Source organism: Pseudomonas fluvialis (genome assembly GCF_014207935.1).
Taxonomy (GTDB): domain Bacteria; phylum Pseudomonadota; class Gammaproteobacteria; order Pseudomonadales; family Pseudomonadaceae; genus Aquipseudomonas; species Aquipseudomonas fluvialis_A.
The window spans coordinates 224,339-282,009 of sequence record NZ_JACHLL010000004.1 but is presented as its reverse complement, the minus strand read 5'-3'; the positions used below and the strand labels follow the sequence as shown (position 1 = coordinate 282,009).

Genomic DNA, 57,671 nt, shown 5'->3' with positions numbered 1-57,671 from the left:
GCCTGCACGGCATGATCGCCGGTCGTCCGGACTGGTGCATCTCGCGCCAGCGTACCTGGGGCGTGCCGATTCCGTTCTTCCTGCACAAGCAGAGCGGCGAGCTGCACCCGCGTACCGTCGAGCTGATGGAGCAGGTCGCCCAGCGGGTGGAAGAGCAGGGCATCGAGGCCTGGTTCAAGCTGGATACGGCTGAGCTGCTCGGCGCCGAGGCCGCCGACTACGACAAGATCAGCGACACCCTGGATGTCTGGTTCGATTCCGGTACCACGCACTGGCATGTGATGCGTGGCTCGCACCCGATGGGCCACGGACAGGGGCCGCGCGCGGATCTCTATCTGGAAGGCTCCGACCAGCACCGTGGCTGGTTCCACTCCTCGCTGCTGACCGGTGCGGCGATCGATGGTCATGCCCCGTACAAGGCACTGCTGACCCACGGTTTTGTCGTTGACGAGAGTGGTCGCAAGATGTCCAAGTCGCTGGGCAACGTCATTGCCCCGCAGGAAGTGAACGACAGCCTGGGCGCTGACATTCTGCGTCTGTGGGTCTCGGCCACCGACTATTCGGGCGAGATGGCCGTTTCCAAGCAGATTCTGGAGCGCAGCGCTGACGCCTACCGGCGTATCCGCAATACCGCACGTTTCCTGCTGGCCAACCTCAATGGCTTCAATCCGGAGACCGACCTGCTGGCTGATGAGCAGATGCTGGCTCTGGACCGCTGGGCGGTGGATCGCGCCCTGCTGCTGCAGCGCGAGATCGAGGAGGCCTACAGCAGCTACCGCTTCTGGAATGTGTACTCCAAGGTGCACAACTTCTGCGTGCAGGAGCTGGGCGGCTTCTACCTCGACATCATCAAGGATCGCCAGTACACCACGGCGGCCAACAGCGTGGCGCGTCGTTCCTGTCAGACAGCGCTGTACCACATTGCCGAGGCGCTGGTGCGCTGGGTTGCACCGATCCTGGCCTTCACTGCCGAGGAAATCTGGCAGTTCCTGCCGGGCGAGCGCAACGAATCGGTGATGCTCAATACCTGGTACGCCGGGCTCAGCGAGCTGCCGGCCGACTGTGAGCTGGATCGCGCCTTCTGGGCGGACGTGATGGTGGTCAAGGTGGCGGTCAACAAGGAACTGGAGAATCTGCGCGCGGCCAAGGCCATCGGCGGCAACCTGCAGGCCGAAGTGACCCTGTTCGTGGATGATGAGCTGTCGACCAAACTGGCCAAACTGGGGGATGAGTTGCGCTTCGTGCTGATTACTTCCGCCGCCCAGCTCGCTCCGCTGAGCGCGGCTGACGCCGACGCCGTGGCGACCGACAATGCGGGCCTCAAGCTAAAGATCGTCAAGTCGGCGCATGCCAAGTGCGGTCGCTGCTGGCATCACCGTGCCGATGTAGGCACCCATGCCGCTCACCCGGAACTCTGTGGTCGCTGCATCGAGAATATTGATGGTGTCGGCGAGGTGCGTCAGCATGCCTGATGCTGCTCGCTTCGGTCGACTGCCCTGGTTGTGGGTCAGCGTACTGGTGTTTGTGCTGGATCAGGCGAGCAAGCTGTTCTTCGAGAACAGCCTGAGCCTGTACCAGCAGATTGTGGTCATTCCGGACTACTTCAGCTGGACCCTGGCTTACAACAAGGGCGCTGCTTTCAGCTTCCTGGCCAGCGAAAGTGGCTGGCAGCGCTGGTTCTTTGCCGCCATCGCGGTGGTGGTTAGTGTCGTGCTGGTGGTGTGGCTGAAACGCCTGAAAGCCCACGAAACCTGGCTTGCGCTGGCGCTGGCTCTCGTCCTCGGTGGCGCCATAGGCAACCTGTTTGACCGTGTGGTCTATGGCCATGTGATCGATTTCATTCTGGTGCATTGGCAGAGTCGCTGGTATTTCCCGGCGTTCAACCTGGCTGACAGCGCGATTACCCTGGGCGCGATTCTGCTGGCGCTGGATATGTTCAAACCGCAGAAATCCGGAGAACCGGCGCATGACTGAGCAACGCATTGGTGCGGCCACGCAAGTGACCCTGCATTTCGCCATCAAGCTGGACAACGGTGATGTGGTCGATAGCACCTTCGACAAGCAGCCGGCGACCTTCACGGTAGGCGATGGCAGCCTACTGCCTGGGTTCGAGCAGGCGCTCTACGGCCTTAAGGCCGGTGACAAGCGCAGCCTGCCGATCGGTCCTGAGCAGGGTTTCGGCCAGGGCAATCCGCAGAATATCCAGGTCATGCCGCGCGCCCAGTTTACCGACATGGAGCTGTCCGAAGGTCTGCTGATCATCTTCAATGATGCGGCCAATGCCGAGCTGCCGGGCGTGGTCAAGGCGTTTGACGCCAACCAGGTGACCATCGACTTCAATCATCCGCTGGCGGGCAAGGACCTGACCTTCGACGTCGAGATCATCGACGTCAACGCCGCCTGACCCTGTTGCCCCCGGCGTCTGTCGGGGGCACTCTAGTTCCCTCCTGTTTGCGCCTGTCCGAGACTTCCATGCACATCAAACTCGCCAACCCCCGTGGTTTCTGCGCCGGCGTCGACCGCGCGATCGAGATCGTCAACCGTGCGCTGGAAGTATTCGGGCCGCCGATCTACGTCCGTCACGAGGTGGTGCACAACAAATTCGTGGTCGAGGATTTGCGCGCCCGCGGTGCCGTATTCGTCGAAGAGCTGGATCAGGTGCCGGACAACGTCATCGTCATCTTCAGCGCCCATGGTGTTTCTCAGGCGGTACGTCAGGAAGCTGACCGGCGCGGGCTAAAGGTATTCGATGCGACCTGTCCGCTTGTGACCAAGGTGCATATGGAGGTGGCCCGTTATAGTCGTGACGGCTGTGAATGCATCCTGATTGGCCATGAGGGACATCCCGAAGTTGAAGGCACCATGGGGCAGTACGACCGGCGCAATGGTGGCGATATCTACCTAGTCGAAGACGAAGAGGACGTTGCTAATTTGGTGGTGCGCAATCCTCAGGAATTGGCCTTCGTCACCCAGACAACCCTCTCCATGGACGATACCAGCAAGGTCATTGATGCTCTGCGCTCCAAGTTCCCGAGTATCGGCGGCCCGCGTAAGGATGACATCTGCTATGCCACACAGAACCGCCAGGATGCGGTCAAGCAACTGGCTGCCGAGTGCGATGTGGTGCTGGTAGTTGGCAGTCCGAACAGCTCCAACTCCAACCGGCTGCGCGAACTGGCCGAGCGCCTGAATACCCCGGCTTATCTCATCGATGGTGCCGAGGATCTGCGCCAGGAGTGGTTCGAGGGCAAAGCGCGGATCGGCATCACCGCCGGAGCCTCCGCCCCGGAAGTGCTGGTTCAGGGCGTCATCAACCAGCTGCGTGAGTGGGGCGGGGATGTGGCGATTGAGTTGGAAGGCCGGCCGGAGAACGTGACGTTCTCGATGCCGAAGGAGCTGAGAGTCAAGACTCTTTAACATTCTTAAGGCACTGAAATGAAAAGGCCGCACTAAGTGCGGCCTTTTCATTTCTACGCGCCCTGTTTAAAGACCCGAGCACCTGTTTTGCCATACGTCCACGACCGATGGGGCATCGTTGGGCGGGTTGGCCAGGTCCCCAGCTGCGCCCTTGATGCCTACAGAATTCAAGGTCAGCGTGCCACGACCTGCCAGTCGCCCTGTTGCCGTCGGCGTTGCGGTGAGGGTGTAGCTGGTCGGAGTGGATGCAGTGATCGCAATGTTCATCTGCTTTCTTTCTCCATCCACAGGGCTGAAGGCATAACCCCCAAGGACGGCATCGCTTTCTGCAACCTCCGGGTAAGTATTGTTCTGGGCTCTGAATCGCTCCAATACATTGGCTGCACCGACCAGGGTGGCTTTGGCATCCTCGCAAGCAGCTTTGGTCAGGTAGCCCTGATAACTGGGTATGGCTATTGCCGCCAGTGTCCCAATCAAGGCTACCACTATCATCATCTCAATTAGAGTAAACCCCTTGTTTGTGGACATTATCATTTCTCATCAATCCAGTAAGTCGGCCCCACGGAAATGTCGACATCCATATCTTCGCATTCGGTTGCGTTACACAGGGATGCCTTCTTCTTGCCTTCGGGGAAAAGTGCGACAACGTCTGGTGGGATACCCGCAGTTTTGAGTGCTTTTACTCGGTCAAGTCGGTCAGGAGAACCATTGACACGTTGCTGAACTGGAGTGGCATCGAACAGATTGACTGCATAGGAACGGCCTGCCCCCTGAACGGCCTTGCAGGTCGTAGTGGGCTCGCTGTTGCCGGGTTCGTAGGTGCTGAAAAATACTTGGCCGGCAAAGGTCAGTGCGCGTGACAGCACTTTCTCGCCGTCGCGATCATCCAGTCGGATATACCATCCACCGGTGTTACTGCCAAATGCTGTTGCAGCGGCCGCCTTCTCGCTGGCGGTTCCCTCTTGAATCAGGTTCGCCGTGGCATCGTACATGTCTGATTCGCTGAGAATGCTATGAACGGCATTGGTGTCGATGATTGGTGTCCTGAATGAGTAGAAACGATCCTCGACGTTGGTATCCAGTGGGTGACCACGGAAGCCTGATCCAATATTGATGATAAGTGACTTGCCCGCGTTAACCGTCAGTAGGGCTACGTCGGGCTCGTTGTAGAAGCGGCGCAGCTTGCTCTTGAGCTGGGCGTCACTCTCCGAGCCAGAGTCGGCAGGGATGATGCTGGCAAAGACACCGTCATTCGTTGTGCCTGAGCCGCTGTCGAGTGGACTGACGATCGAACCAACAGCATTGCCGTTGTTGATGAAGAAGCGCCAGACCTGGCCGCCCATGTCGCCGATGAAGAATTGGTCGGCATAACCGTCACGGTTGATGTCGATCACCCGTAGACTGCCTGGCATGCTGTACTTCATCTTGGTCAGTTGCTGGTGCGACTGGGCGCTGGCGTTGGTGGCCTCGCTGCTGCCGGACCAGATCAACTGACCGGTTAGTGCGTTGACTATGTAAAGCGCATTGCCGTACTGATCTTGCGTTCTGGTGCTGCCAAAGGCCTTGCTGTCGCCATTCCAGTCGCGGATGCTGACATCATCTTGGGTCTCGTCATAACCGCCGGCGAACATGATGATCGGGGTTTCGGTGCTGCCGATCTTGATCTTGGTCACCACCGGGGTGGACCAAGTTTGCCCAAGCCTGGCAAAGCCTGGAGTGCTGGGGGTAAGGAACCAGCGCAGTTTTGGAGCGTTGGTGTCGGTTACGTCCAGTGAGTACAGGTTGCGCCCGCCACGGCCCATAGTCGCGTAGGCATAGACGAACTCGCCGGTGTTGAGTCCGCTCAGCAGTGCTGGTGTTGCACTCTCGGGGTTCTTGCCGCCATAGATCACGCCGTTCTTATTGATGTCGTTGACCCAGGTCACCACGGTGTTATCCATGCCGTATGGACGTGGGAACAAGCTAGTCGAGCGAACATTATCGCGTAGTTTGACCGAATTGCTCAGTAAGGTTTCAGGCATAAAGGCCATCTGTTCGACACCGCTGTTGGTGTCGAACGCCTGGACGTAGCCTTCGTTGGTGCCGACGAATACGCTCTGATCCTCGCTCGCGCAGGTCTTGTAGGTGGCGTCGGTGTAGCTGTTGCACCTATAGGTGACCAAGCGAGGTACTGAGTGGAGAGGGTCTCCTAGGGTCTTCCTCTCCGAGCTGGCGACATCGTCGTATCCACGCAGCCAGTTGATCAGGCTGTTGCGCTCAGCCGAACGGCCAGCCGTTAGGCCCAGCTTGTCGTAGGTGATGCCGGCATTGGCCGTGTTAAGCAGGTGCTGACTTGCCGTCAGCGTGACTGGACTGACCGGTGAGGCACCCAGGTAGGTATATACCTTGCGGGAGGCCGCTGCGGGCAGTTGGTTGGCTACGCCGCCTGCTGCCGTATTGTTGCCGTCTGCGGTGGCTGTCCAGAAACTGCGGGCATCGCTCTTGAAGAAGCCTGTATCGCCGTCGATGGCGCCCACACCGTCGGCATCGAGGATGATGTCGCCCTCGCCACTGTTGAGCGCGTAGCGTTTCACGTTGCCCAGCCAGCGGTTGGTTTCGCCGGGTTTGAACAGGGCGAAATATACCTCGTTCTTGTTGCTCTGGCGGTTGAACTGGTTAACCGTGGCGCCGGGGCTTACAAAGGTGGTGTCGGTGCTCAGCACGTCCTGAAGGATGGCGCTGAAGGCGGCCGACAGCTGGCTGGCGTTTTCGGCGGTATAGGCCTGCCCACCGCCGCTCTCGGCTAGGTCGTTCAGGAAGTCCTGCGCTACCGTGCTGGGAGCCAGTGCTCCCAGTGCGAAGCCAATAGTGTGGGTGGTGATGAAGTTGTCACCATCGAAGCTGGACTGATCAGTAAGGGCTGCCCATTCGGAAAGGCTGCGACCGCATTGCTCGTCTGAGTCGCTGGCATCACCTGTACAGGTTTCTCCAATTAGGCTGCCGATGGAGCTCTGCGCACCGTTGCCGTTGGCCTGGCCATCTGTGAGGATGACCATGTGAGTGGTCTGACAGGCGCTGGTGATAGGGCTGTCATAGCCTGTGCGGTTGCCGCGCAGGTAGCGAACGCCTTCGTTCATGGTGGGTACTATCGGTGTGCCATCGCCGGCCACCATGGACTGCACGAGTGCATTGAGATGGTTGCGTACTGTGTAGTCGGTGGAGGCCAGTCCGCCATTTGCGAGCTTGATCCGCAGCTTGATGGCTTGGGCGGGATTGCTTTCGTAGGCTTGGACTTCAAGGTTCGAGTCGGCGCCCTGTACTGACATGAAGGTTATGGCGTTGCCAGGGGCCCAGCCGCTGCGGTTGACGATGCCCTGCAGGCCAGCGGTCAGGGTGCTGTTGCTACAGCTGAAGGGTATTCCGGTGATCCAGCTGTCGATGACGCAGGTGCTGTCGGTCGTGTCGTTTCTGTCGGTAATGTCATCGTCATTCGAGGTGAATGGGGCCGAGTTGTCTGCACTTTCGAAGCGAATTGTGGTGCTGACATTGGCGCCTGCCACGGTATTGGCCGGGGTGAGGATGGCCTTGACGTCGAGAATGGTCGCGTTACGGACGATGGGCATGCCTTCGAAGCGAGCCGCGAAGCGGCTGCGGTCAACGGGCAGGGTGCTGCCACCGAGCACCATGTCGTCGTCGTTCTCTTCATAGGCATCGTTCTTGGCGCTGTTGACCGTGGCCTCGATGATCGGGTTGAGGCAGCCACCGCTGCCGCCTGTATAGGTGACTGTCAGCGTGGGCTGCAGCCCAGGTGCACCATCAATGCTGTGTGCGGTGCGGGAGCCGGTGCCGCCTGTTGGCTCTAGATAGAAGGCCATCGAGTTGTTGCCGCACCAGCTTGAGCGGTTGACCACCTCCTGAACCAGAGCGGTAACGGTGGGTCCTTCGATGTGCACTGGGGGGCTGGCGTTGGTCCAGGCGTCCGGTGCCCAGCTGACCATTGCGGCGGTTTTGCTCCGGCCGCCGCTAAGGTCGCTGCTATTGGTGAATACGCTGGCATCGTTGCTGCTTTCGGCCTTAATCGTGAAGGTCACTGGGTCCGAACTGGTGGTGGCAGGAACGAAATCAAGTCGTGCACCGGTAACTGTGGCGCCTTGGGGAATGCCGACATTCTGGAAGCGCAGTGCTCCCATGCGCGTTTCGTTATAAGTCGAGCTGCTGGTGTAATTGATACGCAGCTTTGGAGCATTGGCATTGCCGCTGCCGCAGTTGCGGGCACAGAAGGTGTAATCGGCATTGTTGGTGGCACGCACCTTGATTAGTACGTCGTCCAGCGGCAAGCCGTCGATGGCAAGCAGGTCCTTGATCACTTGCGTGATATCAATAGTTGCTGTCTGGGCGGAGTTCCAGCTATTGGGCTGCAGGGTTACTGTCGGCAGGAAGGTGCGGGCCCCCACCTGACTGCTGTCGTTCAGCGCCCCTGGAGCCTTGTTTCTCTCAATGCTGACCTGAACTGAGGGGCGAGTGCCCTGGGTATTGGTCGGACGAAGGTCGAGGTAAGCGGTGAAGTCTGCTGCCAGTCGGGCATTGGCAGGGATCGTGGTTGCATCCGAGTTGCGGACATCTCTGAAGTAGAGCAGTGAAGTAGCCCTGACGGGCGAGACGTAGACATCACTACCGGCGCGGAGATTGATGGTGTCTACGTCGTTGTTGGTGCAAACGGCGCCGCCTGGCCGGCTGTTGGGCTTGTCCATGCGACATGCATAGTCTTGTCCAGCGTTGGGCTTGATGAAGAATGCGTCGTTGTCCTCAAGTAGCTTGTTCGGGGCGTAGGGGACGGAGGTGACGTTGCTGATGTTGCCCATGAACAGCACGTCTTCGTTGATAACCGCATTGTTGCTGGTGTCAGTGCGCTCGGTGGCGTCATCGCCACTGACGATGATCTCCGGAGTGCTAGCTACCACTTCAGCCGAGTTGGGCATGGGGGTGTCGATGTTAGTTACCGGGTACACCATGCGACCGTCGTAGTTGGCGCGACTGTTGAGCACCATGATGCCCGCGTTGATGGCGCCCGCGCTGTTGATGATGCTCGAGAATGAGTTCTTGAGAATCTGCATGCGTGACAGTTCGGAGCCTGACGGGTTGGAGTTGCTGGAGGTGCGCCACTGCATGGAGCCGGAGTTGTCGAGGACGAACAACACATTAGGGCGAACCGACTCGTCGATGGCTGGGCCACCGAAGAAAATTTCAGTGTCGTCGGCGTAACTGATGGCACTCTGTAGGAGTAGCGCGCTCACCAGTGTGCTTAGCATAACCCGAGGGAAAACATGGATAGGCTTGTTCATGGTCGCTGTCCTCTCGAGTCGTCAGCGAATGATGCGGTCGCGGTAGCCCTGTAAATGACGGGCTGCTGCATTGTTGTTGGTGATCTGGCCTGCCGACGTAGCATTGGCGTCAAGGGTGCTGGTGCTGGTGAGGTCGTACATGATTGTTTCAGGCGTGCCACTGTTCACGCTTGCACTGCTTCCCTCGGCTAGTTGCGAGGTTGACTGCATGCGAGCTCGGATGCGTCGGGTTTCACTGCCATTTCCGTCTTCATACACCAGTTCTAGCAGTGCGTCGGCAGCAGGTGATCCGCCACTGGCAACGACATCAGTCATATTTTTAAGGCCGCTTTCCGCTGCCTGGAAGGCGATATTTGCCTCTTGTGCATTACCTGCCATTCGTTCCTGGAGGGAGGCTGTGCTTGAGGCCGTGATGGCCAGTATGGTGAGCAGCAGTAGCAGGATCAGGCTGATCACTAACACTGCGCCACGTTGTTGGCTGAAAGGGCTGCTCATGGACGATTTCTCACATCAATAACGCTGTTGAATACTCGCCGCAGCCTGCGATCTGCGGTGGCTGCAAGTGAGGTGTCTGCGCCAATGTTGGCAATAGGCAATGCTTGCGTATTGGTCTGATCTGTCACGTCAGTTTCGCTGGCCATTACAATGCTGATCTGGAGACGACTGATCGTACTACGAGTGTTGTCATCTAGATTGTCAGCATTAATCCAGCGGGTAACACCTCCAGACTCCACACCGTAGAGCACTTGGAAGTTGTCGACGCCAGCAATCAATGGATCGCCATTTTTATACAGTGTTGAGATGCCATTGCCTTGTGCATCTAAGTTGCTGGGGTCTGGTTGGACCACAAAGTTGTTTTCTCCAATGGTCAGGAATTGTGATCCCAAACCGGTGGGGAAACCATTCAGGTTGGGTGGTGCTCCTGCGTTCAGCCCCTGAAGTGATGTTATAGAGTACTTATCTGGCATGGCGGCATTGGTTGTCGCATCTGTGTTATTGCTGCGCGCAGAGGCTATACCAGTGAAAATCGCGACTTCGTGGCAGTTGGTGAGAATGAATTCGTAGCGATCGCCTGCAGTGAAGTTGATGTTGTTGCTAGTAATAAATGTTACTGAGCTTGCACTAATATTTGTTGCTCGCATGGTGACTGGCCGTGCATAGCGTACGACCAGTTTGTCGCTATCGGTGCCGTTCCCTTCGTGAGATTCGTCGTCTGTTGGTGAGTCATCCTGAGAGGGGGCGCCCATCGCGTCCAATGGAAAGGAGCTGCTGGAGTTGGCTCTGCTTTCGGCGCTGGGCATGGCGCAGCCTTGATAACTAGTTCGGCGCAGATCCTGTTTGAGAAGATCTAGAGCAATACGCCCGTTTTCTTGTAGGCGCGCTAGTGCTGAGTTGGCTTTGTCAGTGCTGTTAGAGTTTATGAAGAGTTGTAAAATGCCGAGTATCAGGAATGAGCTCAGCAGCAGGGAAATCATCAGCTCAATCAGCGACATGCCTGCTTGGTGAGCGCGCTTCATAGGTCAGCTCTCACAGTGAAAGAGTTGGTGATAGCTGCTTCAGCGTCAGTGGAAGCTGCTAGATTGGCGTCAGCCCAACTGATAGTGACGCTGTATTGATTATTGCCTGCGCGCTCAACACTGCCTTGTAGTCCGGCGTTGCCGAGTTCCACTTTCCACTCTCGGAGATCAAGTAATGCAGCGTTTGCTGCGCTGCATCCGTTTGCTTTGCAGCCTGGGTCATTCGGTGCGCCATCATCTGCGTCTGTTACGTAACTGTTGGAAGTGGTGGCCTGATCAACATTCAGGCGCATGCGCTCGATAATGTCATAAGCTAGCCAGCTTGCTTGGCTGCGAGTAGCTGCGCTCTGGTTGGATTTCATGCTTGTCAGCATCAGGCTGGCCATGCCAAACAGGCCGATTGCAAGGATCAGAAGAGCAACAAGAAGCTCGATCATGCTAAAGCCGTATTGTTTAGTATGCGCTTTCATGGGCAAACTCCGTCATCTGCCACCGTGTCGGCGTCGTTGTCGTCATAATTGCCTTGGTGTGTTCTACTCTGTCCGCTGGTGTTGATAAAAACTTGTCTGGAGTTGTTTACGCCGCGGTTGTCGCAAATGCGAAGTATCTGGACTCCGGTCATTGTGCCGTCGGTCAGATAGCGCAAGCTCCCATTTGCACCTCGAATCGTGATGGCGTCAGTAGTTGCAGGAATCACGCGAATCAGTTCGTCTGCGGTGGCTACGCCATTGCCATCTCGATTACGAAAAGCAATTACTCCTTGCTCCCAATTATTGGTGTCGCAGTTGGCCTGATCGGTGCTGCCGCAGACCAGAGTTTGTACCCTATTGGTGACAGCTTCGCTGCGGGCTATCTGCAGTAAGCCTTGCAATTCATTAGTCTTGGACGAGAGTCGACCGTTCGCCACTAAGTCGTTGTATTGCGGTATGCCAACACTAACGATCAAGGCAATGATTGCTATGACTATCATCAGCTCAATAAGGGTAAAGCCGCGGTTGTACTGCATGACGTGGATATCCTGTTGGTCCATCCTAAACCTACCGCACTGAAAGCATAAATCCAGTCAGCATGGACGGACGAGCCATTTCCTGCGACGAGTTGCCTGTGCTAGCAGCGAACCTGAAGGGGCATCCTCTGCAAGCGGGGTCGCCCTGTTGCGCTGAGCACGATTTGCTGAGATGGCCTGTCGCCTAGGCAAAGCGTCAGGGTGCCGTTGGTCGCGTGAGTTGTGCCATCGGGCATAAAGCTCAGATGTGCGGTTCTGCGAAAGCTGTTCCATTGCCACCAGCTGTTATCAGGAAGTCTGTGGCTATGTAGCAGCTGTTCACCTGTATCCAATTGGCCATTTAGGTTTGTGTCCGAAAATACGATGATAGAGCCGTGCCAGCTTCGTTGGGAGTTGCACGTGGACTGGCCGCTGCAGATCGACGTTGGTGTTCGTTGGTTAGCGGCATAATGGCGGGCAAGCTGCAGAGCACTGAGCAGTTGATGGGTGCATGCCATTTTCCTCCCATTCATCTGCCAAGTGGCGAAGGCGGGTATTCCCATTGTGATTGCAATAGCGCTCAAAGCAAGCGCTATGAGCAGCTCTGAAAGTGTGGTTCCCTTGCTCGGTTGCATGTTGTGGCGTCCTTGCCTTGTGTTGTTTTAAGAGGTGATATGAAGCTCTTCAGTGATGTCGTGGTCGTGGGAGGGGGGGTCATGGGCCAGCTCTCGGCACTGGCGCTGGCTCAAGCAGGACTAAGTGTAGTTCTGTTTGAGAGGCAGGACGCTGGTCGCGAATCATCCTGGGCTGGCGGCGGGATAGTGTCGCCACTTTATCCTTGGCGCTATGCGCCGGCTGTTGGCGCTCTGGCGCATTGGTCTCAAGGATTCTATCCAGGCTTTGCTAAGCAGCTGACTGAAGATGCCGGTATTGATCCGCAGGTGCGCGCGACGGGGCTCTACTGGCTCCATCTTGAGGATGCGGAGCGTGCGCTAGAGTGGGCGGCGCAGCATCATGTGGCGCTTGAGCAGATAGATGAGCGTGCATTGCGGCAGGCATTGCCGATGCTGGGTGAGGGCTTTACTCAGGCGCTTTTCCAATCGCAGGTAGCTAATGTTCGTAACCCTCTCTTGCTAGCTGCTTTGGGTAAAGTCCTTGAGGGACAGAGTGGGGTGCGAGTCTTTACTCATGCTGAGGTTAGTGGTTTGAAGGCTCGTTCAGATGGATGGGGTATCAATGCAGGCGAGTTTGAGTGCGAGGCATCATCTGTTCTGCTTGCAGCAGGCGCCTGGAGCGGCGAGCTGCTCGCAACTCTCGGTCTGCATTTGCCCGTCGAGCCGGTCAAGGGACAGATGATTTTGTACAAGTGCGAGTCGGACTACCTGCCCTCCATGGTGCTTTCCGAAGGGCGTTATGCCATTCCACGGCGTGATGGTCATGTGCTGGTGGGCAGCACCCTGGAGCATGTCGGGTTTGATAAAACGCCCACCGGGGAGGCACTGGCAAGCCTGAAGGCGTCTGCCGAGAAGATGCTGCCGGGGTTGGCGCAGCGGGAGGTCGTCGGGCATTGGGCGGGATTGCGTCCGGGTTCGCCGGACGGTATTCCGTTTATTGGCGAGGTGCCGGAATTGCCTGGGCTCTGGCTCAACTGCGGGCATTACCGCAATGGTTTGGTGTTGGCGCCTGCCTCTTGTGAGCTGTTGAAGAATCTCATGCTGGGCGAAACACCGATTGTCGATCCGGCGCCTTATTCCCCGGCTGGTCGGCTCAGGGCTCTGTGATGGGCAAAGATCAATCTATGCCCAGTTTCTTCAGGCGGTAGCGCATCGAACGGAAGGTCAGGCCAAGGCGCTGGGCGGCGGCGGTGCGGTTCCAGCGCGTTTCTTCCAGTGCCTGCATGATCAGCTTTCGCTCGATTTCTTCCAGGTAGTCTTCCAGATTGTCGATCTGTGCCAGAGAGGCCTCTCCGGCGGCTGCGCTGCAGCTGGCTTCGCTCAGGCGCAGGTCCTGTGGCTGGATCAGGTCGTTCTCGCACAGGGTGTAGGCGCGCTCGAGCATGTTTTCCAGCTCGCGCACGTTGCCGGGAAATCGGTAGCTCTTAAGCTTTTCCAGGGCGTCGGGTGCCAGGCGAGCGGGGCTCAGGCCGCAGGCGTCGGCCAGGCGCTTGAGAGTAACCTCGGTCAGTAGCGGGATGTCTTCGCGGCGTTCGCGCAGCGGTGGCACGCTGAGCTCGATGACGTTTAGGCGGTAGTACAGATCCTGGCGGAAGCGCCCGGCGGCGACTTCTGAGGCCAGGTCCTTGTGGGTGGCGCAGAGAATGCGCACATCAACTACCACTTCCTGTTGGCCGCCGACGGCACGCACGGCCTTTTCTTGAATGGCGCGTAGCAGTTTGACCTGCATGGGCAGCGGCAGGTCGGCAACCTCGTCGAGGAACAGGGTGCCGCCATTGGCGGCCTGGAACAGCCCCTGCTTGTCCTCGACTGCGCCGGTGAAGCTGCCTTTCTTGTGACCGAAGAATTCGCTCTCCATCAGTTCGGAAGGAATGGCGCCACAGTTGACCGGTACGAAGGGGTGTTCGCTGCGCGGGCCCTGTTCGTGGATGAGTCGGGCGACCAGTTCCTTACCGCTGCCCGATTCACCGGAGATGTACACCGGAGCCTGACTGCGTGCCAGCTTGGCGATCTGGTTGCGCAGGGTCCGCATGGGCGGGGCATCGCCGAGCAGACGGTGGTCTACTGGTGCGTCTTCGCTGCTCGGGTTGCCCAGGCGCAGAGCTGTGCCGACCAGCTCGCGCAGGCGGGTGAGGTCGACCGGCTTGGTCAGGAAGTCGAAGGCTCCGGCCTTGAGGGCGTTGACGGCGGTGTCGAGGCTGCCATAGGCGGTGATCATGGCGACCGGCAGCTGAGGGTGGCGCTGCTGGATGAACTGCACCAGTTCCAGGCCAGTGCCATCAGGCAGGCGCATGTCGGTCAGGCACAGGTCGAACGGCTCGCGAGCCAGCCACTCGGCCGCTTCCTTCAGATTGCGGGCGCTGCGGGTATCGAGCTTCATGCGCCCAAGGGTGATTTCCAGCAGTTCGCGAATGTCGGGTTCGTCGTCGACGATCAGGGCTCTCTGGCGACTCATGTTCAGCTCAGTCTGCGCGGGTGGGCGAAGGTGATGCGGAAGCAGCTGCCGCCGCTTTCGCGAGGTTTGTAGTCGAGGCGTGCCTGGTTGCTTTCGCACAGTTCACGGGAAATATACAGGCCCAGGCCGGTGCCTTTGTTCTCGGTGGTATAGAACGGCTCGAAGATATGCTGTTCCTGCTCGGCGGGTACGCCCGGGCCGTCGTCGAGCACCTCGAGTACCGGCAGGTCGCTTTCCGTATCGCGGAACAGCTTCATCCATACCTGACCGTTACGATTCTTCTGCGCACTGTAACGCAGGCCGTTCTGCACCAGGTTGCCCAACACCTGGGTCAGCTGGTGCGGATCCATACGGGTTTGCAGGCTGCCGCCATCGGCATGAATATGCAGCTGCTGGTTGTCGCGGGCGGACTGGCGGAACTCACTGGCGAAACGGTGCAGCCAGTACTTGAGGTCAAGCAGTTGCGGCTCGGCCTGGCGCCGCCGCGACAGCTGCAGGACGTTTTCGATGATCAGGTTCATCCGTCGCGACTGGTCCTGGATTATCTGTGCCAGGCGCTTGTCGGCCTCCGGTAGCTCATCGGATTCCTGCAGCAGTTGCGCGGCGTGGCTGATGGCGCCGAGTGGGTTGCGTATCTCGTGGGCAATGCCGGCGGTCAGGCGACCAAGTGAGGCCAGCTTTAACTGCTGGGCCTGCTGCACGATGGGTGAGATGTCCTCCAGAAAAATCAGGGTGTTTTGCTGGCCTCCGTCATGCAGGTTGACGAAGCTCGGTTGCAGCACTGGGCCATCCGTCGCGGCCTGCAGGCTGTCGGGGCGCAGAGTCGGGTTGCCTTGCCAGTGTTGCAGGCGCTGCACCAGTTCGGGGGTTAGCAGATCAAGGCGACGACCGATCAGCTGCGACTTGCCGAGCAGACCGAGTGCACTCTGGTTGGCCTGCAGGACCTGATGATTGGCATCCATGACCAGGATGCCGGTGCGCATGCGTTCGAGGATCTGGGCGTTGATTGCCTCCAGGCTGGCGACCTCGGCGGCGCGCTCAGCGGCCAGGCGTTCGCTTTGGCGCAGCTTCTTGCTCAGCGCCTGGACGAACAGGGCGGCGGCAAAACACAGTGCGCCGAGGGCGCCGACCTGGACGAACTGGCCCGCGGCGGCGGGGCGGCTGAGGCTCAGATAGAACGTCAGATAGATCAGAGCCGAGGCGGCAAAGGCTGCGAGCACCAGGCCTATGCGACCACGAAGCATGAAGTTGGCAATTGCCACTGCGACAATCAGCAGGTTGCCGATGCCGCTGGGAGCGCCGCCGGCGGCATAGAACAGCGTCGCCAGCAAGGCGATGTCGCTCAGAGCCAGGGCAAAGGTTTGCGCCAGGCGGTCAGGCTGTCGCACCAGCAGGGCGGCGCCGGCATTGAAGATCAGGTAGACCCAGCAGCCGATTTCGAACAGTGAGCCGTTGGCCAGATCGAGCAGCTGATCGTGCAGGCTGAGCGAAACCAGCACAGCGAGGACCAGGCCGACGATGATGCGGTAGGCATGGTAGAGCCGGAGAATGCGCAGGCTCTGGCTACCCTCGATACCGCTGAGCTCAGTCATGCTTGGCCAGGCGCTGGTGCTCCGGGCTGCAATACCACTGCTCGCCTGCCGTCAGGGCGCTGTCCTTGGGTAGATGCACGCCGCAATGGGCGCAGCGCACCATGGGCGTCGTTTCAGGTTCGGCCGCTGTTTCCGTTCGGGTGGCGGGTTGCTTGAAACGACGCCACAGCCAGTAGGCCATCGCAATCAGGGCTATCCAGAAAAGCAGTCGCAGCATGGCGGTTCGTCATATTTGGAGTCGAAGCCGCAGTGTAGCGAAGCGCTTGGAGAGAGCCCAGTGGCCGGTCACGAGGACAACAAAAAAGGAGGCCGAAGCCTCCTTTTTCTGTGTTACTTCGTAATCAGTCGAACAGACCGAAGGTCATGTAGCTGAACCAGGAGCGATCGTCGTTGTTGCCTTCGGCTTCGGCGCCGAGGTCTTCCTGTGCTTCGCCGCTGTCGTCCTGGTTTTCCGGTTGAAGTTCCTCAGGAATGGCTTCGACAGCATCTTCATACTGCTTGATCACATCCTGGCTGGCGCGGGTCTGGCCCGGCGGCAGCGGCGCTTCGGTATCGATCAGGCCGAGCGTGGCGGTAGCCAGCCACGAACGGTTGTCGGCTTCTTCCTCGCGTGGCACGAATGCGCCATCGACCAGACTCGGGTGATCCGGGTAGTTCTGCTTCAGGGTTTCCAGGCTGGTCGCCGCCAGATCCTCCAGGTGCAGACGCTGGTAAGCCTCGGTCATGATGGCCAGGCCATCGCCAACGGCCGGGGTTTCCTGGAAGTTTTCCACCACGTAGCGGCCGCGGTTGGCGGCGGCGACATAGGCCTGGCGCTTGAGGTAGTAGTTGCCTGCGTGCACTTCATAGGCGGCCAGCAGGTTGCGCAGATAGACCATGCGGGCCTTGGCGTCCGGGGCGTAGCGGCTGTTGGGGAAGCGGCTGGTCAGCTGGGCGAACTCGTTGAACGAGTCACGGGCGGCGCCCGGGTCGCGCTTGGTCATGTCCAGCGGCAGGAAGCGCGCCAGCAGGCCGCGATCCTGGTCGAAGGAGGCCAGGCCTTTCAGGTAATAGGCGTAGTCGACGTTGGCATGCTGCGGGTGCAGGCGGATGAAGCGCTCGGCGGCCGACTTGGCGGCTTCCGGCTCGATGTTCTTGTAGTAGGCGTAGATCAGTTCCAGCTGTGCCTGTTCGGCATAACGACCAAACGGGTAACGCGATTCCAAGGCCTTGAGCTTGGCAATGGCGCTGGAATAGGTCTTGTTGTCCAGATCTTCCTGGGCCTGCTGATAGAGCTGCGACTCACTGAGGTTCTCGTCGACCACCTCGTTCGAGGAACAGGCAGCGGTAAGTGCCAAGAAGGCGATCAGCAGCAGGTGTTTCACTGACATAGCGGCTTGCATCCCTGTGACGGCCGGCTGTCTAGGGGGCCGTCGTCCTGTTATGATGAGCGCCCCAGGTTTCCCGGGGACAAAGACGCCGTATTTAACCACAGCGCACGGCGGTTTCCAAAAGCCGTGCCTCGCCCAGATGTGCCCATGTCCGAGATTATCCAACTGCGTGCCGAAGTGCCTTTCGAGATGGGCGGTCAGCGCCTTGACCAGATTGCCGCACAACTCTTTGCTGAACACTCGCGTTCGCGCCTGGCCGGCTGGATCAAGGAAGGGCGCCTGACCGTCGATGGCGCCGTGCTGCGCCCGCGCGATGTGGTGCACTTCGGCTCGGTACTGGAGCTGGAAACCGAGCAGGAGGCCCAGGGCGAATGGGTGGCGCAGGACATCCCGCTGAATATCGTCTACGAGGACGATGACCTGCTGGTGATCGACAAACCGGCGGGACTGGTGGTCCATCCGGCTGCCGGGCATGCCGATGGCACGCTGCTCAACGCCCTGCTGCACCATGTCCCGGACATCATCAATGTGCCGCGTGCCGGCATCGTTCATCGTCTGGACAAGGACACCACTGGGTTGATGGTCGTGGCCAAGACGCTGGAGGCGCACACCCAGCTGGTCGCCCAGTTGCAGGCCCGCACCGTCAGCCGGATCTACGAATGCATCGTGATCGGCGTGGTCACTTCCGGCGGCACCGTCGATGCCCCCATCGGCCGCAGCTCGGCCAATCGCCAGCGCATGGCGGTGATCGAGGGCGGTAAGCCCGCCGTCAGTCATTACCGTGTGCTTGAGCGTTTCCGCTCGCACACCCATGTGCGGGTCAAGCTGGAAACCGGGCGTACTCACCAGATTCGTGTGCACATGACCTACGCCGGCTTTCCGCTGGTCGGCGACCCTGTGTATGCCGGGCGCTTCCGCATTCCGCCGGCGGCCAGCCCGACCTTGGTGCAAACGCTCAAGGAGTTCCCGCGTCAGGCCTTGCACGCGCGTTTTCTCGAGTTGAAGCATCCGACCACCGGCAAGCGCATGAAGTGGGAATCGCCGCTGCCTGAGGATCTGGTCTGGCTGCTCTCCCTGCTGCGTCAGGACCATGAATCCTTCGTTTGAGTCGCTGAGTCTGGCCGACTGCCTGCTGCCCGAGTGGCCGGCCCCGGCCCGTGTGCGCAGTTGCGTCACCACGCGCGCCGGCGGCGTCAGTCTGCCGCCGTTCGACCGTCTCAATCTCGGTACCCATGTTGGCGATGATGCCGAGGCGGTCGCGCAGAACCGCTCCCGGCTGCAGACGTTGCTGGGGTGTCGGCCGACCTGGTTGAATCAGGTGCACAGCCCTGACGTGGTCGAAGCCACACCTGCCCAGGTGCTCACCGCAGATGCCAGCTGGACGGCCACGCCCGGGGTCGCGGCGCTGGTGATGACGGCCGACTGTCTGCCCGTGCTGTTCTGTGATCGTGCCGGTACCCGTGTCGCCGCCGCCCATGCCGGCTGGCGCGGACTGGTCGGTGGCGTGCTGGAGAACACGCTCAAGGCCCTGGCGTTCGATCCGGCCGAGACGCTGGTCTGGCTGGGCCCGGCCATTGGTCCGGCGGCTTTCGAAGTCGGCGCCGAAGTGCGTGAGGCCTTTGTGGCCCAGCATGCCGAGACTACCTCTGCTTTCGTGCCGGGCGCCCAGCCCGGCAAGTTCATGGCCGACATCTACCAGCTGGCGCGCATCCGCCTGGCGGCTCAGGGCGTCACCGCTATTTATGGCGGCGGCTTGTGCACCGTCAGCGACCAGCGTTTCTTCTCCTACCGCCGTGCCTCCCGCACTGGGCGTTTCGCCAGCCTGATCTGGCTGGCCAACTGAGCCTCTGGCTGATCCCGGTCAAGGTTGTTGGCCTTGAATCGCTGAAAACTGTCCTCATCTAGACTGCAACCCGGCGGGTTTCTGTTCAGGAGTGTGCTGTTGCTCCGGCCCGCCCTACCTAGAGGAAGGATGAACCCATGCGAATCGATCGTTTGACCAGCAAGCTGCAACTGGCCCTTTCCGATGCCCAGTCTCTGGCCGTTGGCCACGACCACCCGGCCATCGAGCCGGTGCACCTGCTGCATGCCCTGCTGGAGCAGCAGGGCGGCTCCATCAAGCCGCTGCTGATGCAGGTCGGTTTCGACGTCAATGCTCTGCGTCAGGGGCTGACCAAGGAGCTTGATCAGCTGCCGAAGATCCAGAACCCGACTGGCGACGTGAACCTGTCCCAGGATCTGGCGCGCCTGCTTAACCAGGCTGATCGCCTGGCTCAGCAGAAGGGTGATCAGTTCATTTCCAGCGAGCTGGTGCTTCTTGCCGCGTTGGATGAGAGCACCAAGCTGGGCAAGCTGTTGCTGGCTCAGGGCGTGAGCAAGAAGGCGCTGGAAAACGCCATTGCCAACCTGCGCGGCGGTGAGGCGGTGAATGACCCGAACGCCGAGGAGTCGCGCCAGGCACTGGATAAGTACACCGTCGACCTGACCAAGCGTGCCGAGGAAGGCAAGCTCGACCCGGTGATCGGCCGTGATGATGAAATCCGCCGCACCATCCAGGTTCTGCAACGCCGCACCAAGAACAACCCGGTGCTGATCGGCGAGCCCGGCGTCGGCAAGACCGCCATCGTCGAAGGGCTGGCCCAGCGCATCGTCAATGGTGAGGTGCCCGATGGTCTCAAGGACAAGCGTCTGCTGTCGCTGGACATGGGCTCGCTGATCGCCGGCGCCAAGTTCCGCGGCGAGTTCGAGGAGCGCCTCAAGGCGGTACTCAACGAGCTTGGCAAGCAGGAAGGGCGGGTCATCCTGTTTATCGACGAGCTGCACACCATGGTCGGGGCCGGCAAGGCCGAGGGCGCCATGGACGCCGGTAACATGCTCAAGCCGGCGCTGGCCCGTGGCGAGCTGCACTGTGTAGGCGCCACCACGCTGGACGAGTACCGCCAGTACATCGAGAAGGATGCCGCGCTGGAACGGCGTTTCCAGAAGGTGCTGGTCGATGAGCCAAGCGAGGAAGACACCATTGCCATCCTGCGCGGCCTCAAGGAGCGTTATGAGGTACACCACAAGGTGACCATCACCGACGGCGCCATCATCGCTGCCGCCAAGCTCAGTCACCGCTATATCACCGATCGCCAGCTGCCGGACAAGGCCATCGACCTGATCGACGAGGCCGCCAGTCGTATCCGCATGGAGATCGACTCCAAGCCTGAAGAGCTGGATCGTTTGGAGCGTCGCCTGATTCAGTTCAAGGTCGAGCGCGAGGCACTGAAGAAGGAAGACGACGAGGCCGCTCTGAAGCGCCTGGAAAAGCTCAAGGAGGATATTGCCCGCCTGGAGCAGGAGTACGCCGACCTCGAGGAAATCTGGAAGTCGGAAAAGGCCGAGGTGCAGGGCTCGGCGCAGATTCAGCAGCGCATCGAGCAGGCCAAGGCCGAGCTAGAGACCGCCCGGCGCAAGGGCGATCTCAACCGCATGGCCGAACTGCAGTACGGCGTGATCCCCGATCTGGAGCGCAGCCTGCAGATGGTCGACCAGCACGGCAAGAGCGAGAACCAGCTGCTGCGCAACAAGGTTACCGACGAAGAGATTGCCGAAGTGGTGTCCAAGTGGACCGGCATCCCGGTGAGCAAGATGCTTGAAGGCGAGCGCGAGAAACTGCTGCGCATGGAAGATGACCTGCATAAGCGCGTCATCGGTCAGCACGAGGCGGTGGTGGCGGTGGCCAATGCGGTGCGTCGTTCGCGTGCGGGCCTGTCCGATCCCAACCGGCCCAGCGGCTCCTTTCTCTTCCTCGGGCCGACCGGGGTGGGCAAGACCGAGCTGTGCAAGACGTTGGCCGAATTCCTCTTCGATACCGAAGAGGCGCTGGTGCGTATCGATATGTCCGAGTTCATGGAGAAACACTCGGTCGCGCGCCTGATCGGTGCGCCGCCCGGTTACGTCGGCTACGAGGAGGGCGGTTACCTGACCGAGGCGGTGCGCCGCAAACCCTACTCGGTGATCCTGATGGACGAGGTCGAGAAGGCTCACCCGGATGTGTTCAACGTGCTGCTGCAGGTGCTGGAAGATGGCCGCCTGACTGATAGCCAGGGCCGTACCGTGGACTTCAAGAACTGCGTGGTGGTGATGACCTCCAACCTGGGGTCGGCGCAGATCCAGGAACTGGTCGGTGACCCGGAAGCTCAGCGTGCGGCGGTGATGGATGCGGTCAGCCAGCACTTCCGTCCAGAGTTCATCAACCGTATCGACGAGGTGGTGGTGTTCGAGCCGCTGGGCCGCGAGCAGATCGCCGGCATCGCGACTATCCAGATGGCGCGCCTGCGCGCTCGCCTGGCCGAGCGCGAGCTGTCGCTGGAGCTGACCGACGAGGCGTTGGACAAGCTGGTGGCGGTTGGTTTCGACCCGGTCTACGGCGCGCGTCCGCTCAAGCGAGCCATCCAGCGCTGGATCGAGAACCCGCTGGCGCAGCAGATCCTGGCCGGCAAGTTCGTTCCCGGCACGGTGATCAAGGCCAAGGTCGACGGCGAGGAGATTGTGTTCGCCTGACGCCGCCCGTTAAGCAAAAAGCCCCGCACTGCGGGGCTTTTTTGTGTCTGCCGCTTCAGCTGCGACGGGCGACGATGAACTCCGCCAGTTGCCGCAGGGGTTCGGCGCGCTCATCGAAATCGTGCAGCGCGGCGAGAGCCTGGTCGCGCAGTTCGAGGGCATAGGCCTTGGCCGCGTCGAGGCCAAGCAGGGCCGGGTAGGTGGGCTTGTCGTTGGCTTCGTCCTTGCCCTGGGTTTTGCCCAGTGTGGCGGTATCGCTTTCCACATCGAGGATGTCGTCCTGCACCTGGAAGGCCAGGCCGATGGCCTGGGCATAGTGCTGCAGGGTGTTCAGTTGAATGGCACTGGCCTTGCCGCTGGCCATGGCGCCAAGCAATACGCTGGCTTCGATCAGGGCGCCGGTCTTGTGCCGGTGCATGCGCTCGAGAGCCTGCTGGTCGATCTTGATACCGACGGCGGCGAGGTCGATGGCCTGGCCACCAACCATTCCGGCCGGCCCGGCCGCGCGGCTCAGGGTGGCGAGCATGCGCAGGCGCAGGGCAGCATCGGCCGGATTGCCGGCATCACTGCCGAGCACTTCGAAGGCCAGGCTCTGCAATGCATCGCCGGCCAGGATGGCGCAGGCCTCATCGAAGGCGATATGGGTGGTTGGCTGACCGCGGCGAAGGGCGTCGTCGTCCATGGCGGGCAGGTCGTCATGCACCAGCGAGTAGGCGTGGATCAGCTCCACCGCGCAGGCGGCGCCATCGGCTTGCGCCAGGTCGCCGCCGAGGGCGTCACAGGCGGCGTAGACCAGCAGCGGGCGCACGCGCTTGCCGCCGTTGATCACGCTATAGCGCATGGCCGCATAGAGGCGCTCAAGGTCGCTGGCCGGGGCTTGGAACAGGCGTTCGAGGGCAGCGTCGACGCGCTGCTGGCTGCGCTGCTGGTAGGCGGCGAACATCAGGCGTCTCCGGCCTCGAAGGGGGCTTCTTCCAGCTCGCCATCACGCTCCAGCAGGATCTGCACCTTCTGCTCGGCCTGGGTCAGGGCGCTCTGGCAGTCACGGGTCAGGCGGATGCCCTGCTCGAAAGCACTCAGCGACTCTTCCAGCGGCAGCTCGCCACTTTCCAGGCGCTCAACCAGTGCTTGCAGTTCGCTCAGGGATTGCTCGAAATCGAGCGCGGCTTTCTTGCGGGCCATGGGGGGACTACTTCTCGTGGGCTGTCGGAACCGGCGCGACACTAGCAGAGGGCGGCGCGCCGGGCAAATCAGGCCTGGCTGGCCGCGTTGACCATCAGCGCCGGTTGTGGGCGACCATAGTAATAGCCCTGCAGGCGCTGGCAGCCGTTGAGCAGAAGGAAGGCCGCCTGCCGCTCGTTTTCCACGCCTTCGGCGATCACTTCCACGCCCAGTTGCGCTGCCATGGTCAGAATCCCTCGAACGAGGGCGACCGACTGCGTACTGTCCGGCAGGTCGGCGACGAACTGCCGATCGATCTTGATGCCGTCGAAGTGGAACTGCTGCAGGTAGGTCAGCGAGGCGTAGCCGGTGCCGAAGTCATCCAGCAGCAGCGGCAGACCGGCCTGCTTCAGGCGTGCCAGGCTGTCTCGCACCGCCGGTCCATCGCTGAGCAGGGCGCTTTCGGTGACTTCCAGCTCCAGCCAGTCGGGGCTGACCTGTTCTTCGGTGAGAATCGCCAGCAGACGTCCGGCCAGATCATCCTGGCTGAAATCCAGTGGCGACAGATTGATGGCTACGCGCAGGTCGAGACCGGCCAGGCGCCATTGGCGTACCTGGCGACAGGCCATGCGCACGATCTTCGGCGTGGTTTCGAGGATCAGCCCGCTGTCTTCCAGCACCGGAATGAAGTCGTTGGGCGCGACCAGGCCGCGATTGGGCGAGTGCCAGCGCAGCAAGGCTTCCATGGCCAGTGGCTTGCCGGTGGGGTCGACCTGAGGCTGGTAGAACAGCTCGAACTCGTCGCGCTGGATGGCCAGACGCAATTCGGCTTCGAGCATCTGCCGTAACTCGGTGGCTTCGCTCAGTCGAGGGCTGTACAGCGCCATGTTGTTGCGCCCGCCATCCTTCGCCGCATAAAGGGCCAGGTCGGCTTGCTTGAGCAGTTCGCTGGCGCTGCTGGGGTGGCCGCCGTGCAGGGTCAGGCCGATGCTCGGAGTGATGTTGAAATGGTATTGGCGCACCTGGAAGGGCGCCTTGAAGGCGGCCAGAAGCGCTTCGCCGAGAGTCTCGGCGCTGCCGCGCTCAGCGCCTTCGAGCAGGCAGACGAATTCGTCGCCGCCACTGCGGCCGAACAGGCAGTGAGGGGGCATCAGGGGCTTGAGACGCTCGGCAATTTCTATCAGCAGGCGGTCGCCTAGCTCGTGGCCGTGGATGTCGTTGATGCGCTTGAAGTGGTCGATATCAAGGAACAGCAGGGCCAGGCGGCTGCCGGCGGCGAGCAGTTGTTCCAGGCGCTGCTGCAGTTGATGACGGTTGGCCAGCTGGGTCAGCGGGTCGAAGTGGGCGAGGAAGCGCAGGCGCTGTTCGGCCAGCTTGCGGTCGCTGATGTCGCGCAACAGCACCAGATAATGCCGTTCGCCCTCGCGCTGGAACGGGGTCATGGAGATTTCCACGGCAATCTCATGGCCGTTGCGCAACGTGGTGAACTCCAGGTTGCTGCTGGCTGGGGCCTGGATCAGGCGCTCCCAGCAGCCGCCTTCGAGTAGACGGTCCTGCGGCAGGTTGCCTTGCAGGTCCTGTGGCGTGCAGGAGAATAGCTTGGCCGCGGCCGGATTGGCCTGTTCCACGCGCAGCTCGTGGTCGACCACCATCATGCCAATGGGCGCTGTGTCGATCAGTGTGCTCAGCAGCTTCTGGCTCTCGCGCAGGTTGTGCTGCTGGCGCTGCAGTTGCTCGAACATCAGGTTGAAGCTGCTGGCCAGCTGGCTAATCTCGTCGCTGCCGGAAATCTCGGCATGGGCGTCCTGGGCTCCGTGGGTAAAGCGCTGGGTGGCCTGCTCGATGGCGGCCAGCCGGCGGGTCACCAACAGGTGGTAGAGGGCGTTGAGGACCAGGCCGAGAGTGAGCAGCAGAAGCAGGACTTCGCCGATGAACAGCCAGGTGTTGTGTCGGGTCAGCAGCAACTGCTCGGAAAAGTCGAAGCTGACCAGCAGCATATGACTGCCCTGGCGGTCGAGCGGATAGAGCGCGAGAAAACGTTCGCCGCCCTCGGCGAGCCAATGGGCCTTGGTGCTGGCGCTGTGACGGGCCAAGTCGGTGTGGCTGAGGCCAGTCAGGCTGGTCAGCTCAAGACCGAGGCGGGTGGCGGCGATGATTCGTTGCTCGGCGTCGATCACCACCGCCCAGCGTACATTGGCCAGGCTGCCCAAATCGGCCAACTCGGTCTGCAGTTCTTCGCTGCGCCCCTGGCGCAGGTGGTCGGCCAGACTGCTCTGCAGCAGCGCCAGGGTCTGTTCGCTGTGCTGGCGCCAGTTGTGCAACTCGGCGCTGCTGCGCAGGGGTAGTTCGATGCTCAGCAGCAACAGGCTGAAGAGCAGGGCGAACAGGCCGAGCAGCAGGGGCAGAGAGCGGCGCAGCGACAGTTTGGTCAGCATGCATCCCCCTGACAGCTGCCGGGCAGCATCTGGCGGATATTCGCCGGTTTACCCTGCAGCTGGCGGCTGAACAGGTACTGATTGAGGCGCTGCATGCTCTGTTGCAGTACGCCATCCTTGATTAATTGCTCATTGAAGGTGGCGTCGCCCATCTGCAGGCCGGCCAGGGTCACCTCCAGTTCGTTCGGGCTCAGTCCCAGCCGGCGTTCCACGCGCTGATCATGGCCGGCGCGTTGCTGCTGCCATTCCTTGAGGCTGGTGAACCACAGCGCGCGCAGGCGTGCCGCCTGTTCGACATCGACACTCTGCGGGTTGATCACCAGTACATCGATGATTTCATTGGGCAGTGCACGGCTGTCCAGCAGGGGCAAAGCCTGCAGTGCGGCGAAGTCCAGGCTGGCCGAGGCAAAGTTGATCGCTGCATCAATCTGGCCGCTTTGCAGGGCGGCCAGATGTTCGTTGATCGGCATGTCGAGCACCTTTACATCGGTGCGGTTGAGCTTGGCCAGATCGAGGATGCGTGAGAGGAAGTAGGCGCCCAGCGCGCTCTTTTCCACACCAATGCGCTGGCCGCGCAGTTGTTCCAATTGCTTGATTGAGCTTTTGGCGAAGAGCACATCGGCCCCGGCCGAGACATCGGCTACCAGCAGAATCTGCACCGGCAGGCCACTGCTTTGCAGAATCAGCGCTTCGTCGAGGGTCAGCAGGGCGGCGTCCAGCAGGCCGTTGCGGTAACCACGCAGCACGCCGGTGGTGTGGGGGTACTCGACCAGGCGCAGATGACTTTGCTGCATCCAACCGAGGTCGTCGGCCAGGTACAGCGGGGCATAGCCGAGCCAGCGATTGGCGCCAATACGCACGGTATCGTCCGGTTCGCTACAGCCCACCAGCAGGCCGAGGATCAGGGCTATAACAGCTAAACGAGGCATCCTGCCGCTCCACGGAGGTCAGTGTGTACCTTAACCCACTGTAGTCGTACGGGGAATTGCGCGAAGATCGGACAAAGTAACGGACAATAAAAATGCGGTGTTTGGGTAGGAGCTATGAGCACTGTGGCTTTATTCTTTTGCATGAGGAGCTGTGGGTCGTACGCATGCGTGTTGATTGCCGACATCTAGATGATGTGCATGATTAAATGCCGGGCTGAGCACGCGCTGAGAGCCAAGACTCCTGCTCAGCATCGTAGTTATACTCGCAGCGCATGGGTGCGATGCGCTCACAGGGCTCGTTGTGGCTAGGCGTTAGCGTGACAGGCGCGAGTTTATTCATTGGCCCTCGACATTCAAGATGGTGTAGCAACCTCTCTTTTCTAAACAGTCCTTGGAGTCGTATGCAGGCCAGTAAGGTCGCCTTTGGCAAGTGGCGGGCACGCTTTTCGGGCTCGGGAACTGTATCGAACCCCTTGCATGGCTCATGGCGTTGGGATTGTGCGGTCTGCCTGCTGCTTGGGCTTTCCTTTTTCCTGATTTACAACGCCAATCAGAGAACCATCGGCGCTGGCGATACGTATCCGGCTCGCTACCTTCCGTTGTCGATCTGGAAGCACCATAGTTTGACGTTGGACCCGATTGCACTACTGGTGGCGCAGGGCAGGGAGGTTCCAACCGGGAAAAGCCAATCGACCGCCGCGTTCTGGATGATCAAGAACCCTGCAGGCGGAATCGTCTCGCTATACCCCGTTGTGACCCCCGTGATTGTCGCGCCGTTGTACCTGCCGGCAGTAGCCTATCTCGATGAAATGGGTTGGGAGCCACTACGAGTCGATTATGTCGCTCGGGTGATGGAGAAGCTCTGTGCGTCCTTCTTAGCGTCGTTGTCGGCGATGCTTCTCTATCTGCTTCTGCGACGGCGCAGCTCTCCTGATGCCGCCGTACTGCTTACGATCGCGTATGCGTTGGGTACAACGACATGGGTGATCAGCAGTCAGGCTCTATGGATGCATGGGCTTGCGGGACTGCTGGTTGTCGCCATGTTGTACTTGCTCACCGGGCCTTGTACGCCTTTGCGGGCGCTCGGCGCAGGTCTCTTTTGCGCGCTTCTGGCCTGCAATCGACAGCCCGATGCCATCCTTGCTGCGGGTTTTGCGCTTTATGCAATCCGCTGGGCCGGGTCCCGCTTGATCTGGTTTCTTGCTGCAGCTGCAGTGCCAGTTGGGCTTGCGCTGGCCTACAACCTGTTCGTGGTAGGTCATGTCATCGGGGGTTATGGCCTGATGCCCTCGCTTGAAAGCAGGGTCTCGAAATTTGGTGAGGATACGCTCTACGGAATTGCTGTACTGCTGTTCAGTCCGGTTTACGGGCTTTTCGTCTTTTCTCCGTTCTTGCTGTTTGTACCTTTATTCCTGCCATTTGTGTTGCGCGATCAGGGTTCGCGGGGACTCACGTTGGCGGCGGGTGGCGCCTTGGTGGTGCAGTTGCTTTTTTACGGCGCGACACATTGGGAGCAGGGTCTAAGTTGGGGGCCACGGTATCTCACAGAGGCACTACCCATTCTCGTTTGGATGCTGTCTCCGGTTTTCGAGCGCTTGCGCACGCTCGGTCGCGCGGTGTTTGGTTTGGCGTGCCTCATTGCGGTTGTCATTCAGGGCGTGGGAGCTTTTTGCTACACCGGCAAGGCCTTAGGATCGGCCGTGGCGGCCAAGGGGCCGCTCATAACTCGTGACACATGGAAGCAGTTGGTTTGGGATATTGGCAACACCCCATTTCTCGCTGAGCTGAAGCATGGACTAATCGCCCCCGACTTCGGTGAGCTTAAGGGGAACATCGACGTTGCCGAAATGCGCGACGAAGGCGGTGGTCGGCACTTAGTGGTGGCCGGCTGGGCGCTTATGGATGGCCACACGCCGTCGGATGTCACGCTGATGGTGGATGGTCAGGTTGTGGTCGGCGGTACTGATGTCTTCTTCGAACGTCCCGACGTTGTGCGCGCGCTAGGCACGCGGGATCCAGGCGGTTGGCAAGTGAAGTTTCCCGCTGACGACCTAGCGCCTGGAGCGCATGTGGTGACTGCGCTCGTGCGAGACCGTTCCGGCGGCCAGCAACGCCTGCTCGGCGAGCGCAGATTCATTGTCACCCAAAGTGATTCCCGCCTAGTGAAGGCCGCACGAAGTGCTGTCTCGCTTCTCGTTGAGCATCAGAGCCATGCCGGTTACTGGCTTACCGAGTTCTCCAAGGAAACACGGTTCGTGCCGCAACGGCAGGAGCTGAACATATTCATCAACGCTGCTCTGATCGATGTGGTGGAACCGATAGCCCGGCAGGCTGGCCTAACAGGCGCCATGGTGCGGGCGCGTAAGTTTCTGACAAACCAGATCGAGGAAAATGGCCTCGTTCGCTATCACGGTCGCCCCGATCTGCCGACGATGGGTGTGATGGGTTGCAGGATTACGCCCGATGCAGACGACACGGCTCTCGCCTGGCGAATCGCGCCGAATCCTCACTCGGCGTTACTACCGCTAGCGCTGTCGACGCTAAAGCAGTTCCGTACTTCGGATGGCCTCTATCAGACTTGGCTTGCACCAAGAGAGCAATTTAGATGCATCGATCCTGGGAAGGATCCTAATCCGCCCGATATTGGCATTCAGCTCCATGTCTATCTGTGGCTGGCCCAGGTAGATCTGCCTGCCGCTCGTGAGTTGTGTACCGCTTTGCAGAAGCGTTCGACAGACGAATCTCTCTGGGTCTATTACCGCTTGGCGCCGCCGATCGTTCTTTTGCGTTTGCATGAGGTGAGCGAGGCGGGATGCCCGTTGCAGTTGCCTGAGTCGCGGCTGCGGACCACGGTCGCGGGCCAGGGCATATGGCTTGAACTCCTTGGGCATCTACGCCACTTTGAAGCTGCGAATGATCTCACCGAGAGTCGCTCGAAGGCCATCACGCTGTTGCTGAGTAAGCTGGCAGCTGAAAACTTCGCGTCCTTGAAAGGCAATCCGCCGCTGCTTTATCACAATGACCTGAGTGCGAGTGTAAGCCGTTACTACTGGTCTGAGGCGTTTGGCTATGCCCTCTGGCTCAGGCTTTATTACGAGCACGAGGGTGCTCTGTCTGCCGCATCGCCTGGTGCTGGAGGGCGCGTGCCGAACTCCGAGAATGGTAGTGCCAAACCATGATCGCTACGGCGGGTCTTCGTCCGCAGTCGGTGCGACAATTACTACGCCTGCTGTCCTCAATCCGCTTCGACGAAGTGCTGGTGCTGCAAGGGGCTCCGCTGATGGGAGTGCTACTGGCTCTCGGTTCCTTGTCTGTTCAAGACTGCATCAGGGCTTTCGTCTTTGCTTTCGGAAGTCTGTGTCTGGTTGGGCATGTGTTTGTGATAAACGATTGGGCGGGTATCGATGGCGATCTCCGGGATCCGCATCGCGCTGCGCAGACGTTTGCGTCGAGGGGCGTGAGCCGCGCCGCTGTCGGATTTCTTGCGGTCGCACTACTTGGCATGACGCTTCTGTTGTTCTCGTTGCTGGGGCCGGTTTCGCTCACCCTTGCGATTGCAATCCTGGTTCTCAGCACGCTCTATTCCGCCCCTTCGATTCATATGAAGGGGCGTCCGGTTCTGGGCTCCTGCCTTCATCTCGTGGGCGGCACGCTGCACTTTCTGCTTGGCTACGCAACCTTTTCTGCCGTTGATGAGCGGGGTATTGTTATCGGCTGTTTCTTCGGACTGATCTTTGCGGCCGGTCATCTTATGCACGAAGCCCGCGGTTACGATGGGGATCGGCTCAATGGCATCCGTACCAATGCGGTTGCCTTTGGTAGGGCGCAAAGTTTTGTGGCCGGCATTATCCTGTTCACTGGGGCCTATGCGCTGCTGATCGCCCTTGCTCTGTCCGGCCTGCTGCCACGCATGCTCGTATTCGTCGTAGGGTTCCTGCTGCTGCACCTCCATGCATCCTTGCGGGCCTGGCGGGCCGGCCTCAGCTTCGAAAGCCTGCTCAAGTACCAGAAGATCTATAGACTGCTCTATGGGCTTATTGGCACCATGCTGGCCGGATCGGTCTTGTTAGAAAGGGTGAGCTAGTCCGCGTGCCAGCAAGGTACGTCGCAGCTTTCTCCGCTCTAGTGTAAGCATCTCCTGAACTCTGAACGCCCTGAAGCCATGTGCGCAATTTCCCCCGACTTTGTCGTAGTCACTCCGGTCTTTGAGGATGCCGAGGCATCTGCCCGCCTGTTCGATGAGCTATCTGCGACTTTTGGCGCGAAGGTCTATGTAGTGGCGGTTGATGACGGTTCTGTGCAGCAACCGGTCGATCTGGCGAAGATGAGTGCTGTTGGGCTGAACGGTACGGTCATTCGTTTGCGCCGCAACGTAGGTCACCAGCGAGCCATTGCGATAGGTATCGGCTACGTAGCGGAACATATGGGCACGGCGCAGGTCGTGGTCATGGATTCTGACGGAGAGGATCTACCTACTTCGATTCCGGAATTGCTCAATGAACTGAGTGCTCCGGATGTTGATTTGGTCGTTGCTCAGCGCAAGACACGCGTCGAGACTCTTCGCTTCAAAGCGTTCTATTTTCTCTATAGAACGCTATTCAAGGTTTTGACAGGGCGCCAGATCAGCTTTGGAAACTTCATGGCAATCAAGCCGGCAGCTGTCAGGCGGCTCACCTCTATGCAGGAACTGTGGATCCACGTTGCCAGTTGCGTGTTGAGTTCGCGACTGCGAATCCGTATTTGTGCTCTCGATCGCGGTCCGCGTTATATCGGCCAGAGCAAGATGAGTTTTGTCGATCTTGCGTTGCACGGGTTCCGCGGAGTCATGGTCTTCGCTGAAGATGTGCTAGTGCGTGTTGGAATTGCTTCAGCTCTGATCGGTGGGCTGACAGTGGTTGCGGGTCTGGCAACAATCGTCCTCAAGGTATCGGGTTTCGCGACTCCGGGGTGGTTTTCGGTGGCGCTCGGAATCTTGTTTGTTGTTTTCCTCCAGACTGGATCCCTGGCATTGATCAGTCTCATGCTCACTGGCGTCAGTAAGTCTGGTGGGCTTTCGCATTCGCCATATGCACAGTTTATCGACTATGTCGAGCACAGCAGTCCGCTGTCGATATGCCAGCATTGCCAATGAACCTTGATTTTCGTGTTGCGGAGATCGTGCGCTTCGCCCTCAACGGGCTTTTCGCCGCGGGGATTCACTTCGCCGTTCTGAGCTTCAATCTGCGGGTGCTCGAAATGCCGTCGGCCGGTCTGGCCAATTTTTTTGCCGCTTGGTTCGGTATTGCGGCGTCTTTCATTGGTAGTCGTTTCTTCGTCTTCCGGCATTCGGAGGGGGCTCTTGTGAGCCAGGCCATGCGCTTTCTCGCGTCCTATGCCGTGATTGCCTGTCTGCACGGACTATTGCTCTACATCTGGACGGATCAGCTGCAGCGGGACTACACGGTGGGTCTCTTTCTGGCCGTGATGATGCAGGCCGTGCTGAGCTACCTGGGCAACAAACTACTGGTTTTCAAGGCGGCATGAAGACCTGGCGCTTTCTCGTAGCTTCACTGTTCTTTGTGGCACTCGCTTGCTTGGTCTACTGGATACATGTCGCCTATTTTGGGGTCGATGTGGTGTTCTACAGTGCGCTCCTCGATGGCGCTCTGGCCGCTCTGATTGCTGCCGTAACCATCTGGCGCATGCACGTTTTTAGCGTCTTTGGAACCTTCGAAAAGATGCAGATGGTGCTCATATGGCTGCTGACAGCCTATGCGCTTGCGATCTCAGTGCCGACGGTGGTCGACCGCTCGCTGTCCTTCTATATCCTCGAGAAGCTGCAGCAGCGTGGTGGCGGAATCCAGCAAAGTCGCTTCTCGGACGTATTCAAGCAGGAGTATCTGAAGGAGCATCGGTTGGTTGACGTACGTTTGACCGAGCAGCTCCAGTCAGGAACCATTCGTATTGATAATGGCTGCGTTCATCTGACGCTCAGGGGGGAGCGCCTGGCTAGCTTCAGTCGCTTCTTCCGCGCCCATCTTTTACCCAAGCGGCGGCTGTTGCTCGACAACTATAGCGATGACCTGACCGATCCGTTTCGGCGTAGTTACGCGCAGGTTGACTACCTCTGCCCGTGAGTGCTGCATTGACTTAGTAATCTCTCGCTAGCTTGCCCACTCCGTCCCTTTCTTCATACAAGTTTAGTCCTGTGCCTCGTCATGAGGCTTTGTGAAAGATGGGTAAACCAACGTAGGGTGGATTTTTGCGCAATAAAAAAGCCGGCTTGTGGCCGGTTTTTTATTTGATTATCCGCTTGAATTTAAATGGATTTATTTGATGGTATTCTTTTGACCCACACGTTGACCCACATCTTGATTCCCGTTTGGGGGTGGTTGGTTGGGGCGTGTCATTTGTTCAGGACGATCCAATGCTCTTTTGTGGTTGTGTGGACCTGCATGCTGCTTCCGAATGGCGTTGAGCTTTTGCTGTGCTTCGGACCATGCCTGTTGGTAGTGACTGCTGAGGGGGCCGTGCACATCTGTAGGGGTGCCGCAGACCGTTTCGTAGTAGCTGATCCTCATGAGGGCGTCGGAAAGCATTTCCTCAAGTGCGGTGACGCAGGCCTTGAGGCCTTTCTCTCGAAGATTTGCGTGGCCTTTCTCGCGATTTTCGCGCTCCTTTGACTCTTTTAGTTTCTTGCTAATTCCGGCATGGGCTTTGGCAGTTTCAGCAATCAGTGTTTCTACTAGGTCGGTAGGTCTAACTCGTTCTTGCTTTGCGAGTGAGTCCAGTTTTGCTGCGACAGGAGTGTGAAGTCGAAATGTCCTGTTCTTCAGGCCGGGTTTTGTCAGGCGCCATTTCTGCTGACGATAGGCATTTCTCATGGTGCTGAGAAATTGACGTCCATCCACTGCTTCCTCTATTCGGAGGCCTTTCTTGAGCAGGGTTTCTGCATTCCTTTGTCCGTGATTGCCGGGTACCGGTTTGCCGTGCTGCTGAAGGTAGTTGTAGGCCCAATTGACGGCCTGCTCGTCAGACGTGTCTAGCCACTCCAAGCCCACCTTGCGCTTTGCCATGTCTGTACCTTTAAATCTGTTATTCGTTACGTTACGCGTAACAAGATTGAAATTATACAGGCTGTAATTTCGCTGTGATAATTATGGTGTATCCCATGAGTGGCTGAGGGACTAGTGTGAGTGTCGTTCGGTATTTGCTGTGTGAGGTAAAAGGCCTTGAGCCGGAGGGGAAATATCTGCTCGTCAGGTTGCTGCTGAGCCATCAGGCCGAGGGTGGATTTGTAAGTACGGCGACGGAGTTGGCCGAACGCTTCGGGGTCAGGCTCTCCAGCGTGTCGAAGGCGCTCAAACTGCTTGAGGTGCAGGCTCTGTTTTCTGTGGCTGCTGCTCCGGAGGGAAAGGGGCGTCCCAAACGGAGATTTACGTTCACGAAACAGCTAACAGCACTGCTCGCAAAGGTGACGCTTCCAGATGGGGCTGAGCCTGCAATTGGTGTTGAGCTTTTTCTGCTGCTTGATGCAGGTGCATCAACTGAGAGTCAGATTTTGCGACCCGACTGGCGCAATGGTGTCTTAGTTGATAAGCGCAAGTCTGGGAGACTTAGCATTGCGAATCGGTTGCTGATCGCAGTCATGTTAATCAGGGCTGACAGATTCGGTGTCGTCAATTCATTGGGGTTGGCGGAGCTCAGAAGGGCGACAGGTTTGAGCAAAGAGCGCTTGACCTACCGGCTGGCCAGGCTTGTCGCTACTGGAGTGATTAGGAGCTGTGTGCCAGGCGGGACAGGTCGACGTATCTTGGGGCTGGCCAAGAGTACCTACTTGCTGAACCTCGCCGATCCAGAGCTTTCAGCCTTGGGCCTCTGCCCCCTAGTGTTTGTTCAGCAGTTTGAGCCGGATAAGTACACAGGCTGGTCTTCACTTCTTGGCGACATCTATGACAATGCAAACCAGCCGCGCTTGAAGGCCGGTATAGGCGATCCAGATCTAGATAGCCTCGGGCGTTTAACTCGTGTCCAGGATTTTTTTGATGCTGCAGAACGGCGTCGTTTATCTCCTGCTCTGGAGTTCAGGTTGCTGTCCTACGCCTCGACATTTCTTTCGAAGCACTGGGAGTTAATCCCATCGTCAGTGGCTGATATCCCCAGCTCTCTACCTGATCCGGTGCCTGAGCTGAAGAAGGCAATATCGGAGGACTTTTGTCTTTCTAAAAGAGCAGCAGGGGAAGCTAATGGCTCACGTGGCGAGGCGGGCTTGGCAAGGTTGCATGGCTGCTTATGGGAGGCGGTTTACAGAAAGGCGGCCGAGATCAAATGTCTGCTCCTTAGTCGTCGCTCCCATCGACATGGTCAGATGAACTACCTAGTGTTGCCTGATGCGCTGAAGAATGCCTTTCTTACGATACTTGCGCTGCCAAAGGCTGATACTTCATTGAGTGGCTGCTATGTCTGGATGTGCGCGGATGGGCAGCCTGAACGCTACTTAGCCGAGCAAGAGATCCCCGTGAGTGAGCGACTAAGTTATGGTCTGCTGGGTCGCCCTAAGGACAGGGTGGGTGGTTGTCGGGAGTGACCCAATATTTTTTTACAAAACCCGCCAATCCCATGAACGAACAACAGGAGCCCGTTCATGAGGATCATCCGTCTGAAAGAGGTCATCAATTCGACTGGTCTTGCCCGGTCGACCATCTACAAATACATCGGGGACGGAATCTTCCCAAAGCCGGTTAGCTTGGCCCCCGCCGGCGTTGATGTACCGAGTACCAGAGGGGTCGGTTGGATCCAGTCGGAGATCGAGGCTTGGATTCTGGCAAGAATCGAGGAGCGGGATTTGGCTGAGGAAGCCGCCACACGCTCAAGCAGCCATTTGAGTGTGGCCAGATAGTGCTCAAACGCCATGATCGGCTTTGGCTGGTCATGGCGTTTATGCCGCTGCTGAGCGTGCAGTGCTCTCAGCTAACTCTCCCGAGCTGCAGTGCAAGAAATTTCCCGATAGGCTTGGCAATGTTGCTCCGCATTGCCAGGTCTGGCTGGGATGAGTCGCAGTGGGTAGGGCTGCATCTATTGATATAGTATAGTCATTAACTATCTACTCTATCTATCCAATAGTAATCATCACTACTGGCTACCACCATAGAGAAGGGAGACCAGTAAAAATAAACACATCACGTACTTGGTATGGACTCAACCAACCAGGTACACAACGATGAACAACCGCAAGCTCAATACCTACCTTTCCCAATCCGACATAGCCTTGCAGATCGAATCACTCGTCAAGGCCATAGAGCGTAGCGACACACCGGCATTCCGGATCATGCATAAGCGCTCAGGCTATGAGCGTGTCGAGCGGACCAGGCTCTCCAGATACTTCGCCCACATCCAGCAGATGTACAACCTGTTCGATGATCGAGAGCCCTACGACTACAGCGAGCACCTGCAAGCGTTCAGGGATGCCTGTGATGACATCGGCTTGGAGTGTTCAGCCAATGGTCTTGTCTGCATGAGTGAGACGGGTACGTACTGGCTCAGTCATCAGCAGAGCATGAACGTCCTCACCGAACGGATCCGCGAGTTGACCCGTGAGCAACGTTATCGGCGTAGGTCTGGGGATCGCCGTGAATTGGCTAAGCAGCAGAAGAGGGAGATCACCGCGCTCACAGATGTGGTCATGAGTATTTACTCCCGGACTACGATCATCAGGCTAGACCTGTACTACCGCCCTGAAGCACAGGCCAGGCTACGTGTCGAGCAGGTCTTCGATCACCTGGATGCTCTGATCTACGAGCACAGCCGTAATCCAATTTTTGAGTACCTCATTTGGTACACCCATTCAGTGGAGCAGGGGGATTGCGATCACGGGCGGGGATACCACATCCATGCGGCCTACTTCTTCAATGGCAACCATGTGTGCCGGGATGTATGGAAGGCGATTGAGATCAGCGAGCTCTGGACGGAGGTCACGCGTGGTCAGGGCTATGCCCATAGCTGCAACCACGACAAGGAGGGGTATGGTGAAAAGCTCGGAATCGGCCATATCCAGAGGGAGGATCAGTCGAAACGGCCTCATACGCACGAGGCAATGAAGTACCTCGTCAAGGACGGTCAGCACCTGCGCTTGAAGCCTGCGGGGGCTCGATGCCTGCGTAAAGGTACTCTGAGTCGTCTTCGTCGTAGATGAGTGAATCGGTTCTACTACCGCATCGAGGCGCGCTACGTAAGGGCGCGCAGCGCTAACTGTTCAGACCGGCGACAGAGATTTTCGCCAGGTCTCTACAGAGTAGGTGGCGTTGGGTATCTGCGGCACCCTAGGTTCTGCTGGGGGGGATCCAGTGATGCTGACGCCCAGTTCAAGTGATTGTGATCCACTCCGCTGATGATTCTGACCCTGCTCGGGAGGCAAGCCCAATCCGCCTAGCAGCAGAACCCGCTGAACCACTTGTTGCTCAGGCTCCATCAATCGACCGGGGACGCGGTGTTGCGCCTGTCCAAGGTCGCCCTGCTGGTTTTTCTCAGCATGCAGCCGGGGGGGGCTCCGGTCGAATGAAGATTTCCCGCTAATATGCTGCGCGGTTGCTCTCAACGAGGGGGGGAATTCCACTCAGTATTGATGCGATAGCGACGATTACCTGACTGCGTCAACACCTTGTGAGCCATCAAGCGGTAAATGGTTTCGCGGATATTGGCCCGTTCAAGTGACTCTCCTGAGAGCAGCAGTCTGATATGAAGCTGGCTGGTGCTCAGACCTTCGCTCTCATTTTCGAGGGCTCCCAACACTTTCAAGCGGATCAGGCTTGACTTAAGTCCGGCGGCATTAAGCAAGGACTTGAGGCGTTCCTTCGAATTCATTTGCATCTCGCGACATCCTGTCACGTTGATTGGTCGGCACTATTGTTCCCTTCTGGGGCACTGGAATACCGCGATTTAACGAGACTGTACAAGTCAAAGGCACTGATTGGAAGTGATTCTTGTTAGCAGTCGTGGCTGCTTATAGCTCGGAGGGTATTGCCACCAGCGTGAGCAACTGGCGTTCCTTTAGTTCGAATCGACCTACAAACTCTCGGCCTCTGCACCATTCAGATGAAAGATCCGTGAGCAGACGCAATCGGGCATATCCATCTGTTTGCCATTCCAGCAGCTCGGCGTGCTCGAAGTAGAAGCGTGTACCGCTGAGCGGGTAGAGAGCCTTGAAGAGGCTCTCTTTCAATGAAAAGGCCAAAGTGACTTCAAATGCGTGCTCTTGAGAGAGCAGCCGTTGCCGCTCCTGCAGGGTCAGAATCTCACGGGCTAGCTCGATGGCCTGTTGCTCCTCGAGCAGCGTTTCAATGTCGAGGCCAAGGCTGCGCCAGTCACTGCGCCGGGCGGCCAGGGCCGCGGCATAACCATCGCTGTGGGTGATCGAGCCGCAGAGGCCTTCAGGCCAGAGCGGTGCGTGGTGTTTCCCAATGCCCGGTATTTCATTGCGCCCCGTGAGCTGGTCGATGGCCGCGCGAGCGCACAGGCGTCCGGCCAGAAACTCCGCACGACGCTTGGTGGCAGCCTGCCGGATATTGGCTGGCTGCTCGACGGCATGCACAGCGAAGGCTTCGAGGTCCAGGTCGTTAGGATCGTAGTCGGCGCAATATAGGCATGCCCCCGGGAGAGGAGGGGAAAGAGATCTGCTGGTTGGCTGTAGAAAAAGACTGGGCATGGATCTGTGAGACTGCTGAGGAGGGCTGGATATGGCCTACCTGCATCGTGAGGGTTGAGTGCTCGTTCGGGTAGCCCGCATGAGACTAGATCATCGTCAGGCAAAGCCTATGTGTCGCGAGTCTTCGAGGGCTATGGGCTCCAAGGCTAGTGTCCAATAAAACTTTTTGAAATGCGACATATACATACAAGAAGCATTCGCATTACCATTGCCAGGCCGGATGAATCCGGTATGGGCTCAGCCACTGGGATGGTGCGATGCAACCGAAAAGGGAAGTTTGCGAGCAGTTGTTCAGCGAGCACCGTCAGGGGCTTGTTGAGGCGGCGCAACGGTTGATGACCTGCCGTGCCCTGGCCGAGGATGTGGTGCAGGAGGCATTTCTCAAGTTCTGGCAGACCGTGGATTCCGATGAGCTGGACGATCCACTGCGCTACCTGTATCGGATGGTGCGCAACCAGTCGATCGACCGGTTGCGCAGGATCAATCTGGAGTCGCGCTTCTGCATTGAGGAGTCCCAACTCGAGGAGATACCGGTCAGCATCGATTGCCCTGTGCGCCTCACGCAAGGCCAGCTGAATTGGCAACGTCTGCTGGCGGCGCTGCATGAGCTGCCGGAGCGTTCGCGACAGGTATTCACTCAGTGTCAGGTTGAAGGCCTGACGCAACGCGAAGTGGCCGAACAACTCAACGCGTCTCCCACGATGGTGCACTTTCTCCTGCGCGATGCGCTCAACCATTGCCGGGCTCGCCTCGACCCCGAGCAGCTCTGACGACCTCTTGTGAATCCCTCATGAAACTGCTCAATCTGCTGTTGCGCCATCAGCGCTTGCCTTTCGCGGCGATCATCCTCTTGAGTCTGGGCAGCGCGATTCTCAGTGTCGCGCTCATTGCTTTCGTCAATTGGCGAATGATCGCCGTGACTACTCCGCAATTTGGCGATCTGCTGCAGTTCTTCGGTCTGCTGCTATTGCTGCTGTTGTGCGCCGGTGCTGGCCAGGTATCGCTGCACCGGCTAGGTCATCGTTTCGTCTATGGCCTGCGCCTGAGTCTGGCGCGTCGAGTCCTGCTCACCGATATCGAGCAGCTTGAGCGACTGGGTTTGCCGCGTCTGCTCACGGCGCTGTCGACCGACCTTCGTAATCTGACCATCGCCTTCGTTTACCTGCCGGAACTGATCTATGGCCTGATTCTCAGTCTGGCTGCCTTTGCCTATCTGCTCTGGCTGTCGCCGCCGCTGTTTGGCGTGACCCTGCTCTGGTTGGGCATGACTCTGCTGCTGGGAGGCTTTTTCGTTGCGCGGGTCAATCGCCATATTCGTCAGCTACGCGAGGCGGAGGATCGCCTCTATCGCGACTATCAGGCGCTGATCGATGGCCGCAAGGAGCTGGCGCTCAATCGGCGTCGCGGTCAGTGCCTGCTGGACGAGGAGCTGATGGTCAATGCTGAGGCCTACCGGCATCACGTCACCCTGGCCGACACCTTCAATGGTCTGGCTGGCAACTGGGCCAACGTCATGGTGCTGGGCAGCATTGGTGTGGTGTTCTTCTGTGCGTCCGGGCTGGGTTGGGCCGAGCCTGCGATCGCTGCGACCTTCGCTCTTTGCGTGCTGTTTCTGCGTGCCCCCTTGGTGGCGAGTGTGGCTGCGCTTCCCCATCTGCTCACGGCCCGCGTGTCCTTGGACAAAATCGATAGCCTGGAGCTGGCGACCGAAGGAGGTGAGCAACTGCCCTCGCTTGCGCAGCGACACTGGCAGCGCCTCGAGCTGCGTGGCATTGAATATGCCTATCCCGCCGCCGGCGACGAACAGGGCTTTGATGTGGGGCCGCTGGATTTCGAGCTCAGACGCGGCGAGCTGGTCTTTGTCGTGGGCGGCAATGGCAGCGGGAAGTCGACCTTCGCCCGTTTGCTGACCGGTCTGCAGCGCCCGGGGCGGGGTCAGGTTCTGCTGGATGGTAAGGCCTTGTCGGAGGCAGAACGGCCTGCCTATCGCCAGCTGTTTGCCTCGGTCTTCACCGACTTCCATCTGTTCGCACGCTTGCTAGGTCCGGAGGGTGACGCGCAGCCCGAGTCCGCCAGCTTCTGGCTGGAGCGCCTGCGTCTGCAACACAAGGTCCGTATCGAGGGAGGGCGCCTCAGCGATACGCGCTTTTCCCAGGGGCAGCGCAAACGCCTGGCGCTGCTCCTGGCGCTGCTTGAGGAGCGTGATGTGTTGTTGCTCGACGAGTGGGCGGCTGATCAGGACCCGCAGTTCCGTCAGTTGTTCTATCGCGAGCTGCTGCCCCAGCTCAAGACGATGGGCAAGACGGTGGTGGCCATCACCCACGACGACCACTATTTCGACCAGGCCGATCGTCTGCTGAAAATGGATGGTGGGCGATTGATCGAGCTGACCGGCGCCGAGCGTCGCCGTGCCAGCGAGGATGCGCTACGGGAAATCGGTACGGTAGTGGGCTGATCAGAGCCTCGTAAGCAGGCGGGGCTGGCGTTCTCTCGTCCCTGTTTTGAAGATAAATGAAAATTATTCGCACTCTTATGCGTCTAGCTAGGTGTGCAAGGCGTTCCCAGGGAGTGAAGCCATGAGTCTCGATAACCCCGAAACCCAGTTCGTCGTGGTTCGTAACGACGAGGAGCAGTACGCCATCTGGCCTGGCTACAAGGCCATTCCGGCTGGTTGGCAGAGCGTCGGTGTCAGTGGCGATAAGGCCTGTTGTTTAGCGCATATCGCCAGCGAGTGGACCGACATGCGCCCGCGCAGCCTGCGTCAGGCAATGGACGCTTGACGCCTTCGTCATAGGTCGCTGTCCCAGAAGCTCATTATCTGTTTCCGACCGGAGCCCCGGTTGCCATGTCTTGTGCACTGTGTTGCGCAAGAGGCGCCCACGCGCCGTCCGCAGGAGAAAAACGCCATGAACGCGCCCGCGATGATCGATCGCCTCGAAGCTTTGGAATGGACGCCATTGTCCTTCGCGCAGCAACGGCTGTGGTTCTTCAGTCGGCTTGAAACAAGCAGCACCGCCTACAACATCGGTGGGCTGCTGCGCTTTAAGGGGGTGCTGGACCTGGATAGCCTGCGTCATGGCCTGGATCAGGTGTATGCGCGCCACGCGGCATTGCGCACGGTGTTCCGCGAGCATGATGGTCTGGCCCAGCAGGCCGTGCTTGCAGCGGGCTCCATGCCGCTGGAGATCATTGATCTGCAGGGGGGCGCCGAGGGGGTCGAGGCCCTGGCGCGGGACTTCATCGAAGCCAAGTACGACCTTGTTCGCGGTCCGCTGATTCGGTGCGCGCTGTATCGCTTTGGCGAGGGGCTCCATGCTTTTGCTGTCGCCATGCACCACATCATCTCCGACGCCTGGTCGGTACGCGTCCTGGTGGAGGAGATGGCCGAGTTCTATCGCGCCCGCCTGCAGAGTCGCCAGCCGTTCATGACCCCGCAACCGCTGCAGTACAGCGAGTATGCCGCCGGCCAGCGCCAGTGGCTGGACAGCGAGGCGGGCGAGCAGCAGATGGCCTTCTGGCGTGAGCAGCTGGGAGGCGAGCAGCCGCCTCTGAGCCTGGTGCCCGACTACCTGCACAGCGCCCAGGCGGCGCGCCGCGCCGCTTACCGCTCACTCAAGGTCGAGTCGGCTCTGGTCGCGCGCTTGAGCGATCTGGCCAAAAGCCAGGGAGTCACGCTTTTCACCGTGCTGCTGGCCGCCTTGCAGCTGCAGCTGGCTCGCCTATCCGGCCTGAGAGAGGTACGTGTCGGCGTACCGGTGGCAGGTCGCGCCAAGGGTTCCGAGCGCCTGGTCGGTTTCTTCGTGAATACACTGGTGCTCAAGGCGCAACCGCGCCCGGAGTTGTCGGTTGGAGACTGGCTGAGTCAGGTCCGCACAGGCCTGAAACAGGCCCAGGCCAACCAGCAAATGCCCTTTGAGCGCCTGGTTGAAGAACTGGCCCCGAGTCGCAGTCTGGGCCAGCAGCCGCTGTTTCAGGTGGCCTTCAACTATCGTCGCCAGCACCCGCTGCCGGCTAACTGGCTACCGGGCATCGAAACCGTTCTGGAGGAGCTGCCCTCCAGCCAGATTCCATTCGATCTGGCGCTTGATGCTGTACGCGACAAGGGCGACGTGCTGTCGATCAATTTTGCCTACGCCGCCGATCTGTTCGCCGAGAGCAGCATCGAGCGTCTGATCGGTGGCTTCATCGCGCTGCTCGAAGGTTTCGTGGCGCGCCCCATGGCTGCGCTGGGCGAACTGGAGCTGGTCGGCCAGGCCCAGCAACGGCTGCTGGACGAGTGGAACAAGCCGCGACAGCATTTCGATGCCACGCGCCTGTTACCCGAGCTGATCGCGGAGCAGGCAAGAAACCGTCCTGGCATGACCGCCCTGGTGCACGGTTCTCAGCGGCTCAGCTACAGCGAGCTCGACTCGCAGTCCAATCTGCTTGCGCGGCTGCTGATCGCGCGTGGAGTGAGGTCCGAGTCTCGCGTTGGCGTCTCGCTGGAGCGCGGCAACGCGATGATCGTGGCCATGCTGGCGGTACTGAAGTCCGGTGGTGCCTTTGTGCCGCTAGACCCAGATTACCCGCGCGACCGCCTGAGCTACATGGTCGAGGACTCGGGGCTGAAGTGGTTGATAACCTCGTCCGACCTGGCCGAGCGCCTGCCGCTGAGCGAGGGCGTCGAGGTCCTGCCTCTGGATCTTTTCGACCTGTCGGCCTTCGAGACGGCGCCACCTGTAGTGCAGCTGCATCCACTGAATCTGGCCTACCTGATCTACACCTCCGGCTCCACCGGCCAGCCCAAGGGCGTGGCGGTGAATCATCTGGGTCTGAGCATGCATGTGCAGACCATCGGTCAGCGCTACGGCATGACCCCGGACGATGTCGAACTGCATTTCGCCTCGATCAGTTTCGACGGCGCCCTGGAGCGCTGGACCGTACCGCTGGCCTTTGGCAGCCGCCTGGTGATTCGCGACCAGGAACTGTGGAGCGCCGAGAAGACCTGCCAGGTGATCGCCGACGAAGGCGTGACCATCTCCTGCCTGCCGCCCAGCTATGCCCAGCAACTGTTGGATTGGGTGGAAAGTCAGAACCTGAAGCTGCCTGTACGTTCATGGACCCTGGGCGGTGAGGCCTTTACCCGCGAAACCTACGAGCGCCTCCAGCGCGTGCTCGAACCGAAGCGCATCATCAACGGCTACGGCCCGACCGAGACGGTGGTGACCCCGCTGATCTGGGAAGCCTTTCCCGGTGACAGCTTCGACGCGGCCTATGCGCCAATCGGCAACCCGGTCGGCCCTCGCAGCCTCTATGTGCTGGATGCTGAGCTGAACCTGCTGCCCATCGGCGTGGCCGGCGAGCTGTATATCGGTGGTGAAGTCGGCCTGGCTCGCGGTTACTTCCAGCGCCCGGAGCTGACTGCCGAGCGCTTCCTGCCCGACCCGTTCGGCGCCGCTGGCGAGCGCATGTACCGCACCGGCGATCTGGTGCGCTGGCGTGCGGACGGCACCCTGGATTACTTGGGCCGGGTCGATCATCAGGTGAAGATCCGTGGTTTCCGTATCGAGCTGGGCGAGATCGAGAGCCAGCTGCTGGCCCTCGAAGGCGTGCAGGAAGCGGCGGTGATCGCCCGCGAGACGCCAACCGGCAAACAACTGGTCGGTTATGTGGTCGCTCGCGACAACAGCGACGTCAATGCTCTGCGCGCCGAACTGGCTAAAACCCTGCCGGACTATATGGTCCCGGCGCAGATTATCGCCCTGGCCAAGCTGCCGTTGACCCCAGCCGGCAAGCTGGACCGTGCCGCGCTGCCGGAGCCGACCTGGCAGAGCCAGGACTACGAGGCGCCGCAGACTGACCACGAGCGTATCCTCGCCGCCATCTGGGCCGAAGTGCTGGGCGTGGAGCGGGTAGGGCGCCAGGATCATTTCTTCGAGCTGGGCGGCGACTCCATCGTCGCCTTGCAGGTGGTCAGTCGTGCACGCCAGCAGGGGCTGGGCCTGACGCCCAAGGACCTGTTCCAGCAGCAGACCCTGGCGCAGCTGGCTGGTGTTGCCCGCCTTGTGGCCGCCCCGCTGGCTGAGCAGGGCCCGGTAACTGGCACAGCGCCGCTGCTGCCAATCCAGGCGCGCCTGCTGGCACGCGAAGGCCTGGCCCCGTGCAACCAGTACCTGCTGCTGGAGCTGGCCGAGCCGTTGCAGGCCGCCCAGCTGGAACAGGCGCTGCAAGCCCTGGTTCAGCACCACGACGCCTTGCGCCTGCGCATTGAGCGGCTCGATGGCCAGTGGCAGCAAGTACATGCCGCCGAAGTGGCGGGTCCTCTGCTGCAACGGGTCGAGCTGGCCGCCGGCGAGGACCCGCAGCCGCACTATGACGCCGCGCAGCGCAGCATTGATCCGGCCAGCGGTTCACACCTGCGTGGTCTGTACCTGACCCAGCCAGGACAGACCGATCGCCTGCTGCTGTCCATCCACCATCTGGTGGTCGATGGGGTGTCCTGGCGTGTGCTGCTGGAAGACCTGCAGCGTGCCTGTCTGCAACTGGCCAGCGGCCTGGCGGTGCAGCTGCCGGCCAAGACCAGTGCCTTCAAAACCTGGGGCGAGCGCCTGGTCGACTGGAATATGGACGCACAACTGCCGTACTGGCAGGCCCAGCAGACCGGCGGCGAGCTGCCTCTGCAGAGCCAGGAGGCGGGCACCGAAGGAACCCGCAAGCGTATCGAGCTGAGTCTTGAGGCCGGCTTCACTCGCGACCTGCTGCAGGCTGGCCAGCGCGCCTATCGCCTGCGTGCCGACGAACTGCTGCTGACCGCCCTGAGCCGCGCGCTGTGCAGCTGGAGCGAGCAGCCGGCGCTGACCCTGCACCTGGAGAGCCACGGCCGCGCGCCGCTGTTCGAGGATATCGACCTGTCGCGCAGCGTCGGCTGGTTCACCAGCCTCTACCCCGTGCGCCTGCAACCGGAAGCCGAACTGGGCGCCAGCCTCAAGGCGATCAAGGAGCAGCTGCGCGCCGTGCCCGATCTGGGTCTGGGCTTTGGTCAACTGGCCCAGCAAGGCCAGTTGACCGAGCGCGCCCCGCAACTGCTGTTCAACTACCTGGGCCAGTTCGACGAGGGCGAGGGCGGCTTGCGTCTGCGCGAAGGCGGCCTGTGGCGCGAAGCCGATGCGCCCATGGACGCTCCATTGGTCATCAACGCCGAGCAGCGTGGTGGTGCCCTGCAGCTGCACATCGACTTCAACCCGGCGCAGCTGGCGCGCACCACCCTGGAGGGCCTGGTTGCACGTCTGCAGGATGAGTTGCACAGCATCGCCCAGCACTGTGCCAAGGTCTCGCCACGGCTGACGCCCAGCGATGTGCCGCTGGCAGGTCTGAGTCAGGTCGAACTGGATGCACTGGCCGGCGTGGAAGACATTCACCCGCTGTCACCGCTGCAGCAGGGCCTGCTGTTCCACAGCCAGCTGGAAGGTGCCGGCAGCTATGTCAGCCAGCTGCTGCTGCCGTTCACCGGCCTCGATCCGCAGCGTCTGCAGAATGCCTGGCGCCAGGTGCTGGCGCGCCACGGCGTGCTGCGCAGCCGCTTCCTGCTGGGCGAGCGCCCGCTGCAACTGGTGCAGGCCGAGGTCGAACTGGACTGGCAGGAACTCGACTGGCGCGGCGTCGCCGATTTCGAGGCGCAGCTGCAGGCCTTCTGCAGCGCCGAGCGTGAGCGCGGCTTTGCCCTTGACCAGTCGCCGCTACTGCGACTGGCGCTGATCCAGCGCGGCGCCCGCGACTTCGTGCTGGTCTGGACCCTGCACCACCTGCTGCTGGACGGCTGGAGCAACGGCCTGCTGTTCGCCGAGGTGTTGGCCCTCTATCACGGTGACCGCCTGCCGGCGCCGGGCGCTCAGTTCCGCGATTACATCCACTGGCTCGAAGGCCAGGATGCGGCTGCCGAGCAGGCCTTCTGGCGTGAACAGCTGGCCCCGCTGGACGGCGCCACCCGCATCGCCGGCTGCCTGCCGTGCCGCGCCCCGGAGCAGGGCCATGCCCGTCATCCGTTGCCGCTCGATAGCGCCACCGAACAACATATTCGCGGCTTCGCCCAGCGCCATGGCCTGACCCTCAATACCCTGGTACAGGCCGCCTGGGCCTTGCTGCTGGCGCGCCTGACCGGCAAGCGCAGCCTGTGCTTCGGCGCCACCGTGGCCGGTCGCCCGACCGAGCTGGCCGGCAGCGAGCAGATGCTTGGCCTGTTTATCAACAGCCTTCCCGTTGCCGTGCAACTGCCGGCCGAGCAGCCGTTGGGCGACTGGCTTGCCGCGCTGCAGGTACAAAACCTGCAGCTGCGCGAGCACGAGCACAGCCCGCTGCACGATATCCAGCGCTGGGTCGGCAGCGCCGGCGAGGCATTGTTCGACAGCCTGCTGGTGTTCGAGAACTACCCGCTGGGCGAGGCGCTCAAGCAGGCCGAGCGCGGCGAGCTGCGCCTGGGCCTGCCGCAAAGCCACGAGTTCACCCATTACCCGATGACCCTGGCCGTGCTGCCGGGCAGCCGCCTGGAGCTGCTGCTGGCCTACGGCCGCGCGCACTTCGATGCCGCCGGCATCGCTCAGGTCGAGACGCTGCTGCGCCAGGCCCTGGCGCAGGTCTGCGGCGACCCAGCGCGGGCGCTGGGCAGCCTGCAGCTAAGTTCCGCCGATGAGCAGGCACGGCTGGCCGAGTGGAACATGTCGCGGCAGAGCTTCGATGCTTCGCGCCTGTTGCCTGAATTGATCGCCGAGCAGGCGCGTCTGCGCCCGGAGACCATTGCCCTGGTGCATGGCGGTGAGCGGATTGCCTTCGCCGAGCTGGAGTCTCGCTCCAACCAACTGGCCAATCTGCTGGTTTCCCACGGCGTACAGCCGGAGTCTCGCGTTGGCGTCTCGCTGGAGCGCGGCAACGCGATGATCGTGGCGATGCTGGCGGTGCTGAAGGCCGGCGGCGCCTTTGTGCCGCTCGATCCGGATTACCCGCGCGAGCGCTTGAGCTACATGGTCGAGGATTCGGGGCTGAAGTGGCTGATCACCAGCTCCGATCTGGCCGAGCGACTGCCTTTGGGTGAGGGTGTCGAGCCGCTGTATCTGGACCGGCTCGATCTATCTGCTTTTGAGTCGTCAGCGCCAAGCGTCGAGCTCCATCCGCTGAATCTGGCCTACCTGATCTACACCTCCGGCTCCACTGGCCAGCCCAAGGGCGTGGCGGTGAATCACCTCGGTCTGAGCATGCATGTGCAGACCATCGGCCAGCGCTACGGCATGACCCCGGATGATGTGGAGCTGCACTTCGCCTCGATCAGCTTCGACGGTGCCCTGGAGCGCTGGACCGTTCCGCTGGCCTTCGGCAGCCGCCTGGTGATTCGCGATCAGGAACTGTGGAGTGCGGAGAAGACCTGCCAGGTGATCGCCGACGAAGGCGTGACCATTTCCTGCCTGCCGCCCAGCTATGCCCAACAACTGCTGGATTGGGTGGAAAGTCAGAACCTGAAGCTGCCTGTACGTTCCTGGACCTTGGGCGGCGAAGCCTTTACCCGCGAGACCTACGAACGTCTGCAGAAGGTGCTGCAGCCGCAACGGATCATCAACGGCTACGGCCCGACTGAGACGGTGGTCACTCCACTGATCTGGGAAGCTTATCCCGGTGACAGTTTCGAGGCGGCCTATGCGCCCATCGGCAACCCGGTCGGCCCGCGCAGCCTCTATGTGCTGGATGCTGAGCTGAACCTGCTGCCCATCGGCGTGGCCGGCGAGCTGTATATCGGTGGCGAAGTCGGACTGGCTCGCGGTTACTTCCAGCGCCCGGAGCTGACTGCCGAGCGCTTCCTGCCCGATCCGTTCGGCCAGGCAGGGGAGCGCATGTACCGCACCGGCGACCTGGTGCGCTGGCGTGCGGATGGCACCCTGGATTACCTCGGTCGCGTTGATCATCAGGTGAAGATCCGTGGCTTCCGTATCGAGCTGGGCGAGATCGAGAGCCAGTTGCTGGCCCTCGAAGGCGTGCAGGAGGCGGCGGTGATCGCTCGTGAGACACCGACCGGCAAGCAGCTGGTGGGTTATGTCGTCGCTCGCGACAACACTGATACCCATGCTCTACGCGGCGAGCTGGCCAAGGTACTGCCGGACTATATGGTCCCCGCGCAGATCATCGCCCTGGAAAAACTGCCGCTGACCCCGGCCGGCAAGCTGGATCGCGCCGCGCTGCCGGAACCGATCTGGCAGAGCCAGGACTACGAGGCGCCGCAAACCGATAACGAGCGCATCCTCGCCGCCATCTGGGCCGAAGTGCTGGGTGTGGAGCGGGTAGGGCGCCAGGATCATTTCTTCGAGCTGGGCGGCGATTCCATCGTCGCGCTCAAGGTGGTCAGCCGCATTCGCCAGCAGGGCCTGCAGCTGCCGCTCAAGGCCTTGTTCGAGCAGAGCCGCCTGGCCGACTGTGCGGCTTCCCTGCAACGCGAAGCCGTCGATGCACCGGTGCTGCGCGCGCTGCCACGCGGTAGCGACCTGCCGCTGTCGCATGCCCAGCAGCGTCTGTGGTTCCTCAACCGTCTGGACCCGAGCAACGGCGCCTACCATATGCCGGCAGGCCTTGACCTGCAGGGGCGCCTGGATCGCCAGGCGCTGCAGGCCGCTTTCGACCAGCTGGAAGCGCGCCACGAGGCGCTGCGTACCCGTTTTGTCGAGGTGGGTGGCGAGGCGCGCCAGCGCATTCTGGCGCCGCAGGGCCAGCGCATCGACTGGTTCGACCTGCGCGAACTGCCGGCCAGTGAGCGTGAAATCGAGGCGCGCGATTATGCGCAGAAGCTGCTCACGCGCCCGTTCAACCTGGCTTCCGAGCCGCTACTGCGGGTGAGCGTGCTGCGCCTGGCCGATCAGGAGTACCGCCTGCTGCTGGTCCAGCACCACATCGTCTCCGATGGCTGGTCGATGCAGCGCTTTATCGGCGAGTTCGCCGCCGCCTACGCGGCGTTCGCCGAGGGCCGTACCGCGCAGTTCGCGCCGCTGCCGCTGCAGTACGCGGACTATGCCCAGTGGCAGCGCGACTGGCTGAAGTCCAGCGAGGCCACACGCCAACTGGATTACTGGAAAGCCCGCCTGGGCGAACACCAACCGCTGCTGGAACTGCCCACCGATCACCCGCGCCCAGCCCTCGGCGCCCGTCAGGGCATGCGCTGGCGTTTCGAGCTGTCGCCGTTGCTCACCGCGCAACTGCGCGCCCTGGCCCAGCGTGAGGGCAGCACGCTGTTCAGCCTGTTGCTGGCGGCCTGGCAGACATTGCTGCACCGCTACAGCGGCCAGGAAGATATCCGCGTCGGCGTACCGGTGGCCGGGCGTAGCCTGGCGGAAATGGACGGCGTGCTCGGTTGCTTCATCAACACCCTGGTGCTGCGCGGCGAGCCAGCCGGGCTGAAACCCTTCCGCGAGCTGCTCGGCGAACTGGCCCAGGCCAGCCGTGATGCCCTGGCCAATCAGGAGCTGCCGTTCGATCAACTGGTGGAAGCGCTGCAACCGACGCGCAGCCTGAGCCATCACCCGCTGTTCCAGGTGGCGTTCAACCACCAGCAGGTGGACTTCAGCGCCCTCGGCAACCTGCCGGGCCTGCGCGTGCAACCGCATGACCCGGGCGCCGCCGGCGCGCAGTTCGACCTGGCGCTGGACACCGAGGAAGCCGCCGATGGCAGCCTCAGCGGTTTCGTCAGCTACGCCGCCGAGCTGTTCGAGGCGCGCACCATCGCCCGCCTGGCACGGCATTTCGTACGGCTGCTGGAAGGCATCTGCACCGATCCGATTCAGCCCATAGGCCTGCTGCCGTTGCTGGAGGAAGACGAGCAGGCGCAGCTCGCCACCTGGAACGACACGGCCAAGGACTACGGGCCGCAGGTTTTCCTCAGCGAGCGCATCAGCCAGCAGGCCGCGCGCACGCCGCAGGCGCCAGCCCTGGTGTTCGGCGAGCAGACGCTGAGCTACGCCGAGCTGGAGGCACGTATCAACCAATTGGCCAACCGCCTGCGCAGCCTCGGCGTGCAGCGCGGCAGCCTGGTCGGTATCAGCCTGGAGCGCTCGCTGGAGCTGGTGATCGGCCTGCATGCCATCGTCCGCGCCGGCGCTGCTTACGTGCCGCTCGACCCGGAATACCCGCTGGAACGCCTGGCCTATCTACTGGAGGATTCCGGCGTCGACCTGCTGTTGTCGCACAGCGCGCTGGTCGAGCGCCTGCCGCTGCCGGCCGGGCTCAAGGCCCTGGGCCTGGATCGCGAAGACTGCAGTGCCGAGCCGGTCACGCCACCGGCAGTCAGCCTGCAGGGCAACGATCTGGCCTACGTCATCTACACCTCCGGCTCCACCGGCAAGCCCAAGGGCGCCGGCAACAGCCACGAGGCCCTGGCCAATCGCATGCTGTGGATGCAGGAGGCCTATCAGCTCGGCGCTGGTGATGTGGTGCTGCAGAAAACCCCGTTCAGCTTCGATGTCTCGGTATGGGAGTTCTTCTGGCCGCTGGTCACCGGCGCCTGCCTGGTCGTGGCCGCGCCGGGCGACCACCGTGACCCGCAGAAGCTGGTGGAGATGATCCAGCGCCACAAGGTCAGTACGCTTCACTTCGTACCGTCCATGCTGCAGGCCTTCCTCCTGCATCCGGACGTGGAGCAGTGCCAGAGCCTGACCCGCGTCATCTGCAGCGGCGAGGCGCTGCCGGCGGAGCTGCAGATGCGGACCTTCCAGCGCCTGCCTCAGGCTGGGCTTTACAACCTGTACGGCCCGACCGAGGCAGCCATCGACGTCAGCCACTGGACCTGCGTGGAGGAGGGTCGCCACGCCGTGCCAATCGGCCGGCCGATCGCCAACCTGCGCCTGCATATCCTCGATGCCCAGCTCAACCCGGTGCCGCAGGGCGTTCCGGGCGAGCTGTACATCGCTGGCATCGGCCTGGCGCGCGGCTACCACCGCCGTCCGGAACTGACCGCCGAGCGCTTCCTGCCCGATCCGTTCAGCAGCGAGGGTGGACGCATGTACCGCACCGGCGACCTGGTGCGCTGGCGTGCCGACGGCGCCATCGACTATCTGGGGCGCATCGACCATCAGGTGAAGATACGCGGCTTCCGCGTCGAACTGGGCGAGATCGAAGCCCAGCTCGGTGCCCAGCCGGGCGTCGCCGAGGCCGTGGTGGTGGCCCGCGACAGCCAGATCGGCAAGCAGCTGGTCGGCTACCTGGTGGCCGAGCTGCTGCCGGCGGATGAGAACGCCTGGCTGGCCGGTATCAAGGCGGCATTGAAGAGCGAGCTACCTGAGCACATGGTGCCCTCGATCCTGATGCGCCTGGAGCGCATGCCCCTGTCGCCTAACGGCAAGCTGGAGCGTCGTGCGCTGCCCGAGCCGGTGTGGCAGGCGCGGGTTTACCGGGCGCCACAGAGCGAACGGGAGATCGCCCTGGCGGCTATCTGGCAGGAGGTGCTGGAAGTGGCCCAGGTTGGCCTCGACGACAACTTCTTCGAACTCGGCGGGCATTCATTGCTGGCTACCCAGGCCGTGGCCCTGCTGCGCCAGCGCCTGGGGCTGGAACTGCCGCTGCGCGCCTTCTTCGAGGCGGAGAACCTGGCGGCCCTGGCCGCCAACCTCGACGGTCAGGCTCCGGCCGCTGCCGAGGAAGAAGACCAAGACCTGCGCGACATGGCCGCGCTGCTCGACGAACTGGAGGCCCTGTGACCGCGCCCATCGACAAGGCCGCCCTGGCGCGGCGTTTCCTAGCCTTAGGGCCAGCAGAACAGAAGCGCTTCCTTGAATTGCTGGCCAGCAAGGGCATCCGCTTCGACCGTCTGCCGCTGGTGCCGGCAACCCGTGGCGAGCATCTGCCAGCCTCGCATGCCCAGCAGCGCCTGTGGCTGGTGGCCCAGCTGGAGCCGGACAGCAGCGCCTACCATATGGTCGGCGCCTTCGCCCTGGACGGCGAACTGGAGCGCGGCGCGCTGCTGGCCGCCCTGGAGCTGATCGTCGAGCGCCATGAGGCGCTGCGCACGCGCTTCTACGAACATGACGGCCAGCTGTGCCAGCGTATCGATCCGCCGGGTCCGCTGGCCCTGGAGGAGCGCGATCTGCGTGGTGAGACCGAGCGCGTGCAGGCCCTGGCCGACGCCCATGCGGCGCGCTCCTTCGACCTGGTCGAGGGGCCACTGCTGCGGGTGCAGTTGCTGCGCCTGGACGAGCAGCGCTGGCGCCTGCAGATCGTCTGCCACCACATCGTCTCCGACGGCTGGTCGATCGGCGTGTTCGCCGAGGAGCTGGGCCGCGCCTATGCCGCGCTGCGCCAGGGGCAGGCGCCACAACTGGCCGAGCTGCCGATCCAGTACGCCGACTACGCCCAGTGGCAGCGCGCCTGGCTGGAGGCCGGCGAGCGCTCGCGCCAGCTCGGCTACTGGCGCGAGCGCCTGGGTAGCGAGCAACCGGTGCTGGCCTTGCCCTACAAGCTGGACGCCTCCAGCCAGCGCCATGCCGCGCGCCAGGCTGTCGCGGTGCCGCCAGCCCAGGCCGAGCGTCTGCGCCAACTGGCCCAGGGCGAGGGCGCGACCCTGTTCATGCTGTTGCTGGCCGCCTTCCAGCTGCTCTTGGCGCGCTACAGCAACCAGCGTGATATCCGCGTCGGTGTGCCGGTAGCCAACCGCCAGCGCGCCGAGGCCGCGCCGCTGGTGGGCTTCTTCGTCAACACCCAGGTGCTGCGCGCCGAGTTCGACGCCAGCATGAGTTTCCGTCAGCTGCTGGCCGAGGTGCGCCGTCACGCGTTGGACGCCCAGGACCAGCAGGACCTGCCGTTCGACCAGCTGGTGGAGGCCCTGGCGCCCGAGCGCAGCCTGGGCCAGACGCCGCTGTTCCAGGTGCTGTTCAACCACCAGAAGCGCGACCTCGGCGCCCTGCAGCTGCCCGGCCTGCGCCTGGAGCCGCTGGCCCAGGGCGTGCCGCACGCGCTGTTCGACCTGGCCCTGGACAGCCTGGAAGACAGCGCAGGCCAGCTGCGCCTGACCCTGACCTGGGCCCGCGAGCGGCTCGATGATGCGCAGATGCAGCAGATGACTGCCCATCTGCTGGGCCTGCTGGAACAGATCAGCGCTACGCCGGATCAGCCGCTGGTGAGCCTGCCACTGCTGGATGCCGGCGATCAGGCACGCCTGGCTGCATGGAATACTCCGCGGCAGGGCTTCGATGCTGCGCGCTTGCTGCCCGAATTGATCGCCGAACAGGCCCGTCTGCGTACCGAGGCCGTCGCCTTGGTGCATGGTGCCGAACGTATTTCGTTCTCCGAGTTGGAGGCACGCGCCAATCGCCTGGCCAATCTGCTTGTTTCCCAAGGTGTGCAGCCCGAGTCCTGCGTGGGTGTCTCGTTAGAGCGTGGCAACGCGATGATCGTGGCGATGCTGGCGGTGCTGAAGGCCGGCGGTGCCTTTGTGCCGCTAGACCCAGATTACCCGCGCGACCGCCTGAGCTACATGGTCGAGGACTCGGGGCTGAAGTGGTTGATAACCTCGTCCGACCTGGCCGAGCGCCTGCCGCTGAGCGAGGGCGTCGAGCCGCTTTATCTGGATCGGCTGGACCTGTCCGCCTTCGATGCATCGACACCGTCGGTAAAGCTGCATCCACTGAATCTGGCCTACCTGATCTACACCTCCGGCTCCACCGGCCAGCCCAAGGGCGTGGCGGTGAACCACCTCGGCCTGACTATGCATGTGCAGACCATCGGCCAGCGCTATGGCATGACCCCGGACGATGTCGAGCTGCACTTCGCCTCGATCAGCTTCGACGGCGCCCTGGAGCGCTGGACCGTACCGCTGGCCTTCGGCAGTCGCCTGGTGATTCGTGACCAGGAACTGTGGAGCGCGGAGAAGACCTGCCAGGTGATCGCCGACGAGGGCGTGACCATTTCCTGCCTGCCGCCGAGCTATGCCCAGCAGCTACTGGATTGGGTCGAATCGCAAGGTCTGAAACTGCCTGTACGTTCCTGGACCCTGGGCGGTGAGGCCTTTACCCGCGAAACCTATGAGCGCCTGCAGAAAGTGCTGCAGCCGCAACGGATCATCAACGGCTACGGCCCGACCGAGACGGTGGTAACCCCGCTGATCTGGGAAGCCTATCCGGGTGACAGCTTCGAGGCGGCCTATGCGCCGATCGGCAACCCGGTCGGCCCGCGCAGCCTGTATGTGCTGGATGCTGAGCTGAACCTGCTGCCCATTGGTGTGGCTGGCGAGCTGTATATCGGCGGTGAAGTCGGTCTGGCTCGCGGTTACTTCCAGCGCCCGGAGCTGACTGCCGAGCGCTTCCTGCCTGATCCGTTTGGCGCCGCCGGCGAGCGCATGTACCGCACCGGCGATCTGGTGCGCTGGCGTGCGGACGGCACCCTGGATTACTTGGGCCGGGTCGATCATCAGGTGAAGATCCGTGGCTTCCGCATCGAGCTGGGCGAGATCGAGAGTCAGCTGCTGGCTCTTGAAGGCGTGCAGGAAGCGGCGGTGATCGCCCGCGTGACGCCGAGCGGCAAGCAGTTGGTGGGCTATGTCGTGGCCAAAAAAGAGGGCACCGACATTGCACCGCTGAAGACCGAGCTGGCCAAGGTGTTGCCGGACTATATGGTCCCAGCGCAAATCATTGCCCTGGAAAAACTACCGCTGACCCCAGCCGGCAAGCTGGACCGCGCCGCGCTGCCGGAGCCGACCTGGCAGAGCCAGGACTACGAGGCCCCGCAAACCGACAACGAACGCATCCTCGCCAACATCTGGGCCGAGGTCCTCGGCGTCGAGCGGGTAGGGCGCCAGGACCATTTCTTCGAGCTGGGCGGTGATTCTATCCTCGCCCTGCAGGTGGTCAGCCGTGTACGTCAGCAAGGGCTGCAACTGGCGCCGCGCGAGCTGTTCCAGTTCCCGCGCCTGGCCGAACTGGCCCAGGCGGCACGCGCCGCAGGTGAAGACGTGGCGCAGGAGCCGGTGATCGGCGAGCTACCGCTGGCGCCAATCCAGGCGCATTTCTTCGCCATGGGCCAGGCCGAGCCCGCGCATTGGAACCAGGCGCTCAATCTGGAACTGCTGCGCCCGCTCGATCCACAAATGCTGGAGCAGGCACTGCAGGCGCTGGTGGCCCATCACGATGGCCTGCGCCTGCGCTTCAGCCAGGAGCAGGGAGGCTGGCGCCAGCGCTATGCCGACGTGAATATCGAGCAGCCACTACTGTGGCTGCGTGAAGCCGGTAGCGTGGCCGACACCGAAGAGTTCTGCCAGCAGGCTCAGCAGAGCCTCGACCTGGCCGCCGGCCCGCTGCTGCGCGCGCTCTATCTTAAGCAGACCGGCCAGCCCGATCGCCTGTTGCTGGCCGTGCATCACCTGGTGGTGGATGGGGTGTCCTGGCGCATCCTGCTGGAAGATATCCTCGCGGCGTATCGCCAGTTGGAGGCCGGCCAGGCCGTGCGCTTGCAGGGCAAGAGTCAGTCCTACAAACGCTGGACCGAGGCCCTGCAAGGCTGGGCTGGCAGCGAAGCGGCGCAGGTCGAACTGGACGCCTGGTGCAGCCGTCTGAGCGGCCCGGCGCTGGCCCTGCCGCGTGAACTCGACGGCGCCAGCGCCAGCCATGGCGACAAGCGCGAAGTGCGCCTGGCCTTGGACGCTGGCGAGACCAGGCGCCTGCTGCAGGCTCCGGCGCAGCTGTGCGTGCGTATCGATGCGTTGTTGCTTACCGCGCTGACGCGTGTCCTGTGCCGCTGGAGCGGCCAGCCGGGGCTGCGGGTCAACCTCGAAGGCCATGGCCGCGAGGCGCTGGCCGGCGAGCTGGATCTGTCGCGCACGGTCGGCTGGTTCACCAGTCTGTATCCGCTGCAATTGCCACAGGTCATTGACGTGAGCGAGCACCTGCAGCAGGTTCAGCAACGATTGCAGCAGGTCGAACATGGAGGCCAGGGCTACGGCGTGCTGCGCTGGCTGGGTTCGGCTGCGGCGCAGGCGGCACTTGCTGCTGTGCCAGGCGCCGAAGTGATCTTCAACTACCTCGGCCAGTACCAGACCGGAGCGGCGGCGGACTGGTTCCGCCCGGCGGCCGGCGGTGGTGCAGCGGTGGCGGCGAACAACCCGCTGGCCGCGCGCCTGGCGGTCAATGGCCAGGTCTTCGACGGCCAGCTGCAACTGTCCTGGGAATACGCGGCCAATCAATACCGTGCCGAGACCATTGAGGCCCTGGCTGCGGACTATCGCCGGGAACTGCTTGGCTTGCTGGAGCTGGCCCGCGGCCAGGCGGTGCAAGGGCCATCTCCGCTGCTGCGCCTGACTCGCCAGGGGGCACCGGCTGCGCCTGTGTTCTGCCCGCACCCTGTCACCGGCCGGGTCACCGGCTATCAGCCGCTGGCGGCGCGCCTGGACGGCGTGCGCGAAGTCTTCGGTCTGCAGTGCCGAAGCTTCCTCGACCCAAGCTGGCGCGATGCCTCGCTGGGCGAGATGGCCGATGCCTACCTGGCCGCATTGCTCAAGCAACAGCCGCAGGGGCCGTACCGGCTGGTCGGTTGGTCCCTGGGCGGCAGCCTGGCCCTGGAGCTGGCGGCGCGTCTGGAGGCGCGTGGCGAAGAGGTGGCCTTCCTCGGCCTGCTCGACTGCTATGTGCCGGGCACCGAGATCGCTGGCGACGACGCCCGCCACCCGCAGGCGCGAGCCAAGCTGGTCGAGCATCTGCAGCTGTTGGCGCCGGAGCTGCCCGCCAAGTCCTGGGATGGCCTGTTCGAACGGTTGCTACAGCTGGAGCCGCTGGACTGGCCGCAGGTCGCCAACGCCTGGTTCGCCGGCCAGCCGCTGGACGGCATGACCCGCCAGAGCCTGGAGGAGCTGCTGTTCGCCTGGGCGCTGGAACAGCATATGCGCCGCTTGTGTGCCGGCTACGCACTGCCCTCGGTGAAGGTGCGTCCGCACTGCTGGTGGGCGGCGCAGCCGGCCGGGCGCGCGGCGCTGCTGGAGCGTGGCCTGGAGCAGGTGCAGGGCCGGGCGGCCAGCCACCGCCTGGTGGATGCTGATCACCAAGGCATCGTGAGGCATCCAGAGGTCATGACTGGAATTCTTGCGGAACTTTCCTGAATTAAATTCGCTTCAGGGTAAATTTTCCCAGCGCAGCTTCGTCTTTAAGGTGTCTCGCGAATGAGAATGCCTCTAATTCGAGTTGTGGAGTTTAGCTATGCACCGTCGTTCTGACCGTCTCATCCCCTTTGCCCATGCCCGCCTGCCCCTGGCGCTGGCGATTGCGCTGGGCGCAACCAGCCTGCCGCTGCAGGCCGAGGAGGCACTCGAGCTGGAAAGCATCAAGATCAGCAGCGAGCTGGACAGCCCGGTCGGCGAGGACGAAGGCTACGTGGCGAAGAACAGCCGCAGCGCCACCAAAATCAACACCCCGCTGAATGAGACACCGCGTTCGGTGTCGGTGGTGACCGAGCAGCAGCTCGAAGACCGCAACGTGCAGAGCATCAGCCAGGCACTGCAGTACACCCCGGGCATCCAGGCCGGCTACTTCGGCGAGGACAACAAGCAGGACTGGTTCATCGTGCGCGGCTTCAAGCAGGCCAACAACGGCCTGTTCATGGACGGCGCACGAG

Annotated in this window: 40 protein-coding genes (2 of these 40 running past the window's edge); 22 read left to right on the top strand and 18 right to left on the bottom strand. The window is 61.3% G+C overall.

Translation table 11 applies throughout. From position 1 onward, the window contains the following. The 4 genes from ileS to ispH all read left to right on the top strand — a co-directional run. Positions 1–1,472: the 3' portion of an isoleucine--tRNA ligase gene (ileS, locus tag HNP49_RS12935; RefSeq protein ID WP_184683858.1), read on the top strand. 1,360 nt of this gene lie to the left of the window's left edge; only the last 1,472 of its 2,832 coding nucleotides appear in the window; the start codon falls outside the window, past its left edge; it ends in the stop codon at positions 1,470–1,472. Further along, on the top strand, positions 1,465–1,974 hold the full coding sequence (gene lspA, locus HNP49_RS12930) for a signal peptidase II (RefSeq protein WP_184683856.1): 510 nt from the start codon (positions 1,465–1,467) through the stop codon (positions 1,972–1,974). Before ileS ends, lspA begins: the two co-directional genes overlap by 8 nt. Continuing rightward, a complete protein-coding gene (locus tag HNP49_RS12925; RefSeq protein ID WP_184683855.1) occupies positions 1,967–2,404 on the top strand; it encodes a peptidylprolyl isomerase in 438 nt (145 codons plus the stop codon). The genes lspA and HNP49_RS12925 overlap by 8 nt, the downstream gene beginning before the upstream one ends. Before the next feature lie 68 nt (positions 2,405–2,472). Then, the gene (gene ispH / locus HNP49_RS12920) at positions 2,473–3,417 is read left to right on the top strand and encodes a 4-hydroxy-3-methylbut-2-enyl diphosphate reductase (protein WP_184683853.1); all 945 of its coding nucleotides are present in this window, start codon (positions 2,473–2,475) and stop codon (positions 3,415–3,417) included. A 66-nt stretch (positions 3,418–3,483) separates the two neighbouring features. Here ispH and HNP49_RS12915 read toward each other — a convergent pair whose 3' ends face one another. The 7 genes from HNP49_RS12915 to HNP49_RS19000 all read right to left on the bottom strand — a co-directional run bounded on the left by HNP49_RS12915 (position 3,484) and on the right by HNP49_RS19000 (position 11,758). Further along, positions 3,484–3,945: a type IV pilin protein gene (locus HNP49_RS12915; protein ID WP_184683851.1), complete on the bottom strand. Its 462-nt coding sequence runs from the start codon at positions 3,943–3,945 to the stop codon at positions 3,484–3,486. Positions 3,946–3,947: 2 nt separating this feature from the next. Next, positions 3,948–8,738 carry a pilus assembly protein gene (locus tag HNP49_RS12910; RefSeq protein WP_184683849.1) on the bottom strand — a complete coding sequence of 1,597 codons (4,791 nt, stop codon included), beginning with the start codon at positions 8,736–8,738 and terminating at the stop codon, positions 3,948–3,950. Between the two features lie 21 nt (positions 8,739–8,759). Continuing rightward, positions 8,760–9,233 carry a PilX N-terminal domain-containing pilus assembly protein gene (locus tag HNP49_RS12905; RefSeq protein ID WP_184683847.1) on the bottom strand — a complete coding sequence of 158 codons (474 nt, stop codon included), beginning with the start codon at positions 9,231–9,233 and terminating at the stop codon, positions 8,760–8,762. Continuing rightward, entirely contained in the window at positions 9,230–10,255 is a 1,026-nt protein-coding gene (locus HNP49_RS12900) for a PilW family protein (RefSeq protein WP_184683845.1), read from the bottom strand. Before HNP49_RS12900 ends, HNP49_RS12905 begins: the two co-directional genes overlap by 4 nt. Beyond that, positions 10,252–10,725 carry a type IV pilus modification protein PilV gene (pilV, locus tag HNP49_RS12895; protein ID WP_184683843.1) on the bottom strand — a complete coding sequence of 158 codons (474 nt, stop codon included), beginning with the start codon at positions 10,723–10,725 and terminating at the stop codon, positions 10,252–10,254. The genes HNP49_RS12900 and pilV overlap by 4 nt, the downstream gene beginning before the upstream one ends. After that, positions 10,722–11,261 (bottom strand): GspH/FimT family pseudopilin, encoded by a 540-nt coding sequence (locus HNP49_RS12890; RefSeq protein WP_184683842.1) that lies wholly within the window; start codon positions 11,259–11,261, stop codon positions 10,722–10,724. The genes pilV and HNP49_RS12890 overlap by 4 nt, the downstream gene beginning before the upstream one ends. A 101-nt stretch (positions 11,262–11,362) precedes the next feature. After that, entirely contained in the window at positions 11,363–11,758 is a 396-nt protein-coding gene (locus tag HNP49_RS19000; RefSeq protein ID WP_409372551.1) for a GspH/FimT family protein, read from the bottom strand. Between the two features lie 156 nt (positions 11,759–11,914). On the opposite strand from HNP49_RS19000, the gene thiO reads away from it, so the two are divergent. Next, the gene (thiO, locus tag HNP49_RS12880) at positions 11,915–13,021 is read left to right on the top strand and encodes a glycine oxidase ThiO (protein WP_184683839.1); all 1,107 of its coding nucleotides are present in this window, start codon (positions 11,915–11,917) and stop codon (positions 13,019–13,021) included. Between the two features lie 10 nt (positions 13,022–13,031). On the opposite strand, the gene HNP49_RS12875 is transcribed toward thiO, so the two are convergent. The 4 genes from HNP49_RS12875 to HNP49_RS12860 form a co-directional block, all read right to left on the bottom strand. Next, the gene (locus HNP49_RS12875; RefSeq protein WP_184683837.1) at positions 13,032–14,369 is read right to left on the bottom strand and encodes a sigma-54 dependent transcriptional regulator; all 1,338 of its coding nucleotides are present in this window, start codon (positions 14,367–14,369) and stop codon (positions 13,032–13,034) included. Between the two features lie 2 nt (positions 14,370–14,371). Beyond that, positions 14,372–15,961 (bottom strand): PAS domain-containing sensor histidine kinase, encoded by a 1,590-nt coding sequence (locus tag HNP49_RS12870; protein ID WP_184683835.1) that lies wholly within the window; start codon positions 15,959–15,961, stop codon positions 14,372–14,374. Continuing rightward, on the bottom strand, positions 15,954–16,178 hold the full coding sequence (locus HNP49_RS12865) for a PP0621 family protein (protein ID WP_184683833.1): 225 nt from the start codon (positions 16,176–16,178) through the stop codon (positions 15,954–15,956). The genes HNP49_RS12870 and HNP49_RS12865 overlap by 8 nt, the downstream gene beginning before the upstream one ends. A 124-nt stretch (positions 16,179–16,302) precedes the next feature. Beyond that, the gene (locus HNP49_RS12860) at positions 16,303–17,331 is read right to left on the bottom strand and encodes an outer membrane protein assembly factor BamD (RefSeq protein ID WP_184683831.1); all 1,029 of its coding nucleotides are present in this window, start codon (positions 17,329–17,331) and stop codon (positions 16,303–16,305) included. A gap of 147 nt (positions 17,332–17,478) precedes the next feature. Between HNP49_RS12860 and rluD the strand changes: the two genes are divergently transcribed. The 3 genes from rluD to clpB all read left to right on the top strand — a co-directional run bounded on the left by rluD (position 17,479) and on the right by clpB (position 21,876). Beyond that, positions 17,479–18,438, top strand: a complete 960-nt coding sequence (rluD, locus tag HNP49_RS12855; RefSeq protein ID WP_184683829.1) for a 23S rRNA pseudouridine(1911/1915/1917) synthase RluD — start codon at positions 17,479–17,481, stop codon at positions 18,436–18,438. Beyond that, positions 18,422–19,174 carry a peptidoglycan editing factor PgeF gene (pgeF, locus tag HNP49_RS12850; RefSeq protein ID WP_184683826.1) on the top strand — a complete coding sequence of 251 codons (753 nt, stop codon included), beginning with the start codon at positions 18,422–18,424 and terminating at the stop codon, positions 19,172–19,174. Before rluD ends, pgeF begins: the two co-directional genes overlap by 17 nt. 137 nt (positions 19,175–19,311) lie before the next feature. Then, a complete protein-coding gene (gene clpB, locus HNP49_RS12845) occupies positions 19,312–21,876 on the top strand; it encodes an ATP-dependent chaperone ClpB (RefSeq protein ID WP_184683824.1) in 2,565 nt (854 codons plus the stop codon). Between the two features lie 55 nt (positions 21,877–21,931). Here the strand turns inward: clpB and HNP49_RS12840 are convergent, their stop codons facing one another. From HNP49_RS12840 to HNP49_RS12825, 4 genes are all read right to left on the bottom strand, one after another. Further along, complete coding sequence (locus tag HNP49_RS12840) at positions 21,932–22,819, bottom strand: polyprenyl synthetase family protein (RefSeq protein WP_184683822.1); 888 nt, start codon at positions 22,817–22,819, stop codon at positions 21,932–21,934. Continuing rightward, the gene (locus tag HNP49_RS12835; RefSeq protein WP_184683820.1) at positions 22,819–23,058 is read right to left on the bottom strand and encodes an exodeoxyribonuclease VII small subunit; all 240 of its coding nucleotides are present in this window, start codon (positions 23,056–23,058) and stop codon (positions 22,819–22,821) included. Before HNP49_RS12835 ends, HNP49_RS12840 begins: the two co-directional genes overlap by 1 nt. Positions 23,059–23,126: 68 nt before the next feature. Beyond that, positions 23,127–25,472, bottom strand: a complete 2,346-nt coding sequence (locus HNP49_RS12830) for a bifunctional diguanylate cyclase/phosphodiesterase (RefSeq protein WP_184683818.1) — start codon at positions 25,470–25,472, stop codon at positions 23,127–23,129. Continuing rightward, positions 25,466–26,401: an ABC transporter substrate-binding protein gene (locus tag HNP49_RS12825; RefSeq protein ID WP_184683816.1), complete on the bottom strand. Its 936-nt coding sequence runs from the start codon at positions 26,399–26,401 to the stop codon at positions 25,466–25,468. The genes HNP49_RS12830 and HNP49_RS12825 overlap by 7 nt, the downstream gene beginning before the upstream one ends. Before the next feature lie 401 nt (positions 26,402–26,802). Between HNP49_RS12825 and HNP49_RS12820 the strand changes: the two genes are divergently transcribed. From HNP49_RS12820 to HNP49_RS12800, 5 genes are all read left to right on the top strand, one after another. Beyond that, the gene (locus HNP49_RS12820; RefSeq protein ID WP_184683814.1) at positions 26,803–29,580 is read left to right on the top strand and encodes a hypothetical protein; all 2,778 of its coding nucleotides are present in this window, start codon (positions 26,803–26,805) and stop codon (positions 29,578–29,580) included. Next, the gene (locus HNP49_RS12815) at positions 29,577–30,485 is read left to right on the top strand and encodes a UbiA family prenyltransferase (protein ID WP_184683812.1); all 909 of its coding nucleotides are present in this window, start codon (positions 29,577–29,579) and stop codon (positions 30,483–30,485) included. Before HNP49_RS12820 ends, HNP49_RS12815 begins: the two co-directional genes overlap by 4 nt. A gap of 78 nt (positions 30,486–30,563) precedes the next feature. Continuing rightward, the gene (locus HNP49_RS12810; protein WP_184683810.1) at positions 30,564–31,532 is read left to right on the top strand and encodes a glycosyltransferase; all 969 of its coding nucleotides are present in this window, start codon (positions 30,564–30,566) and stop codon (positions 31,530–31,532) included. After that, a complete protein-coding gene (locus HNP49_RS12805; RefSeq protein ID WP_221445219.1) occupies positions 31,529–31,924 on the top strand; it encodes a GtrA family protein in 396 nt (131 codons plus the stop codon). Before HNP49_RS12810 ends, HNP49_RS12805 begins: the two co-directional genes overlap by 4 nt. Then, positions 31,921–32,517, top strand: a complete 597-nt coding sequence (locus HNP49_RS12800) for a hypothetical protein (RefSeq protein ID WP_184683806.1) — start codon at positions 31,921–31,923, stop codon at positions 32,515–32,517. The genes HNP49_RS12805 and HNP49_RS12800 overlap by 4 nt, the downstream gene beginning before the upstream one ends. Positions 32,518–32,709: 192 nt before the next feature. Here HNP49_RS12800 and HNP49_RS12795 read toward each other — a convergent pair whose 3' ends face one another. Then, positions 32,710–33,456 carry a hypothetical protein gene (locus tag HNP49_RS12795; protein WP_184683804.1) on the bottom strand — a complete coding sequence of 249 codons (747 nt, stop codon included), beginning with the start codon at positions 33,454–33,456 and terminating at the stop codon, positions 32,710–32,712. Positions 33,457–33,572: 116 nt separating this feature from the next. Here HNP49_RS12795 and HNP49_RS12790 point away from each other — a divergent pair, with 116 nt between their 5' ends. From HNP49_RS12790 to HNP49_RS12780, 3 genes are all read left to right on the top strand, one after another. After that, entirely contained in the window at positions 33,573–34,967 is a 1,395-nt protein-coding gene (locus HNP49_RS12790; protein ID WP_184683802.1) for a hypothetical protein, read from the top strand. Between the two features lie 57 nt (positions 34,968–35,024). Next, positions 35,025–35,279: an AlpA family phage regulatory protein gene (locus tag HNP49_RS12785; RefSeq protein ID WP_184683800.1), complete on the top strand. Its 255-nt coding sequence runs from the start codon at positions 35,025–35,027 to the stop codon at positions 35,277–35,279. Positions 35,280–35,600: 321 nt separating this feature from the next. Continuing rightward, the gene (locus HNP49_RS12780) at positions 35,601–36,572 is read left to right on the top strand and encodes a hypothetical protein (RefSeq protein WP_184683798.1); all 972 of its coding nucleotides are present in this window, start codon (positions 35,601–35,603) and stop codon (positions 36,570–36,572) included. Positions 36,573–36,970: 398 nt separating this feature from the next. On the opposite strand, the gene HNP49_RS12775 is transcribed toward HNP49_RS12780, so the two are convergent. Further along, positions 36,971–37,246: a hypothetical protein gene (locus HNP49_RS12775; RefSeq protein ID WP_184683796.1), complete on the bottom strand. Its 276-nt coding sequence runs from the start codon at positions 37,244–37,246 to the stop codon at positions 36,971–36,973. A gap of 133 nt (positions 37,247–37,379) precedes the next feature. Then, positions 37,380–37,967 (bottom strand): 4'-phosphopantetheinyl transferase superfamily protein, encoded by a 588-nt coding sequence (locus tag HNP49_RS12770; RefSeq protein WP_311772118.1) that lies wholly within the window; start codon positions 37,965–37,967, stop codon positions 37,380–37,382. Between the two features lie 371 nt (positions 37,968–38,338). Here HNP49_RS12770 and HNP49_RS12765 point away from each other — a divergent pair, with 371 nt between their 5' ends. The 6 genes from HNP49_RS12765 to HNP49_RS12740 all read left to right on the top strand — a co-directional run. Further along, the gene (locus HNP49_RS12765; RefSeq protein ID WP_184683792.1) at positions 38,339–38,851 is read left to right on the top strand and encodes a sigma-70 family RNA polymerase sigma factor; all 513 of its coding nucleotides are present in this window, start codon (positions 38,339–38,341) and stop codon (positions 38,849–38,851) included. 20 nt (positions 38,852–38,871) lie between these two features. Further along, positions 38,872–40,536, top strand: coding sequence for a multidrug ABC transporter permease/ATP-binding protein (locus HNP49_RS12760; RefSeq protein WP_184683790.1), 1,665 nt, complete (start codon positions 38,872–38,874; stop codon positions 40,534–40,536). Positions 40,537–40,657: 121 nt separating this feature from the next. Then, the gene (locus HNP49_RS12755) at positions 40,658–40,861 is read left to right on the top strand and encodes an MbtH family NRPS accessory protein (protein ID WP_184683788.1); all 204 of its coding nucleotides are present in this window, start codon (positions 40,658–40,660) and stop codon (positions 40,859–40,861) included. 126 nt (positions 40,862–40,987) lie between these two features. Next, positions 40,988–51,778: a non-ribosomal peptide synthetase gene (locus tag HNP49_RS12750; protein WP_184683782.1), complete on the top strand. Its 10,791-nt coding sequence runs from the start codon at positions 40,988–40,990 to the stop codon at positions 51,776–51,778. After that, on the top strand, positions 51,775–57,159 hold the full coding sequence (locus tag HNP49_RS12745; protein WP_221445218.1) for an amino acid adenylation domain-containing protein: 5,385 nt from the start codon (positions 51,775–51,777) through the stop codon (positions 57,157–57,159). Before HNP49_RS12750 ends, HNP49_RS12745 begins: the two co-directional genes overlap by 4 nt. 97 nt (positions 57,160–57,256) lie before the next feature. Continuing rightward, on the top strand, positions 57,257–57,671 hold the 5' end (the start) of the coding sequence (locus HNP49_RS12740) for a TonB-dependent siderophore receptor (protein WP_184683780.1). 1,796 nt of this gene lie beyond the right edge of the window; 415 of the gene's 2,211 nt are visible here — the first part of the coding sequence; its start codon is at positions 57,257–57,259; its stop codon lies beyond the right edge, outside the window.

Coding starts and splice junctions, on each gene's coding strand:
- lspA (WP_184683856.1), top strand. CDS start 1,465: ATGCCTGATGCTGCTCGCTTCGGTCGACTGCCCTGGTTGTGGGTCAGC.
- HNP49_RS12925 (WP_184683855.1), top strand. CDS start 1,967: ATGACTGAGCAACGCATTGGTGCGGCCACGCAAGTGACCCTGCATTTC.
- ispH (WP_184683853.1), top strand. CDS start 2,473: ATGCACATCAAACTCGCCAACCCCCGTGGTTTCTGCGCCGGCGTCGAC.
- HNP49_RS12915 (WP_184683851.1), bottom strand. CDS start 3,945: ATGTCCACAAACAAGGGGTTTACTCTAATTGAGATGATGATAGTGGTA.
- HNP49_RS12910 (WP_184683849.1), bottom strand. CDS start 8,738: ATGAACAAGCCTATCCATGTTTTCCCTCGGGTTATGCTAAGCACACTG.
- HNP49_RS12905 (WP_184683847.1), bottom strand. CDS start 9,233: ATGAGCAGCCCTTTCAGCCAACAACGTGGCGCAGTGTTAGTGATCAGC.
- HNP49_RS12900 (WP_184683845.1), bottom strand. CDS start 10,255: ATGAAGCGCGCTCACCAAGCAGGCATGTCGCTGATTGAGCTGATGATT.
- pilV (WP_184683843.1), bottom strand. CDS start 10,725: ATGAAAGCGCATACTAAACAATACGGCTTTAGCATGATCGAGCTTCTT.
- HNP49_RS12890 (WP_184683842.1), bottom strand. CDS start 11,261: ATGCAGTACAACCGCGGCTTTACCCTTATTGAGCTGATGATAGTCATA.
- HNP49_RS19000 (WP_409372551.1), bottom strand. CDS start 11,758: ATGGCATGCACCCATCAACTGCTCAGTGCTCTGCAGCTTGCCCGCCAT.
- thiO (WP_184683839.1), top strand. CDS start 11,915: ATGAAGCTCTTCAGTGATGTCGTGGTCGTGGGAGGGGGGGTCATGGGC.
- HNP49_RS12875 (WP_184683837.1), bottom strand. CDS start 14,369: ATGAGTCGCCAGAGAGCCCTGATCGTCGACGACGAACCCGACATTCGC.
- HNP49_RS12870 (WP_184683835.1), bottom strand. CDS start 15,961: ATGACTGAGCTCAGCGGTATCGAGGGTAGCCAGAGCCTGCGCATTCTC.
- HNP49_RS12865 (WP_184683833.1), bottom strand. CDS start 16,178: ATGCTGCGACTGCTTTTCTGGATAGCCCTGATTGCGATGGCCTACTGG.
- HNP49_RS12860 (WP_184683831.1), bottom strand. CDS start 17,331: ATGTCAGTGAAACACCTGCTGCTGATCGCCTTCTTGGCACTTACCGCT.
- rluD (WP_184683829.1), top strand. CDS start 17,479: ATGTCCGAGATTATCCAACTGCGTGCCGAAGTGCCTTTCGAGATGGGC.
- pgeF (WP_184683826.1), top strand. CDS start 18,422: ATGAATCCTTCGTTTGAGTCGCTGAGTCTGGCCGACTGCCTGCTGCCC.
- clpB (WP_184683824.1), top strand. CDS start 19,312: ATGCGAATCGATCGTTTGACCAGCAAGCTGCAACTGGCCCTTTCCGAT.
- HNP49_RS12840 (WP_184683822.1), bottom strand. CDS start 22,819: ATGTTCGCCGCCTACCAGCAGCGCAGCCAGCAGCGCGTCGACGCTGCC.
- HNP49_RS12835 (WP_184683820.1), bottom strand. CDS start 23,058: ATGGCCCGCAAGAAAGCCGCGCTCGATTTCGAGCAATCCCTGAGCGAA.
- HNP49_RS12830 (WP_184683818.1), bottom strand. CDS start 25,472: ATGCTGACCAAACTGTCGCTGCGCCGCTCTCTGCCCCTGCTGCTCGGC.
- HNP49_RS12825 (WP_184683816.1), bottom strand. CDS start 26,401: ATGCCTCGTTTAGCTGTTATAGCCCTGATCCTCGGCCTGCTGGTGGGC.
- HNP49_RS12820 (WP_184683814.1), top strand. CDS start 26,803: ATGCAGGCCAGTAAGGTCGCCTTTGGCAAGTGGCGGGCACGCTTTTCG.
- HNP49_RS12815 (WP_184683812.1), top strand. CDS start 29,577: ATGATCGCTACGGCGGGTCTTCGTCCGCAGTCGGTGCGACAATTACTA.
- HNP49_RS12810 (WP_184683810.1), top strand. CDS start 30,564: ATGTGCGCAATTTCCCCCGACTTTGTCGTAGTCACTCCGGTCTTTGAG.
- HNP49_RS12805 (WP_221445219.1), top strand. CDS start 31,529: ATGAACCTTGATTTTCGTGTTGCGGAGATCGTGCGCTTCGCCCTCAAC.
- HNP49_RS12800 (WP_184683806.1), top strand. CDS start 31,921: ATGAAGACCTGGCGCTTTCTCGTAGCTTCACTGTTCTTTGTGGCACTC.
- HNP49_RS12795 (WP_184683804.1), bottom strand. CDS start 33,456: ATGGCAAAGCGCAAGGTGGGCTTGGAGTGGCTAGACACGTCTGACGAG.
- HNP49_RS12785 (WP_184683800.1), top strand. CDS start 35,025: ATGAGGATCATCCGTCTGAAAGAGGTCATCAATTCGACTGGTCTTGCC.
- HNP49_RS12780 (WP_184683798.1), top strand. CDS start 35,601: ATGAACAACCGCAAGCTCAATACCTACCTTTCCCAATCCGACATAGCC.
- HNP49_RS12775 (WP_184683796.1), bottom strand. CDS start 37,246: ATGCAAATGAATTCGAAGGAACGCCTCAAGTCCTTGCTTAATGCCGCC.
- HNP49_RS12765 (WP_184683792.1), top strand. CDS start 38,339: ATGCAACCGAAAAGGGAAGTTTGCGAGCAGTTGTTCAGCGAGCACCGT.
- HNP49_RS12760 (WP_184683790.1), top strand. CDS start 38,872: ATGAAACTGCTCAATCTGCTGTTGCGCCATCAGCGCTTGCCTTTCGCG.
- HNP49_RS12755 (WP_184683788.1), top strand. CDS start 40,658: ATGAGTCTCGATAACCCCGAAACCCAGTTCGTCGTGGTTCGTAACGAC.
- HNP49_RS12750 (WP_184683782.1), top strand. CDS start 40,988: ATGAACGCGCCCGCGATGATCGATCGCCTCGAAGCTTTGGAATGGACG.